Source organism: Arthrobacter sp. PAMC 25486, assembly GCF_000785535.1.
Lineage (GTDB): Bacteria > Actinomycetota > Actinomycetes > Actinomycetales > Micrococcaceae > Specibacter.
This window is the reverse complement of the sequence record NZ_CP007595.1, coordinates 2,357,364-2,415,034: the sequence shown is the minus strand read 5'-3', so window position 1 is coordinate 2,415,034 and position 57,671 is coordinate 2,357,364. Positions and strand designations below refer to the sequence as shown.

53 protein-coding genes (1 of these 53 only partly in view) are annotated in these 57,671 nt (G+C 65.3%); 33 read left to right on the top strand and 20 right to left on the bottom strand.

Annotated elements, in window-relative coordinates; genetic code table 11:
* Positions 1–380 carry the 3' portion of a GNAT family N-acetyltransferase gene (locus tag art_RS11065; RefSeq protein ID WP_038464977.1) on the top strand. 193 nt of this gene lie to the left of the window's left edge, so only the last 380 of its 573 coding nucleotides appear in the window; its start codon lies beyond the left edge, outside the window; it ends in the stop codon at positions 378–380.
* Between the two features lie 80 nt (positions 381–460).
* On the opposite strand, the gene art_RS11060 is transcribed toward art_RS11065, so the two are convergent.
* Positions 461–2,662 (bottom strand): S9 family peptidase, encoded by a 2,202-nt coding sequence (locus art_RS11060; protein WP_038464975.1) that lies wholly within the window; start codon positions 2,660–2,662, stop codon positions 461–463.
* A gap of 466 nt (positions 2,663–3,128) precedes the next feature.
* Between art_RS11060 and art_RS11055 the strand changes: the two genes are divergently transcribed.
* From art_RS11055 to paaZ, 4 genes are all read left to right on the top strand, one after another.
* Positions 3,129–4,355, top strand: coding sequence for an acetyl-CoA C-acyltransferase (locus art_RS11055; RefSeq protein ID WP_038464973.1), 1,227 nt, complete (start codon positions 3,129–3,131; stop codon positions 4,353–4,355).
* Positions 4,352–5,149, top strand: coding sequence for an enoyl-CoA hydratase/isomerase family protein (locus art_RS11050; RefSeq protein WP_038464971.1), 798 nt, complete (start codon positions 4,352–4,354; stop codon positions 5,147–5,149). Before art_RS11055 ends, art_RS11050 begins: the two co-directional genes overlap by 4 nt.
* A complete protein-coding gene (locus art_RS11045; protein ID WP_082000245.1) occupies positions 5,146–6,081 on the top strand; it encodes a 3-hydroxyacyl-CoA dehydrogenase family protein in 936 nt (311 codons plus the stop codon). The genes art_RS11050 and art_RS11045 overlap by 4 nt, the downstream gene beginning before the upstream one ends.
* Positions 6,082–6,157: 76 nt before the next feature.
* Positions 6,158–8,287 carry a phenylacetic acid degradation bifunctional protein PaaZ gene (gene paaZ, locus art_RS11040; protein ID WP_038464969.1) on the top strand — a complete coding sequence of 710 codons (2,130 nt, stop codon included), beginning with the start codon at positions 6,158–6,160 and terminating at the stop codon, positions 8,285–8,287.
* Between the two features lie 18 nt (positions 8,288–8,305).
* Here paaZ and art_RS11035 read toward each other — a convergent pair whose 3' ends face one another.
* From art_RS11035 to art_RS11015, 5 genes are all read right to left on the bottom strand, one after another.
* Complete coding sequence (locus tag art_RS11035) at positions 8,306–9,070, bottom strand: DUF427 domain-containing protein (RefSeq protein WP_052136288.1); 765 nt, start codon at positions 9,068–9,070, stop codon at positions 8,306–8,308.
* Between the two features lie 75 nt (positions 9,071–9,145).
* Positions 9,146–11,341 carry an HNH endonuclease signature motif containing protein gene (locus art_RS21030; RefSeq protein ID WP_052136286.1) on the bottom strand — a complete coding sequence of 732 codons (2,196 nt, stop codon included), beginning with the start codon at positions 11,339–11,341 and terminating at the stop codon, positions 9,146–9,148.
* Positions 11,342–11,522: 181 nt separating this feature from the next.
* Positions 11,523–12,188, bottom strand: a complete 666-nt coding sequence (locus tag art_RS11025; protein WP_038464967.1) for a TetR/AcrR family transcriptional regulator — start codon at positions 12,186–12,188, stop codon at positions 11,523–11,525.
* A gap of 5 nt (positions 12,189–12,193) precedes the next feature.
* On the bottom strand, positions 12,194–13,540 hold the full coding sequence (paaK, locus tag art_RS11020) for a phenylacetate--CoA ligase PaaK (RefSeq protein WP_038469739.1): 1,347 nt from the start codon (positions 13,538–13,540) through the stop codon (positions 12,194–12,196).
* A gap of 13 nt (positions 13,541–13,553) precedes the next feature.
* Positions 13,554–14,066, bottom strand: coding sequence for a hotdog fold thioesterase (locus art_RS11015; protein WP_082000551.1), 513 nt, complete (start codon positions 14,064–14,066; stop codon positions 13,554–13,556).
* Positions 14,067–14,264: 198 nt separating this feature from the next.
* Between art_RS11015 and paaA the strand changes: the two genes are divergently transcribed.
* From paaA to art_RS10985, 6 genes are read left to right on the top strand one after another with little or no spacing between them, the layout of a single operon-like run.
* The gene (gene paaA / locus art_RS11010) at positions 14,265–15,224 is read left to right on the top strand and encodes a 1,2-phenylacetyl-CoA epoxidase subunit PaaA (RefSeq protein WP_038464965.1); all 960 of its coding nucleotides are present in this window, start codon (positions 14,265–14,267) and stop codon (positions 15,222–15,224) included.
* A 2-nt stretch (positions 15,225–15,226) separates the two neighbouring features.
* Positions 15,227–15,610, top strand: a complete 384-nt coding sequence (gene paaB, locus art_RS11005) for a 1,2-phenylacetyl-CoA epoxidase subunit PaaB (protein ID WP_038464963.1) — start codon at positions 15,227–15,229, stop codon at positions 15,608–15,610.
* Positions 15,607–16,533, top strand: coding sequence for a 1,2-phenylacetyl-CoA epoxidase subunit PaaC (paaC, locus tag art_RS11000; protein WP_082000244.1), 927 nt, complete (start codon positions 15,607–15,609; stop codon positions 16,531–16,533). The genes paaB and paaC overlap by 4 nt, the downstream gene beginning before the upstream one ends.
* 5 nt (positions 16,534–16,538) lie before the next feature.
* The gene (gene paaD, locus art_RS10995; RefSeq protein WP_253901327.1) at positions 16,539–17,075 is read left to right on the top strand and encodes a 1,2-phenylacetyl-CoA epoxidase subunit PaaD; all 537 of its coding nucleotides are present in this window, start codon (positions 16,539–16,541) and stop codon (positions 17,073–17,075) included.
* Entirely contained in the window at positions 17,075–18,283 is a 1,209-nt protein-coding gene (gene paaE, locus art_RS10990; protein WP_038464961.1) for a 1,2-phenylacetyl-CoA epoxidase subunit PaaE, read from the top strand. The genes paaD and paaE overlap by 1 nt, the downstream gene beginning before the upstream one ends.
* A 9-nt stretch (positions 18,284–18,292) precedes the next feature.
* Complete coding sequence (locus art_RS10985) at positions 18,293–19,075, top strand: enoyl-CoA hydratase/isomerase family protein (RefSeq protein WP_038464959.1); 783 nt, start codon at positions 18,293–18,295, stop codon at positions 19,073–19,075.
* Positions 19,076–19,078: 3 nt separating this feature from the next.
* Here art_RS10985 and art_RS10980 read toward each other — a convergent pair whose 3' ends face one another.
* Together art_RS10980 and art_RS10975 are read right to left on the bottom strand one after the other, a co-directional pair.
* Positions 19,079–19,906, bottom strand: coding sequence for an SDR family NAD(P)-dependent oxidoreductase (locus art_RS10980; protein WP_038464957.1), 828 nt, complete (start codon positions 19,904–19,906; stop codon positions 19,079–19,081).
* Between the two features lie 78 nt (positions 19,907–19,984).
* The gene (locus tag art_RS10975) at positions 19,985–21,700 is read right to left on the bottom strand and encodes an FAD-binding oxidoreductase (RefSeq protein ID WP_052136285.1); all 1,716 of its coding nucleotides are present in this window, start codon (positions 21,698–21,700) and stop codon (positions 19,985–19,987) included.
* 17 nt (positions 21,701–21,717) lie between these two features.
* Here art_RS10975 and art_RS10970 point away from each other — a divergent pair, with 17 nt between their 5' ends.
* The 3 genes from art_RS10970 to art_RS10960 are packed head-to-tail and all read left to right on the top strand — an operon-like array spanning position 21,718 to position 24,817.
* Complete coding sequence (locus tag art_RS10970; protein WP_052136283.1) at positions 21,718–22,326, top strand: TetR/AcrR family transcriptional regulator; 609 nt, start codon at positions 21,718–21,720, stop codon at positions 22,324–22,326.
* Positions 22,323–23,915, top strand: a complete 1,593-nt coding sequence (locus art_RS10965) for a glycerol-3-phosphate dehydrogenase/oxidase (protein WP_052136282.1) — start codon at positions 22,323–22,325, stop codon at positions 23,913–23,915. Before art_RS10970 ends, art_RS10965 begins: the two co-directional genes overlap by 4 nt.
* The gene (locus art_RS10960; RefSeq protein ID WP_038464955.1) at positions 23,912–24,817 is read left to right on the top strand and encodes a diacylglycerol kinase family protein; all 906 of its coding nucleotides are present in this window, start codon (positions 23,912–23,914) and stop codon (positions 24,815–24,817) included. The genes art_RS10965 and art_RS10960 overlap by 4 nt, the downstream gene beginning before the upstream one ends.
* 81 nt (positions 24,818–24,898) lie before the next feature.
* Here the strand turns inward: art_RS10960 and art_RS10955 are convergent, their stop codons facing one another.
* A complete protein-coding gene (locus art_RS10955; RefSeq protein ID WP_038464953.1) occupies positions 24,899–25,456 on the bottom strand; it encodes a hypothetical protein in 558 nt (185 codons plus the stop codon).
* Between the two features lie 66 nt (positions 25,457–25,522).
* Entirely contained in the window at positions 25,523–26,311 is a 789-nt protein-coding gene (locus art_RS10950) for an isocitrate lyase/phosphoenolpyruvate mutase family protein (protein ID WP_038464951.1), read from the bottom strand.
* Positions 26,312–26,401: 90 nt separating this feature from the next.
* Here art_RS10950 and art_RS10945 point away from each other — a divergent pair, with 90 nt between their 5' ends.
* The 3 genes from art_RS10945 (at position 26,402) to art_RS10935 (ending at position 29,590) form a co-directional block, all read left to right on the top strand.
* Positions 26,402–27,181, top strand: coding sequence for an MBL fold metallo-hydrolase (locus art_RS10945; RefSeq protein ID WP_157875239.1), 780 nt, complete (start codon positions 26,402–26,404; stop codon positions 27,179–27,181).
* The gene (locus art_RS10940; protein WP_082000243.1) at positions 27,169–28,374 is read left to right on the top strand and encodes an MFS transporter; all 1,206 of its coding nucleotides are present in this window, start codon (positions 27,169–27,171) and stop codon (positions 28,372–28,374) included. Before art_RS10945 ends, art_RS10940 begins: the two co-directional genes overlap by 13 nt.
* Positions 28,375–28,456: 82 nt before the next feature.
* Positions 28,457–29,590 (top strand): serine hydrolase, encoded by a 1,134-nt coding sequence (locus tag art_RS10935; protein ID WP_052136276.1) that lies wholly within the window; start codon positions 28,457–28,459, stop codon positions 29,588–29,590.
* Here the strand turns inward: art_RS10935 and art_RS10930 are convergent.
* Positions 29,587–30,489: a phosphatase PAP2 family protein gene (locus tag art_RS10930; protein WP_052136274.1), complete on the bottom strand. Its 903-nt coding sequence runs from the start codon at positions 30,487–30,489 to the stop codon at positions 29,587–29,589. The two genes, art_RS10935 and art_RS10930, sit on opposite strands and share 4 nt — an antisense overlap.
* Before the next feature lie 59 nt (positions 30,490–30,548).
* Between art_RS10930 and art_RS10925 the strand changes: the two genes are divergently transcribed.
* Positions 30,549–31,523 (top strand): o-succinylbenzoate synthase, encoded by a 975-nt coding sequence (locus art_RS10925; RefSeq protein ID WP_038464948.1) that lies wholly within the window; start codon positions 30,549–30,551, stop codon positions 31,521–31,523.
* An 86-nt stretch (positions 31,524–31,609) separates the two neighbouring features.
* The gene (gene menD / locus art_RS10920) at positions 31,610–33,424 is read left to right on the top strand and encodes a 2-succinyl-5-enolpyruvyl-6-hydroxy-3-cyclohexene-1-carboxylic-acid synthase (protein WP_038464946.1); all 1,815 of its coding nucleotides are present in this window, start codon (positions 31,610–31,612) and stop codon (positions 33,422–33,424) included.
* A 72-nt stretch (positions 33,425–33,496) separates the two neighbouring features.
* Here the strand turns inward: menD and art_RS10915 are convergent, their stop codons facing one another.
* From art_RS10915 to art_RS10900, 4 genes are all read right to left on the bottom strand, one after another.
* Positions 33,497–34,300, bottom strand: a complete 804-nt coding sequence (locus art_RS10915; protein WP_301537935.1) for an amino acid ABC transporter ATP-binding protein — start codon at positions 34,298–34,300, stop codon at positions 33,497–33,499.
* On the bottom strand, positions 34,300–35,271 hold the full coding sequence (locus art_RS10910; RefSeq protein ID WP_082000242.1) for an amino acid ABC transporter permease: 972 nt from the start codon (positions 35,269–35,271) through the stop codon (positions 34,300–34,302). The genes art_RS10915 and art_RS10910 overlap by 1 nt, the downstream gene beginning before the upstream one ends.
* A gap of 3 nt (positions 35,272–35,274) precedes the next feature.
* Positions 35,275–36,195 (bottom strand): ABC transporter substrate-binding protein, encoded by a 921-nt coding sequence (locus art_RS10905; RefSeq protein WP_038464942.1) that lies wholly within the window; start codon positions 36,193–36,195, stop codon positions 35,275–35,277.
* A gap of 167 nt (positions 36,196–36,362) precedes the next feature.
* A complete protein-coding gene (locus tag art_RS10900) occupies positions 36,363–37,721 on the bottom strand; it encodes an isochorismate synthase MenF (protein ID WP_038464940.1) in 1,359 nt (452 codons plus the stop codon).
* Positions 37,722–37,844: 123 nt separating this feature from the next.
* Between art_RS10900 and art_RS10895 the strand changes: the two genes are divergently transcribed.
* From art_RS10895 to art_RS10885, 3 genes are read left to right on the top strand one after another with little or no spacing between them, the layout of a single operon-like run.
* Entirely contained in the window at positions 37,845–38,606 is a 762-nt protein-coding gene (locus art_RS10895) for a demethylmenaquinone methyltransferase (RefSeq protein ID WP_052136271.1), read from the top strand.
* 20 nt (positions 38,607–38,626) lie between these two features.
* Positions 38,627–39,949, top strand: coding sequence for a geranylgeranyl reductase family protein (locus art_RS10890; protein WP_038464938.1), 1,323 nt, complete (start codon positions 38,627–38,629; stop codon positions 39,947–39,949).
* Positions 39,946–41,049: a polyprenyl synthetase family protein gene (locus art_RS10885; protein WP_038464937.1), complete on the top strand. Its 1,104-nt coding sequence runs from the start codon at positions 39,946–39,948 to the stop codon at positions 41,047–41,049. Before art_RS10890 ends, art_RS10885 begins: the two co-directional genes overlap by 4 nt.
* Before the next feature lie 34 nt (positions 41,050–41,083).
* Here art_RS10885 and art_RS10880 read toward each other — a convergent pair whose 3' ends face one another.
* From art_RS10880 to art_RS10865, 4 genes are all read right to left on the bottom strand, one after another.
* Positions 41,084–41,656: a hypothetical protein gene (locus art_RS10880; protein WP_038464935.1), complete on the bottom strand. Its 573-nt coding sequence runs from the start codon at positions 41,654–41,656 to the stop codon at positions 41,084–41,086.
* Positions 41,653–42,252: a hypothetical protein gene (locus art_RS10875; RefSeq protein WP_157875238.1), complete on the bottom strand. Its 600-nt coding sequence runs from the start codon at positions 42,250–42,252 to the stop codon at positions 41,653–41,655. Before art_RS10875 ends, art_RS10880 begins: the two co-directional genes overlap by 4 nt.
* 265 nt (positions 42,253–42,517) lie before the next feature.
* Positions 42,518–42,949: a hypothetical protein gene (locus art_RS10870; protein ID WP_038469710.1), complete on the bottom strand. Its 432-nt coding sequence runs from the start codon at positions 42,947–42,949 to the stop codon at positions 42,518–42,520.
* A 43-nt stretch (positions 42,950–42,992) separates the two neighbouring features.
* Entirely contained in the window at positions 42,993–43,637 is a 645-nt protein-coding gene (locus art_RS10865; protein WP_082000241.1) for a trimeric intracellular cation channel family protein, read from the bottom strand.
* A gap of 676 nt (positions 43,638–44,313) precedes the next feature.
* Between art_RS10865 and art_RS10860 the strand changes: the two genes are divergently transcribed.
* The 10 genes from art_RS10860 to art_RS10815 all read left to right on the top strand — a co-directional run bounded on the left by art_RS10860 (position 44,314) and on the right by art_RS10815 (position 55,853).
* Positions 44,314–45,273: an ABC transporter ATP-binding protein gene (locus art_RS10860; RefSeq protein ID WP_038469707.1), complete on the top strand. Its 960-nt coding sequence runs from the start codon at positions 44,314–44,316 to the stop codon at positions 45,271–45,273.
* Between the two features lies 1 nt (position 45,274).
* Positions 45,275–46,495, top strand: a complete 1,221-nt coding sequence (locus art_RS10855; protein WP_038464930.1) for an ABC transporter permease — start codon at positions 45,275–45,277, stop codon at positions 46,493–46,495.
* Positions 46,496–46,500: 5 nt separating this feature from the next.
* Positions 46,501–47,991 (top strand): MFS transporter, encoded by a 1,491-nt coding sequence (locus tag art_RS10850; protein ID WP_052136267.1) that lies wholly within the window; start codon positions 46,501–46,503, stop codon positions 47,989–47,991.
* Between the two features lie 74 nt (positions 47,992–48,065).
* The gene (locus art_RS10845) at positions 48,066–48,761 is read left to right on the top strand and encodes a sirohydrochlorin chelatase (protein ID WP_038464928.1); all 696 of its coding nucleotides are present in this window, start codon (positions 48,066–48,068) and stop codon (positions 48,759–48,761) included.
* Between the two features lie 38 nt (positions 48,762–48,799).
* Entirely contained in the window at positions 48,800–49,990 is a 1,191-nt protein-coding gene (locus tag art_RS21025; protein WP_052136265.1) for a DUF4190 domain-containing protein, read from the top strand.
* A gap of 333 nt (positions 49,991–50,323) precedes the next feature.
* Complete coding sequence (locus art_RS10835; protein ID WP_038464926.1) at positions 50,324–52,096, top strand: nitrite/sulfite reductase; 1,773 nt, start codon at positions 50,324–50,326, stop codon at positions 52,094–52,096.
* On the top strand, positions 52,093–52,851 hold the full coding sequence (locus art_RS10830; RefSeq protein ID WP_082000240.1) for a phosphoadenylyl-sulfate reductase: 759 nt from the start codon (positions 52,093–52,095) through the stop codon (positions 52,849–52,851). Before art_RS10835 ends, art_RS10830 begins: the two co-directional genes overlap by 4 nt.
* On the top strand, positions 52,848–53,798 hold the full coding sequence (gene cysD, locus art_RS10825) for a sulfate adenylyltransferase subunit CysD (protein WP_038464924.1): 951 nt from the start codon (positions 52,848–52,850) through the stop codon (positions 53,796–53,798). The genes art_RS10830 and cysD overlap by 4 nt, the downstream gene beginning before the upstream one ends.
* Entirely contained in the window at positions 53,798–55,189 is a 1,392-nt protein-coding gene (locus tag art_RS10820) for a sulfate adenylyltransferase subunit 1 (protein WP_038464922.1), read from the top strand. The genes cysD and art_RS10820 overlap by 1 nt, the downstream gene beginning before the upstream one ends.
* 202 nt (positions 55,190–55,391) lie before the next feature.
* Positions 55,392–55,853: a VOC family protein gene (locus art_RS10815; RefSeq protein ID WP_038464920.1), complete on the top strand. Its 462-nt coding sequence runs from the start codon at positions 55,392–55,394 to the stop codon at positions 55,851–55,853.
* A gap of 263 nt (positions 55,854–56,116) precedes the next feature.
* Here art_RS10815 and art_RS22525 read toward each other — a convergent pair whose 3' ends face one another.
* A complete protein-coding gene (locus art_RS22525) occupies positions 56,117–56,266 on the bottom strand; it encodes a hypothetical protein (RefSeq protein ID WP_162182054.1) in 150 nt (49 codons plus the stop codon).
* 378 nt (positions 56,267–56,644) lie between these two features.
* Between art_RS22525 and art_RS10805 the strand changes: the two genes are divergently transcribed.
* Positions 56,645–57,640: a GTP pyrophosphokinase family protein gene (locus tag art_RS10805; protein WP_038469695.1), complete on the top strand. Its 996-nt coding sequence runs from the start codon at positions 56,645–56,647 to the stop codon at positions 57,638–57,640.
* The last annotated feature ends 31 nt before the right edge of the window (positions 57,641–57,671 follow it).

Below are 57,671 nucleotides of genomic sequence, written 5' to 3'. Positions count from 1 at the left end.
GCCATTGGGCCACGTTCGCCGTTGAGCTCAAATCGGAACCCGGACTGATTGGCGAAATGGCACTGAAGTGGAACGACGGCGGGAAACCTGAAGGGCCCGCTCCGGAACGTTTTGGTGAGATTGGCTGGACGCTGGCACCTGCCGCCCAGGGAAAGGGCTACGCCACCGAGGCTGCCCGGGCAGTGCTGGACCTGGCCCTCTACGGGCTGGATTTTCATCGCATGGAGGCCAGGTTGGATGCCCGCAACAGTGCGTCCGCAGCCATCTGCGAACGCCTCGGCATGCAGCGTGAAGGCGTGCTGCAGGACAACATGTACCTTAAGGGCGAATGGACGTCGGAGGCCATCTACGCCACGGTCCGTGACCCCAGCCCCAACTAATCCACCGGCCCTCTGCCAACGCGGCAGCACTCAGTGCTGCCGCGTTGGGAAAAAGGCCCCGAACGGTGCTGCCGGGTTTGCTAACGGAGCGCGGTGGCGCCGATCGCGTCGGCCAGGAACGCGTAGTCCCAGGCACGGGTCTTCCAGCCCTCGTACCGGCCGGAGGCGCCGCCGTGGCCGCCATCCATCTCGATCTTCATGACAATCGGCTCCGCACCCGTTGAAACCGCACGCAGTTCCGCCACCCACTTGGCCGGTTCGACGTAGAGCACGCGGGTGTCGTTGAAGCTCGTGACGGCCGCAATCTTCGGGTAGGCCACAGTGCGCACGTTCTCATACGGGGTGTACTCCTTCATGTACTTGTACACCTCAGGGTCGGTGATCGGGTTGCCCCACTCCTCCCACTCCAGCGCCGACAGCGGCAGTTCGGGGTCCAGAATGGTGGTCAGGGCATCCACGAACGGCACCTGCGCCACCACGGCCGCATATTTTTCCGGGGCCAGGTTCGCCACGGCACCCATCAGCAGCCCGCCGGCCGAACCGCCCATGGCCGCAATGCGCGCGGGATCCACCCAGCCCGAGGTCGCCAGCCAGTCCGTGGCCGCCACAAAATCGGTGAACGTGTTCTTCTTGTGCAGCTTCTTGCCGTCCTCGTACCAGTGCCGGCCCATCTCGCCGCCGCCGCGCACGTGCGCAATGACAAACACCACGCCGCGGTCCAACAGCGACAGCCGTGGCACGCCAAAGCCCGGATCCATGCTGACCTCGTACGAACCGTAACCGTACACAACGCCCGCGTTGGCGCCGTCGCGCGGCAGGTCCGCCCGGCGCAGCACCGACAGCGGCACCCTCGTGCCGTCGGCGGCAATGGCCCACTCGCGCGTGGCAATGTAGTCCTGCGCGCGGTAGCCGCCCAGGACGGGGGTTTCCTTGCGCAGCAGCAGCTCGCCCTGCCCGCCCGCGGCCGGGAGCACGTAGTCGTAGACGCGCGGAGGCGTGAAATCGGAGGTGTAGACCAGCCGGATTACGGGGGATTCAAACTCGGTCCCGCCCATCCCCGCCGTGTACAGCTCCTCATCAAAGACGGGTTCGACGGCGGCCGCCTGCTCCGCGGTTCCCAAGCCTTCCAGCGCTGTCACCTGGATGCGCTCGATGGTGTCCTTGCGCAGGGAAACCACCATGTGGGTGGCCGTGACGGTGGCGCCGTTGATGCGCACGGATTCGTCGTGGGCGATCACCGTGGCCCACTGCTGTTCCTCCACGGCCTTGCTGAACTCGGCAGCGTCAACCAGGGAAATCATCGAGTTGACCGCGTCCCGGTCATGGGTCAGCAGGACCTTTTCGACACCGTTCACAAGGAACGGTTCGGCGTCGTACAAGATCTCGGCGCTGCGGGGGATCAGGACCTGGAGGCCCTTTTTGGGGGCGGCGAAGTCAAGGAGGCGGGTCTCACTGAACTCGGAGCAGCCGATGCTGACCATGAGATGGCGGCGGTCGGCGGACAGGTCGAAGCCGGTCCACATGGCGACGTCGTCCTCCTGGTACAGGACCTCATCGGTGGAAACGGGGGTGCCGAGGACGTGGGTTTTGACCTGGTGGGGGCGCCAGGAGTCGTCGGCCACCATGTAGAACAGTGTGCTGCCGTCGGGGGAGAAACCCAAGCCGTAGAACGCATTCTCAATGACATCTGGCAGGATTTCGCCGGTGCGAAGATCCTTAATGCGGATCGTGAACAGCTCGTCGCCGGCGTTGTCCACAGCGTAGGCGTACAAGTTTCCGTCGAGGGTCACGGCGGCGCCGCCGATCGAGAAGAAGGGCTGTCCCTCCGCCTCAATGTTGCCGTCGAGCAGGATCTGCTCGCCCGGCACATCCACGCCGGCCTCCACGAGCGGCGGGGTCCAATCCGCCAAGGTGCCGTTGCTTTCCGCGCGAACCCGGCACTGGATGCCGTAGGCCTGGCCTTCCACCATGCGGGCGTAGTACCACCAGCCGTCCTTGCGGCTGGGCACGGAAAGATCTGTTTCCTGCGTGCGGTTCTTGATCTCGTTGAAGATGTCGTTTCGCAGCTGTTCCTGCCCCGCCGTGACAGCATCCGTGTACGCCTGCTCGGCGTTCAGGTGCTCCACAACCTCAGGATTTTCCTTCTCCCGCAGCCACTCGTAGTTGTCCACGAAGGTGTCGCCGTGATGGGTCCGCTCCACGGGAACCTTCTTGGCAACCGGCGGTGCTAGAGGCGTGGCCGGTGACGGGGAAACGGTGGCTGGGGCGTCAGGAAGTGTCATAGCTCCACTGTATCGAGACGTCCCTGCGCCGGCATGCTCGCGGTGGTGGAGTATGCCCACAGCGGAGCGCATGTGGGCACTGGAGTGCATGTTGGGAGCGGGCGGGGAGGACGGCGGCAGGCATCGAAAATGCGGCTACCCCGCAGCGCGGATCTGACTCGCCGGTCAGGTGGCAGTTAATGCCCTCTTGGCGCCTTTTGAGAGCAACCATTGCGAGTTCGGGGAAGGCGTTTGCCGTGGGGACGCGAGTTTGTCCCATTCTCGCGGATGCGGGAACGGGCGAAAAGCGGGGACTTGGGCGAGGAAGGCAGCCCGGCTGTTGACCGCCCGGCGGACGCATGGAATATTTATAGAACGAATGGTCGGTAATGTTCGCGGTGGTGCCCCAGCAAGGGGCGCCCCGGCCGGTCCGCGGGCTGGTGCGATGCTTACGCAGGCTCAAAAGCTTGCACAAAGGAGTGTAGACATGTCCGCAGAGGCACCGCAGGCATTTCTGGTGGGCGGCATCCGTACACCGGTGGGACGCTACGGCGGCGCGCTTTCCAGCATCCGCCCCGACGACCTCGCCGCCCTGACCATCAAGGAACTCATCAACCGGTGCGGACTGGATCCGGCGGCCGTTGATGAGGTTATTTTCGGCAATGCGAACGGTGCCGGAGAGGAAAACCGTAACGTGGCGCGCATGGCCTGGCTGTTGGCCGGCTTCCCCGACACTGTTCCGGGCATTACCGTGAACCGGCTGTGCGCTTCCGGCATGAGTGCCATCACCTTGGCCGGGCACATGATCAAGGCCGGGGCGGCGGACCTGGTGGTGGCCGGCGGGGTGGAATCAATGTCCCGTGCACCGTGGGTCATGGCGAAGCCGGAGCAGGCATTCGCGAAGCCGGGCGCCAGCTTCGACACCTCGATCGGCTGGCGTTTCACCAACCCCAGCTTCCTCTCCGGCGAGCTGTCCCGAGACGGAAAAATGACGTTCTCCATGACGGAAACCGCGGAGGAGGTGGCCCGCCGCTTCAATATCTGCCGCGGGGACGCCGACGCCTTTGCCGTTCGCTCCCACACCCTGGCCCTTGCGGCGATTGCCGCCGGACGGCCCGCCCCGGAGATCATCCCGGTCACGGTCCGCGGAAGGAAGGCCAGCACGGTTGTGGACACCGACGAAGGCCCCCGCCCCGGCACCACCATGGACGTGCTGGCCGGGCTGCGGCCCGTGGTCAAGGGCGGAACCGTGGTCACGGCCGGCAATTCCTCCACCCTGAACGACGGTGCATCCGCCATCCTCGTCGCCTCCGAACACGCAGTCAAGACGTACGGCCTGACCCCGCGCGCCCGCATCGTGGATGGAGCCACCGCCGGGCTGGCCCCGGAAGTCATGGGCATGGGACCCGTCGCCGCCACCCGCAAGATCCTCGAGAGGCGCGGCATCGGCGTGAGCCGGCTGGCCGCCGTCGAACTTAACGAAGCATTCGCCTCGCAATCCCTGGCCTGCATCCGCGAACTCGGCCTGGACCCCGGCACCGTGAACCTCGACGGCGGCGCGATCGCCCTCGGCCACCCGCTCGGCTCGTCCGGGGCGCGCATCGTGATCACCCTGCTGGGCCGGCTGGAGCGCGAGGCGCCGGGCGGCCTGGGCCTGGCCACCATGTGCGTCGGCGTTGGCCAAGGGGCGGCGCTGCTGGTGGAGGGGTTGTGAAGGACGACGCCGGACACCTCCTTGATCCCGCGGCCTTCGCTACGCTTGTGGTCACCGAGGGTGCGGACCGGGTTGCGGTGCAGCTGAACCGGCCCGCCGTGCGGAATGCGATCGACGCGCAGATGGTGGCGGAGCTGCACGCGGTCTGCGCCCATCTGGAGGCGGAGCCCAAGGTGCTCATCCTGTCCGGCGCCGCCGGCGACGAGACCGCCGGCACGAAGGGCTTTTTCGCCTCCGGGGCGGACATTGCCGAGTTGCTGGGGCGACGCCGGGAGGATGCCTTGGCCGGCATCAATTCCGGCCTGTTTGAGCGGATTTCCGGGCTGCCCATGCCCGTCATTGCAGCCCTGGACGGTTATGCGCTGGGCGGCGGGGCGGAGCTGGCGTACGCCGCGGACTTCCGGATCGGCACGCGCGAACTGCGCCTCGGGCAGCCGGAAATATCCCTGGGCATCATGGCCGCAGCGGGGGCAACCTGGCGGTTGAAGGAATTGGTGGGGGAGCCCATCGCGCTGCAGATGCTGCTGGCCGGGCGCACGCTGACGGGCGAGGGAGCCCTGGCCGTCGGGCTCATCACCGAACTCGTGGAAGCCCCCGAGTTGCTGACCGCCGCGCACGCGCTCGCAGACCGGATCTGTGCCCAGGACCCGCTCGCAGTGCAGGCCACGAAGCGGGCATTTCGTGCGCCTCGGGACGCCCACCCGGAGATCGACAACCAGGAACAGGCGGCACTTTTTGAGTCGCCCGCCAAGTTCCAGCGCATGCAGGCGTTCTTGGACCGGAGGAAAAAATGACACCCAACCCAAGCACCCCCACCACTCCACCAACTGCAAACGCCCCCTCCCCTGCAAACCCTCCTGCAGATCCGGGGCGTTTTTCACCAACGCTCCCGCACCTTGTGGGGGTCCTGGGTGGCGGGCGCATGGGCGCCGGCATTGCGCACGCCTTTCTCATGGCCGGATGCACGGTGACAGTCGTGGAGCGCGACGGCGGTGCTGCCGCGGCTGCCCGCGCCCGTGTGGAAAGCGCCGTGGCCAAGTCCCTGGAGCGCGGGGTTGCCGGCAGTGCTGACGGATTGCTGTCCCGTCTTGCGGTTTCCACGAGCTACGCGGATTTTGGCCCGTGTGAGCTGGTGGTGGAGGCGGTGCCGGAGATTCAGCAACTTAAGGCGGCTGCGTTGAAAGCGGTGGAGGATCAACTGGCTCCCACCGCATTCCTGGCCACCAACACGTCGTCACTGTCCGTGTCGGGGCTGGCTGAAGGGCTAAAACGGCCCGAAAACTTCATCGGGCTGCACTTTTTCAACCCGGTTCCTGCATCAATGCTGATTGAAATTGTCATTGGCAGCCAGTCGCTGCCGTCGCTGCTGGATGCCGCCCGATTGTGGGTTGCGGCCCTGGGCAAGACCGCCGTCGTGGTCAAGGACTCGCCGGGCTTTGCCTCCTCAAGGCTCGGGGTGGCGCTGGCGCTGGAGGCCATGCGCATGCTGGAAGAGGGCGTGGCCAGCGCGGAAGACATCGACAATGCCATGGTGCTTGGCTACCGGCACCAAACCGGCCCACTGCGCACCACCGACCTGGTGGGCCTGGACGTGCGCTTGGAGATCGCCGAATATCTGGCAGAGACGCTGGGGGAGCGTTTCGCGCCGCCACAAATCCTGTACGACTTGGTGGCCCGAGGTGAGCTGGGGCGCAAGACCGGCAAGGGATTCTTCGACTGGGGATGAGCTGCCCAGCAACAACCCTGCCCGCCAACAACACCGCCAACAACTCCGCAAACATCAGTGAAAGGACTCGCCCGCCATGGAAACAGCTACGGCGATTGAAACGGTTCCCAGCTACATCAAGGACGCCTGGTGGACGCCCGACGACGGTGCTCCCGCCACCGACGCCCTCGACGCCAGCACGGGGGAGGTGCTCGCCCGGGTGTGCGCCGAGGGGCTCGACCTGGCGGGCGCCGTCGAGCATGCACGCACCGTGGGGCAGACGGAACTGGGCCGCCTGACCATGCATGAACGTGCACTGAAGCTGCGCGAACTGGCCACATTCCTCAACGGCCGCCGTGAGGAGCTGTACGCCGTGTCCGCCCAGACCGGTGCCACAAAAACCGATTCCATGGTGGATATCGACGGCGGCATTGGCGTGCTGTTTACGTTTTCCTCCAAGGGCCGGCGCGAACTGCCCAACTCCAACATCATCGTGGAGGGTCCTGTTGAGGTGCTGAGCAAGGACGGCTCCTTCATGGGCGAACACATTTACACGCGCATTCCGGGTGTGGATGTGCAAGTCAACGCCTTCAATTTCCCCGTCTGGGGGATGTTGGAAAAATTTGCTCCCGCTTTCATCGCCGGTGTGCCCACCATCGTCAAGCCCGCCACGCCCAGTGTTTATCTGGCCGCGGCGGCCGTGCGGGCCATGGTGGAATCGGGCATCCTGCCGCCCGGCTCATTGCAGCTGGTGGCCGGCTCCGCCCGCGACCTACTGGACCACCTGGACTACCGCGACATGCTCTCGTTCACCGGCTCCGCCAGCACCGCCAGGCTACTGCGAGACCACCCGAACGTGTCCGGCGGAGGCGTCCGCTTCACAGCCGAAACCGACTCCCTCAACGCCGCCATCCTCGGTCCCGACGCCATCCCCGGCACCCCCGAGTTTGACGCGTTCGTCCGCTCAGTTGTCACCGAGATGACCGTCAAGGCGGGGCAAAAGTGCACTGCCATCCGCCGGGCCATAGTTCCCGACGGGCTGCGCGGTGCCGTGATTGATGCCGTCGGCGCACGCATCAACGAGCGGATAGTGGTGGGCGACCCCCGCACCGAGGGCGTCACCATGGGCGCGCTCGCCTCGCTGGAACAGCTGGCCGACGTCCGCGCCGCCGTCGCAGCCATGTTGGTCGCGGGAGGCGAGCTCGCGTACGGAACCCTGGCGGCACCCATGGTTCAGGATGCGGACGAGGTGGGGGCCGGCGTCGGGCGTGGCGCCTTCATGTCACCCGTGCTGCTGGATTGGCCGGACGCCGAGGCCCCCGCCGTGCACACGCTCGAAGCTTTTGGCCCGGTGTGCGGCGTGCTCGGTTTTTCCACCCACGACGATGGAGCCTCCGAGGCGGTCCGGCTCGCCGCGTTGGGGGCCGGCTCGCTGGTGGCGACGGTGTGCAGCAACGATCCTGGCTTTGTCCGGGATGTCGTGGCGGGGATTGCCTCCCGCCACGGGCGCGTGCTGGTGCTGAACCGGGAGGATGCGCGGACGTCGACGGGCCACGGCTCACCAGTGCCACACCTCGTGCACGGCGGGCCGGGGCGGGCCGGCGGCGGCGAAGAGCTGGGCGGGATCCGTTCCGTCAAGCACCACATGCAGCGCACCGCCATCCAGGGTTCACCCAACATGCTCACAGCCGTGACAGGGGTGTGGCACGAGGGTGCGGATCGCCGGATTGCTGGGGACCCCGAGTTTGGCGGGAGGGCCGGGGAGGTGCATCCCTTCCGGAAGTCCCTGGCACAGCTGCGCATCGGCGACGCGTTCGCCTCAGGCCTGCGGCAGGTCACCCTGGCGGACATCACCGCCTTTGCCAAGACCACGGGCGACACCTTCTACGCCCATACCGATGCTGCAGCGGCTGCGAAGAACCCTTTCTTTCCGGGGATTGTGGCCCACGGATACCTGCTCGTTTCTTGGGCCGCGGGACTGTTTGTGGAGCCTGCGCCGGGGCCCGTGCTGGCGAACTACGGGCTGGAGAATTTGCGTTTCCTGACACCTGTGGCCGCAGAGGATGCCATCCGTGTCACACTGACCGCCAAGCAAATCACCCCGCGAGTGACGGACGACTACGGGGAGGTCCGCTGGGACGCTGTCCTGCACAACCAGAACGGCGATGTGGTTGCCAGTTACGACGTGCTGACCCTCGTGGAAAAGGTGGAGACGCTGTACGCGTAGGCGAGCATTTCCCGCCGGCTACAGCTCCTCGACATCCACCAGGTTGTCGTAGAAACACACCAGCCCGGCAATTTCCCCTGCCAGAGGCAGCGGCTCCTGATAGCTCCAAGCCACATCTCCCCCGCTTGCCCCGGCCAGCCGCCAATAGCTGGCGGCACCCTTGTAGGGGCACAGCGTCACAGTATCGGTGGCGATCAGCTGGCTCCAGTCCACATGGGCCGGCGGCAGGTAGCTCCGCTCCGCCATGCCGGTTTCAAATACCATGACCGGGGAGGTGGACTCGGCCAGGACGGTTCCGTTGCTGCTGACCCGGATGTGCCGGCAGCTGTGGCGGATGTCCACACGGTGGAAAGGGTCGCGCGGGTGCGACTGGACGGCGTCGTCCTCCTCCAGCCAACTGAAGGCTGCGGGATCGAACGCCAGGTAGCCCGCCAGGTCCGGGTCGTCGAAACGGAAAGCCGCAGCCTCCGCCGTCAGCCCGCCCACGGACACGTCAAGCGATTCCCCCGGAGTGCTGTGTCCGCTAAATGGGATGCCCGGGTGCAGCACGGGAGGTGCCAGCGGGGTGGGTTCTGGAGGTGCGGCCGGGCTCAGGACACCCACGACGCCGTCCGCCGGCACCGCGTAGCACGGCACCATCCGCCGTGGTTCCCAAACGATGACGGCCCGCCGGGAATCCAACACCACGTGTTCACCGAGGAGCGCCCGGATGCGTTTGGGGGTCGGTTCAAAGCGGAGTTCGAGGCTGAGTTGTTGCAGCTGATCAGATATCTTGGTGGCCATGCCACCAGCCTGCGCCCGAGACGGCTGCCCCGTCAATGCCTGCCGGGACGCCGGTCGCCGGTGTGGGGCGCCGCCTCAGACCCGGTCGTGGTGGTACGTGTTGCGGCGTTCCCTACGGGTGATGTCCTCGGAATAGGGCGGCGTGAACCAAGCGACGCCGCCATCGAGCCGGACGCTCCAGCCCCTGTCATGAAGGTAGTGGTGGTGCTGGCTGCAGCACAACACACCGTTGTTGACACTGGTGGCTCCGCCGTCCTGCCACGGGACTATGTGATGAGCCTCTGTCCACTGCGGTGGTGCCATGCAACCTGGGAAGGCGCAGCCCATGTCACGGGCCACAAGAATCTTGCGCTGGGCGAAGGTGAAAAGCCGTTGCGTACGGCCAACGTCCAAGATCGCCCCGTTGCTGTCGACCAGAAGTTGGGTGACGCCGGCATCGCACATCTCCTCGGCAAACAATGACAGTGGCACCTGGCCGCTGTACGGCGAATTCACGGTGCCGCCCTTGGCATGGCGGTCGAGGTCTTCGTGCGTAAGTGACAGGTATAGCTGCGTCTTCAGCCCGCCGTTAATGGGCAGCTTGTCCGTGCCGGCCGCCAACCTGAGGCAGTGGAGCATGCCGTCCAACAGCATTTGAGCCCGGGTGCGCCGGTCCCTTACGGCCGGATCGGTGCTGTCCGGATCCATGGGACTCAACCCCGGGAGGTCCTCATCCGATCCGGGCGCCGGAACCCAGACCCCGTTGACAAGGTGGGGCCACGGCTCCACGTTTCCTTCCGGCTGCGCCGTACCGTCGGGGTCATCTCCCTCAGGTGGCACCGGACCCGCCCACCAGGCGGCTTCGGGTTCCTCCTTCGGTGGGGGCCACGAGGTTTCGGGTGGACACGCGCCGCCGCACTGCTCCGGGGCGCCGAAGGGTTGATGGCCTCCCGACGGTTCTGTAGCGATAAATGGACCGGTATTTCCGTGGAGTCCGTCATCCGGCCCCGGCTCCCAGCCATTGTTCTCTCCCGAAAGGTCCGGAAACCAGAACCACGACTCTCCCGGGTAAACCGGAGGAATTGCATCAGGCGGAGCGTTGGGAGGCCGCAGCGGAATCTCATCCGCGGTAAGGGGGCGCCGCCAGCCTTGGCCGGTTTCAGGAGTGGCACGGGGTGTTGGTGCCGGTGCCGAAGCAGGCTTCGCGTGGCCGGTATTGGTTCCGTGGTGATCGGATGCCGGGTCTGCTTCCGGGGGCGGCGGCCCGGATCCTGCAGGCGGTGACGCCGTGCCAAGGCCGGATGCGGAATCGCGCAGCAAGCCCATCAGATCATCCGGTGAAAGGAATGCCTGGGAGCTCTCCTGCTGTGCGCTGCCGCCTGGCACGTCATCGCCCTGCACGAAATCGCTCCGCAAAAAATCGCCGTGTGCGTCGCCAGCGGAAGTTGTCTGGGCGGCGTCCTGCGCACTACTGTTCTGCCTCTTGGGGTTTGTGGCCCAGTCTATGCAGGCCATGGTTTGTTCGTACTGGCTGATGGTGAGGTAACCGTCGATCCTGACCCATCCGCGGTAGGGCCGCCGGAAGGAGATGCCTTGTTTGGCCAACCGTTGGGCCTCGGACGGTTTTTGCCCATCAGGATCAAGCAGGGCCAGGGCGCGAATGCCCAAATGCCGCAGGAAATACGGCGGCTCCACTTCGGCATGGCGGGCGAGGGTTGCTTCGAGCGACTCCACATCCCCGGCCTGCACCGTCCCTGACTTCTCCAGCCGGGAGGCCTGGTCGACGAATCCGGAAACCACCATTGCCTGCTCTGCAGAGATCAACCCCGCGAACAACGCAGATCCAAGCACCGGCTGGCTGGGCGGGGTCACCACGTACGTCAACGGGTCCGTGGCCGGCAGGAACCGGTCGGCAAGCCTGAGCCGGTTGTTGGCCTCGGCGCGGCTGAGGTGCAACGAGGAACTGAGGAAATCAACTGGTTTCCGATCCCCGGATTCTTGATACCGCCCGGCAGAAACACGTTCGGACAGGTCCCCGGCAGCGTGAACCATCAGCCCCTGAAGTAACCGATTCAAATGTTCCAATGTCTGCGCCCATGCCGCGGCATCGTCATCACTGAGAGAAGCAACGCCAAGTCCCAGGGCTGTGGAAAGCAAAGCGTCGTTTTCGCCCGCCCCGGCGGTCCGCACGAGCGACTCGGCAAGGACCAGCAACTGGTGGATGTGTTCACCAGCCGCCTTGCCGTCCTGAGTGGAACCGGGGTATCCCGGCTCCTTTGCCGTCGCGTCCATAGATCAAACACTACGCGGAGGGTCTGACATTCTACGTTGAAAAATCGAAAATGAGGATAACTCTAGTAACTGGTCGAACTGTGGAGGAATTGTTCGGGAGAAATGGCCAATTATCCATCAGTTACAGCAGCAAATCACAGGAAAGGCGTATTTGAACTGCTACTTCCGCATCCCCGCATGACTACCGGCGCAGCCCCTGAAATGACAATGCCAGCACATCATCCGCCAGTTTCTCCGCGGATAGGCTGCCGCCCGGTTTGTACCACTCAACAATGGAATTCACCGTTCCGAACAGCAGCCGTGTGATGGTCCCGGCGGCAATGTCGTCCCGCAGCGAGCCAGCCGCCTGCGCCTTGGCAACCAGGCCCGTGACCGTGCGGTCAAAGGCGCGGCGGCGGGACATGGCCTCCCTCTCCATCTCCGTGTTTCCCCGCAACCGCAACAGCAAGGTGACAAACGGCAGCCGCTCCACCAACACGGAAATCGTCCCCCTGAGCACAAACTCAAGGCGGGCATCAGGCGCTCCGGAAGTGGCGCCGTCGAACTTCAACAGACCCTCTAGGCCGCCCAGGGCCTCCTCCAAGGCCAGCCGCAGCAGCTCCTCCTTGGACGGGACATGGTGGTAGATGGCGGACTTGGTGATGCCCAGGTGCTCGGCCAAGATGCCCATGGAGGTGGCCTCGTAGCCGTGCTTGTTGAACACGTCCACGGCGATCCGCAGCACGGACTGCTGGTCATAGCCGGGCCGGCCCCGCTTGGCGGCGGCAGCGGCAGGGGGAGCGAGAGCGGCGGACGGCGCGGCAACAGGGGCTGCGGAAGCGGAAGCGGCAGAGGCGGTGTTGGGCATGGTCCCTAGTTTCTCACGGGGGGTTCGGCGGGACGGTTGTCGTAGACACGGCGCAGTTTTCCGTTGGAACGGGCCAGCGAGCCGGGTGCCGCGATGTCCACGGTGCAGGTGGAGCCGATGTAGCTTTTGACCTGCTGCTTCAAGGTGGATGCGGCGGCAACCCTGTCCTCCGGTGTGGTGTTTTCGCGCGGTTCGATGTGGATGGTCATCTCGTCCAGGTGCCCGGTGCGGGTCAGTTCCAGCTGGAAATGTGGGCTCAGGGCGGGGATGCGCAGCGCGATTTCCTCGATTTGGGACGGGAACAGGTTCACACCGCGCAGGATGATCATGTCGTCGCTGCGGCCCGAGATGCGCGTCATCCTGCGCATGGACGGGCGTGCCGTGCCTGGCAGCAGGCTGGAGAGGTCCCCTGTACGGTAGCGGATGATTGGCAGCGCCTCCTTGGTCAGTGAGGTGAACACCAGCTCGCCCTGCTGGCCGCCGGGCAGCACCGTGGCGTGGTCGAGGGGGTCGACGATCTCCGGGATGAAGTGGTCCTCCCAGATGTGGTTGCCGTCCTTGGTTTCCACGCATTCTCCGGCCACGCCAGGACCCATGACCTCGGAGAGGCCGTAAATGTCGCAGGCATCCAAATCCATGCCTGTTTCCAGTTCCCGGCGCATCTCCTCCGTCCAGGGTTCCGCGCCGCACACGGCAAATTTCAGTGAGGTGGTGCGCGGGTCGATGCCGCGGCGGGCCATGGCGTCCATGATGGTCAGCAGGTACGTGGGTGTGCACATGATGGCGTCGGGTTCGAAGTCCTGGATCAGCTGGACCTGTTTTTCGGTCTGCCCACCGGACATCGGGACGACGGTGGTGCCCAGTGCCTCGGCGCCGTAGTGGGCGCCCAGTCCGCCAGTGAACAGGCCGTAGCCGTACGCATTGTGGACGATCATTCCCGGGCGGACACCGGAGGCGCGCATGGACCTTGCCACCAGCGACGCCCACATGGCGATGTCATTGCCGGTGTAGCCCACCACCGTTGGCCGGCCGGTGGTGCCGGAGCTGGCGTGGATGCGCACCACCTCGCTCCGGGGCACGGCAAACATGCCAAACGGGTATTCCCGGCGGAGGTCTTCCTTGGTGGTGTACGGGAATTTCGCGAGGTCGGCGAGTTCCCGGAGGTCTGAGGGGTGGATGCCGGACTCGTCAAACTTGCGCCGGTACATGGGCACGCGCTCATAGGCCCAGGCCAAGGTGTGCCGGAGCCGCGTCAGCTGCAGCGCTTCCAGTTCATCGCGGCCCAGGAGCTCCGCTGCATCCAACTGGGACGGGTCTGCCGGTTCGGGCTTCGGGGAGGGCGTGCTGTTCATGGTCTTCGGCCTTTCAGCGTGCAAGTTTCTTCGGGATGCTCCGGCTGCGGCCGCGGAATTCGGCAACCACGGTGGGGCCGCCGTCGGCACCCCCGGAGTCCTGGGCACCCCCATCGTCCGCGGCGAAAACCTGCACGTCGTACAGGCCGCTGCGGCCCTGCTGCTGGCGCCGGTTGGCGATCGCCGTAAGACGCTGGCCTGTGTGCGTTGGGGCCAGAAAATTAATGTCGACGCCGGATGCCACAGTTACGCTGTCCCCGCCGCCGTCGGCGCAATTGCAGGCCAGGGCAAAGGCGGAGTCGGCGAATGCGAAGATCATCCCTCCATGGGTGGTGCCGAAACCGTTCATCATTTCCGCCCGCAGGGTCATGGCAATGGCGGCGTGGCCATCCGACACCTCCAGCACCTCGATGCCCAGCCACTCGGACGCGTAGTCATTGAGCAGGATCGCATGTCCGGGGCGCGGGCCGGAGCGCACGCGGGGCTGGGGGCCCACGCCTGGCGGCGTGCCAACATCACCAGCCATGCCTGACTCGCCCACCATGTCCACTCCCAAAAATTCCGACCGAATGTTCATTAGGTAATACCCATCTCGGCCCACTGTCAATGCGCAGCCGAGGGGTCGCCGGAGACATTGACTGGCCATGCCGTCCATTATATCCTGAACGAACGGTCGGTAATTAATGTAACGGCCATTTGCACAGCGGATGTCGAGGGAGACGCCATGTCAAGGCAACAAGGCGATGACGCCGGGCAGGCCAATTTTGAGAGAATCCTTGCCAAGGATTCCAGGGTTGAGCCGACGGACTGGATGCCGGCCGACTACCGCCACGCCCTCATCAGGCAGATGTCGCAGCACGCGCATTCGGAGATCATCGGCATGCAGCCCGAGGCCAACTGGATCACCCGCGCCCCGAGCCTGAAGCGCAAGGCCATACTTATGGCGAAGGTGCAGGACGAGGCCGGCCATGGGCTCTACCTCTATTCCGCCACGGAAACCCTGGGCGCCACAAGGGATGAAATGACCGGGCAGCTGCTGGCCGGCAAGGCCCGATATTCCTCGATTTTCAACTATCCGGCCGTCACCTGGGCGGACATGGGGGCCATCGGTTGGATGGTGGACGGCGCCGCGATCACCAACCAGGTCCCGCTGTGCCGGGCGTCGTACGGGCCGTATGCGCGGGCCATGGTGCGCATCTGCAAGGAGGAATCCTTCCACCAGCGGCAGGGTTTTGAGATCCTGTTGGAGCTCTCCCACGGCACACCCCGGCAGAAGGCCATGGCGCAGGATGCCGTGAACCGCTGGTACGGGCCATCGCTGATGATGTTCGGCCCCCCGGACGCGGATTCGCCCAATTCGCGCCAGTCCATGGCTTGGAACATCAAGCGCTTCAGCAATGACGAGCTCCGGTCCCGCTTCGTGGGCATGCTGGCCGAGCAGGCCAAGGTGCTTGAGCTCGAGCTGCCGGACCCGGACGTCCGCCTCAATGAGGACACCGGGAAATGGGAGCATGGCCCGCTCGACTGGGGCGAATTCAAGGAGGTTCTGGCCGGCCGCGGTCCCTGCAATGCCCAGCGGATGGAGCGCCGCCGTGCCGCGCACGACGGCGGAGCCTGGGTTCGCGAGGCGGCCGCCGCCTATGCCGCCAAGCAGGCCGCGCGCGCAGGGATGAAGGCGGCCTAGCCATGTGTCCCGCTGAAATTTCCGCTGCTGTTTCCGCCGGATCCGCCACAACCTCACGTGCCGTTTCCCCCGATGCAGGCACGACGCCGGCTCCCGCCCCGGGTGCCCCGGGTTGGCCCTTGTGGGAGGTCTTTGTGCGCTCAAACCGCGGGCTCAGTCATGTCCACGCCGGCTCGCTGCACGCCCCGGACGCCGCCATGGCGCTGCGCAACGCCCGCGACCTGTACACGCGCCGCAACGAGGGAGTGTCCATCTGGGTGGTCCCCTCCGATGCGATCGCCGCCTCCGACCCCGACGCCAAGGGCTCCTTTTTCGAGTCCCCGCAGGGCAAGGACTACCGCCACGCCACGTATTATACGAAGAGTGAAGGGGTGAAACATTTATGATCCCCACCGGCTCCCCCCACTCGCAGGCTCGCGGCGGGTCCCTCGCCGGCGAGGCCCCCAAGCGCCGCAACCCCACCCCCTGGGCTCAGGGGGACAGCGCCGCCTCCGCCACCAGGATCACTCCCGGCAATGCGCTGCGCCCCGAGGACATTGCGCTCGCAGCCGCCGACGGCACGGCCAGACCCAACGAGGACGTGGCCCAATACGCCCTCCATCTGGGAGACGACGCCCTGGTCCTAGCCCAGCGCCTGGGGCAGTGGATATCCCGCGGCCCCGAACTGGAGGAGGACGTGGCGCTGGGCAACATTGCGCTGGACCAGCTGGGCCACGCCCGGTCGTTCCTCAGCTATGCCGGAGCGGCGTGGGGAAAGAGTGAGGACGATCTCGCCTACTTCCGCCGCGAATCCGAGTTCCGCTCCGCCCACCTCTTCGAACAGCCCAACGGCGACTTTGCCGCCACCATCGCCCGGGCGTTCATCGCCGCCAACTACCAATACCCGCTCTACCGCGAACTCAGCGGCTCCTCCGATCCCATGCTCTCCGCCATCGCGGCCAAGGCCGTCAAGGAAGTGGACTACCACCTGGACCACAGCACACAATGGGTGCTGCGCCTGGCCGGCGGCACGGAGGAATCGCGCCGGCGCATGATCGCCGGACTGGACCTCATGTGGCCGTTTGTCGGCGAGCTCTTTGAAGACGATCCGCTGGCCGCAAAAGTGGGGGACGCCGGCGTCGTGCCTTCCAGCCTCAAAGCGGAATTTGACCGGACCACCGGTGCGGTCCTGGCCGAGGCGGAACTGGCGGTGCCCGCGCATCCCATGGCCACCGGCGGCGGGCGGCACGGCCGGCATTCGGAACATTTGGGCTACCTGCTGGCGGAAATGCAGGTTCTGGCGCGCGAATTTCCCGGGGCAAGCTGGTGAGCGCCGTGGCTGAACTGCGCAGTCAAGCGGCCGGCACCGAAACGGCGGCCACCAAGTCGCAACAGACCGCCTGGGACATCGCCGCGGCCGTGCCCGATCCCGAGCTGCCCGTGCTGACCATCGAGGACCTCGGTATCCTGCGGAAGGTGGAAGTGGCGGGACTAAACGTGAGGGTCACCATCACGCCTACCTACTCGGGCTGCCCCGCCATGGACACCATCCGGAACGATCTGCGGGCGGCGTTCGCCCAACAAGGCTGGCCGGATCCGGAGATCGTGACGGTGCTGTCCCCGGCCTGGACCACCGACTGGATGAGCGCCGCGGGACGCGCCAAGCTGGAGGCCTTCCGTATTGCCCCGCCCAGCGGGCAGTCTCAGGTGGGCGGCCACAGCGGCCCGGTCCGCCTCGCCCTGCAGGTGAAATGCCCGCACTGCCAGTCGCTGAACACGCGCGAACTGGCCCGTTTCGGCTCCACGTCCTGCAAGGCGCTGTACGTGTGCGGCGAATGCAGGGAACCGTTCGACTACTTCAAGGTGCTCTGATGAGTGTTCCTGTCAGTGTTCCCACGGACGCCACGGCCCGGCGAAGGGCGTCGTTCCATGAGTTGGAAGTCTCGGAGGTGCACCGGCTGACGGAGGACGCCATCGAGGTCACGTTCGCCGTCCCGGCTGGGCTGGCCGGCTGGTACGACTACCTGCCCGGCCAGTACGTCGCCCTGCGCGTGCACATGCCGGACGAGCACGGCGTGCTGCGCGAACTGCGCCGCAGCTACTCCCTCTGCGCCGTGCCCGTGCAATTTCCCGACAGCAGCTCGGAACTGAGAATCGCCATCAAGCGCGACATCGGCGGCGAATTCTCCACCTGGGCCAACGCGGAGTTGGTAGCCGGCGCCGTCATGGAGGTCATGAGCCCCCAGGGCGCGTTCATTTCCCGAAGCGGACTGCCCAATCCGCAAAATGTCCTGACCAGCATGAACCACCCCGAGAATCTGGGCCGGCGCACGGGAAAATACGTGGCCATTGCGGCCGGCTCGGGGATCACGCCCGTCATGGCGCTGGCGCGGTCGCTGCTGGGTGGTAGCGAGGACACCCGCCTGGACTTGGTCTACGCCAACAAGGCAGCCATGGACGTCATGTTCCTCGAGGAGCTGGCGGATTTGAAGGACAGGTATCCGGGCCGTTTCGCCCTGCACCATGTGCTCTCGCGCGAACAACGCATCGCCCCGCTGCTCAGCGGGCGGCTCGACGCCGAGAAGCTGGAGGCACTGCTGACGAAGGCCATCCACGCGGACGACGTCGACGAATGGTTCCTCTGCGGCCCCTTCGAACTCGTCCAGCTGTGCCGCGACGTCCTCGAAGCCCGCGGCGTTTCCCGCAGCGACGTCCGTTTTGAGCTGTTCACAACGGGCCGCCCGGACCGTCCCGCAGGCCAGCACGGCCGGCCCGTGCTGATCGACTCCTCCGAGGAAACGTGCAAGATCACGTTCACGCTCGACGGACTCACCGCGGAAATCCGCAGCCCTGTCCACGCCCGGGAATCCGTGCTCAACGCTGCCTTGCGTGTGCGCCCCGATGTGCCGTTCGCCTGCGCGGGAGGCGTGTGCGGCACCTGCCGCGCCAAGCTGGTGTCCGGGCAAGTGGCCATGGATGAAAACTACGCGCTTGAACCCGAGGAGCTTGCCGCCGGCTACGTCCTCACCTGCCAATCCCACCCCACCACGCCGGAGGTCACCGTTGACTACGACGGCTGAGGAGTTATCGTGATTGAACTGTTCATCGCTCATGGCGTTGCCGAAATTGTGCTGAACGCCCCTCACAAGCTGAACTCCCTCAACGAAGACGGGCTGAGGGAGCTCAGTGCCGTTTATGACGAAGCGGCGGCTGAAGTTGCGGCTGGCGCGGTGCGGGCCTTGGTGCTCCGCGGCGAGGGGCGGGCGTTTTGCGCGGGCCGCGACATTGCCGGGGTGGACGGCGCCAACGACGACGCCCGCGGCTACCTCGAAGGCCTGCTGACCCCGTTGCTGCAAAAGATGGCTGCCTTTCCCGCACCCACATTTGCGGCAGCACAGGGCGCCTGCCTTGGAGTGGGGCTGGGTCTGCTGATCGCCACGGACGTGGTGTACGTGGCGGAGAATGCCAAGTTTGGTTCGCCGTTTGGCAACCTCGGAGCCACACTGGATTCCGGCGGGCACTGGCTGTTCACCGAAACCCTGGGCGCACACCGCACCCTTGACCTTATATACACATCGGATTTGATCAGCGGCAGCGAGGCCGTGGCGGCAGGACTGTTCAGCCGGGCACTGCCGGCGGAGGAACTCGTGGAAGTCACCCGGGCCGCGGCAGCCAAAACCGCCACCGGCCCAACCAAGGCCTTCAATGCCAGCAAAACCCTTGTGGCAGCGCTACGGGAGAGGCGGCTGGGACTGTGGGACGCCGTCGTGCTTGAAAATGAGGCGCAGGTGGGCCTATCCACAACGGCCGATTATGCGGAGGGCTTCGCAGCCTTTACGGCCAAGCGGAAGCCGGGATTCACCGGGCGGTAGACCTCACTTCCGGCCCGTGAAATGCTCCATCGACTTGTAGACGCCAAACACGCGCCCGGCCACCACGTCCCAGGCGGCGATCGGCAGCACGCCGCGCAGTGCCGTGCTCAGTTTCACGGTCCACGGCATCATGAGCATCGGGGTGCCTTCCTTCATGGCCCGCCACACTCGCTCGGTCACGGCCTCGGGCTCCATGAGCGGAGTCAGCAGCGGGCCGCGGGCGCCCTCAAACATTCCGGTCTTGATGTAGGACGGGCAGAAGGTGGTGACGAGGATGTGGTTGTGGCCGGCCTGCTTGAGCTCGAGACGCAGCGAATCGCTCCAGCCGATCACTGCCCACTTGGATGATGAATAGACACTCATGCGCGGGTTCGCCAGCAGCCCGGCGGCCGAGGCCACGTTCACAATGCGCGACGTCCTCCCGCCGCTGATCATGGCCGGCAGAAACTCCCGGGTGATATGCATCAGGGCCAGCGTATTAATCGCCATGGTGGCGGCGATGTCGGCCCGCTGGTCGTGCTCCCAGAAGTATTTGCCACGCACAATGCCGGCGTTGTTGATCAGGATGTCCGGGGTGCCCACCTCGGTGCGCACCTGTTGCGCCACCGCCTCGATGTCCTCAAGCCTGCTGACATCAACCACATAGGGGTGGATGTTGGAGCCGCGGCCCCTCAGTTCGGCGGCGGCCTCCTCCAGCGCCCCGGCGTTCACGTCCCACAAGACAACATGCGCGGCGTGGTCTTGCACGGCCAGGTGGGCGTACATTTTGCCCATTCCCATGGCGGCGCCGGTGATCAGGACGGTGGATCCGGCGAGGGATTCGATGGTCATGGTTGTTCCTTCGGGTGGATGGGGCGGGGGAGCACCGGGCGTTATCTCACACCTCGGCGAAGTGCACAGGGCGTGATCTCACATCTCGGCGGATTTGGCGGAGTCGGTGGAGTCGGCGGCTGGCGCCGTGGAAGAAGCGGCAGGGATGAGCTTTCCCGGATTCATGATGCCCTCCGGATCCAGCGTGTCCTTGATCCCGGCCAGCACCTTGATGCCAAGCTCGCCGATTTCCGCACCCATGTAGGGAGCGTGGTCAATGCCCACTGCGTGGTGGTGGGTGATGGTGGCGCCCGCGGCCACAATGGCCTTTGACGCAGCCGCCTTCACACGGGCATTCTGCGCCAGCCCGTCCTCCTCCAGCCCAGCCAAAAACGTGAAGTACAGGGATGCGCCGTCGGAATACACGTGGGAAATGTGCGTTTGGACGTAGGCGCCGCCTCCGTTCGCCTCCAACGCGCCGAGGATGGCGGCACGCACGCCGGTATACGTTTCCGCCACCTTTCCCCACGACGCCGCAGTCTCCAGCGTCTCCACGTACACGCCGCGCGTAAGCAGCTCATCGCGCAGGTATGGACCGCTGAACCGCCCGTGTTCCCACGACTTTCCGGGCAGCGGACCCATCGAAATGCCGCCGGCCGCCCGCATGATCCGCGCGCTGCGCCGCTTGCCGGCCTTGGCCTGACGCCCGTCGCCTTCCCAGACGAACAGCGCCATCGCCGGTGTTTTTTGCCCGCGGACGCGCAGGTAGCGGCCCAGTGTGCCGGTCTTCCAGCCACCCAACTTAAAGGTCGACGCCGTTTCGTCCGTATCGCTCAAGCGGCACACCTGCGGCATGTCGCCTCGTGCGCCGTCGTGCTTGAGCCTGCGCATGGCCTCGGCGCCCGCTTCAAAGGACGGAAACGACCAGGAACCGTACACCTTCTCCGCCGGAACGGGGACCACCTTCACGCTTGCGCTCGTGATGACGCCCAGTGTTCCCTCGCTGCCAACCACCACGTCCAGGAGCTTGGGGCCGGCGGCCGAACCGGGAGCCGGGGACCCGACGTCGAACGGCCCCACCGGGGTCTCAAGGTGTGCCGACTTGACCAGCTCATCGGAGCGTCCGTAGCCGGTGGAGGCCTGGCCGGCTGATCGGGTGGCAACATATCCGCCCAGCGTCGCCTCCTGGTGGCTCTGCGGAAAATGCCCCAGCGTGAAGCCGTGCGGGACCAGTGCCGCCTCGATGGCAGGGCCGCGAATTCCGGCCTCGAAGGTTGCCGTCCGGGCCAGGGGATCAACGTGGAGGAGCTGGTCCATGCGGCGCATGTCAAGGGTGATGACTCCGGCAAGCCGCCCCCGCAGCGGCTCCACCCCGCCCACCACCGAGGTGCCGCCGCCAAAGGCGACCACTGCAAGTTTGCGCTGCACGCACAGCGCCAGGATTGCGCGGACATCTTCGGCGCTGCCGGGAAAAACGACGGCGTCGGGGGCTCCGAGTGCGTCCCCGCCGCGGCGCCGCATCAGGTCCGGCGTGCTCTTTCCTCCAGCGTGCAGGATGCGGGAGGTTGCGTCCGTTGCGACATGGTCTTCGCCGGTGATGGCCCGTAGTTCTGCCAGGACGGCGTCGTCCAGGGAGACGGATCCCACCCTGACCTCGGACAAATCAACGGGAGGGTGCACCGCAGCCACGCTGCCCAGCTTGAGTGTGCGGCGCATAAATTCCAGGGCGCCGGGGCTCAAAGGCCTGGCACGAGTCGGGTCTCCCCAGCCGTACCAAACAGAGCGGGGAATTTCTTCTGTAACGTGGGTCACCATGAGATACAGTGTGACACATGAAGTCACAACGTACCATCCCTGCGGCGGACGAAAAGCTGCTCGCCGCCATCCGTGACTCCGTGGTCCTGCACGGGGTGCGGCGCACCACGGCGAACGACATCGCCGAGCGGGCGGGCATCTCCCGCATGACTTTCTACCGCCGGATGGGCTCCGTGGAAAACGCCGTCCTGGCCGCACTGACGCAGGAGTTCCGTGCCTACACCGGCGCAGTGCAGTCGGAAACCCCCACCGGTCTCGGCCGCGAGCAGTTGGTGCATTTCGCCGTGGAAAGCGTGCGTGTCTTCGCCACCTCGGAACTGCTGGCCTCCATTGCCGAGCGCGACCCAGAGTTCCTGATCCCCTATGTCACGGACCGGTTGGGTACCAGCCAGCAGCTCATCCTGGACCAGTTGAACGCGCTGCTGGACAAGGGGCTGCAGGACGGCAGCATCGAGGCCGCCGCCGGAACACCCACCACGCTGCTGCTCTCCGTGCAGGGCGTGGCACTTTCCTCACGGGTCCTGTTCCGGATGGGCGTCTTCGAGGAGGCACTCACCGAGCTGGCGAAAATGCTGGAACGCTACCTCACGCCGTCGAACGTTATCAGCGGAAAAGAGCAGCCATGACCGGCGCACCCAACTCCACCTGGATTAACGATGCAACGCGCAGGCGCTCGCTGGAGCACCTGGCCGCGAACACCGTGGATGTGGTGGTCGTGGGCGGCGGCATCACCGGGGCGGGCGTGGCGCTGGATGCCGTGAGCCGCGGGCTGAGCGTGGCGCTGATTGAGAGCGGCGATCTCGCCTCGGGGACCAGTGGTTACAGCTCCAAACTGGTGCACGGCGGGCTGCGCTACCTGGCGAAAATGGATTTTCCGGTGGCGTGGGAGTCGGCCAGGGAACGGCGCTGGCTGATGGGCAGCATCGCCCCGCATCTGATCCATCCCCTGGGATTCGTCATCCCCGACGTCCGCAGTGCGCCTGTCTGGGAGGGGCTCGTGGCCGGCTTTGGCACCGTGGTTTATGACGTCCTGCGTAGGCTTTCCGGGCTGGAGAGCACTATCTTGCCGCGTCCGCAGCTGCTCTCCAGCCAGGCCGTGGCTGCCCTGGCTCCGGCGCTGGACGTGGCGGGGCTGCGGCGCGGCTACCTGTACTGGGACGGGCAAGTGGTTGACGATGCCCGCCTGGTGCTGGGCGTGGCCCGGACAGCGGCGGGGCTTGGCGCGCACATTGTGCGCGACGTGCAGGCCACGGCTCTGACCGCGCAAACGGTCGATGCCGTCGACGTCCGCACGGGTGCGCCGCTGCAGATCAGGGCCCGCGCGGTGGTGAATGCCACGGGTGTTTGGGCCGCCGACTTTGACCCCGCCCTGACCGTGACCCCCAGCCGCGGCACCCACCTGGTGGTGCGGGCGGAGCTGCTGGGCCTGCCCCACGCCGCGCACACCGTGGCGGTTCCGGGGCACTTTGGCCGCTACGTTTTTGTGCTGCCGCAGCCGGACGGGCTGGTGTACATCGGACTCACCGACGAGGAGGACCACAGCGCTGACGGGCACCATCCCGAGGTTCCCGAGCACGACGTCGACTTCCTCCTTGGCGTTGTCAACGCCACCTTGGCGGTGCCCCTGGCGCGTGACGACGTTGTGGGCACCTTTGCCGGGCTGCGGCCCCTGGCGGAGGCTGCGCATGGGGACGGCTTCGACGGCACCTCCGACATCTCCCGGCGCCACCTCGTGGTCGATGTTTCTGGGACGCCGATCACCGTGGTGGGCGGGAAGCTCACCACCTACCGGCGCATGGCCCAGGATGCGGTGGATGCCGTGGTTGGGCGTCTCGGTGTGGACGTTCCTTGCGGCACCAAGACCCTGCCGCTGGTGGGCGCCGCATCTGCTGCGGTGCTCCGCACCATTGATGCCCCTGCCCGGCTTGTGGCAAAGTATGGCACCGAGGCTGCTCAGATACAGGAGCTGGGCCGGATGGATCCCACACTGGCGGAGCCCTTGTTTGATGGAACGGAAATTACCGGTGCCGAACTTTTATTTGCCGTGCGCGCCGAGGGCGCCTCCACCGTTGCAGACCTGTTGGAGCGGCGCACCCGGCTGGCTTTTGTGCCCGCCGACGCGGACAAGGCCCGCGGGCGGGCGGAAGAGATCTTGGCCGTTGCGGCGGCACCGGACTTTGATGCGCCCGGCCTTGGCGAAGGAGCCGGCGCATGAGCGGTGCGGAATTCGGCGGCACGGTCCTGCTGCTCGTCAACCCCACCTCGGGGCGAGGGCGCAGCATGAAGCTGCTGCCGCGGACGGTTGCGGCCCTTGAAGCGGCCGGGTTCACACCCGCCGTAGTCATCACCGACAACCTCGCTGACGCCACAGAGCACGCACGCGCTGCCGAGGCAGGCAGTCTCATAGCGGTGCTGGGCGGCGATGGTTTTCTGGGGGCCACGGCAGCCGGCGCCCGCGATTCCGGGGCAGTCCTGCTGCCCCTGGCAGGCGGGCGCGGCAATGACACCGTGCGCCGGCTGGGTTTGGAGCTGGACCCGGTCAAGGCCATTGAAAACCTTGCCCTGCTGAAATCCCGGGAGCTGGATCTTGGCTTGGTCAACGGACGGCCCTATCTTGGCGTCGCAAATGTGGGCTTTGACGGGCTGGCGAACGAATACGGCAACAGTGCACGCCTGAACTTGGGCCCGTTTGTGTACCTTTACGGCGGGTTGCGCGCGTTCCTCGAGTGGAAGAACGTCACGTTCACGGTGTCGGTGGACGGGAAGGCGACGATCTTTCCCGGCTGGCTGGTCGCCGTCGGAAATGTTGGCCAATACGGCGGCGGGCTGCGGATCTGCCCGCTGGCGTTGGTCGACGACGGCCTGCTGGACGTGGTCTCGCTGGGCCGCGCCTCGATCCTGGGCGTGGCGGCCATGTTCCTGCGCTCCTACCGGGGTTCGCACCTGGGCCAACGCAATATCAGCTTCAGCCGCGGGAACACCGTGACGATCAGCGCCAGCAAGCCGCTGAACATTTACGCCGACGGGGAGATGGCAGGCCCGCTCCCGGCCGTGCTGGAGGTGGCGCCGGCGGCCGTGAAGGTCCTCGTCCCTGAGAGCTCGCCGGTCCTACGCTGACCTCCGCCCTCACGAGATTCCAGACGCGGCAGCACCTTCCGGGCCTTTTCCCCCGACGCTCGATCACATACGGGGATTTTTTCAGGAACGCTTGCGCGCCAAAATCGGCCAAACAATCGTCAGTGCGCCGAGAATGAGAAGGATGAATGCTTCGCCCGGGAATTCGAGGACGCGCAGGAGGATGGCGGCGGCAAGGTAGGGCAGGGCAGCCCACTTTAGCGAAGCAAATTTTAGCCTGCTGCCCCACGCAAACAGCATGAGCGCAAAGTAGAGGCTCAATTCAAAGCGGGCAGACCATTCGACGAAGAAGAATACGGCGCCCAGTACGACCAGCACCCCGGCGGCCGAGACGGTTTGGCGGCGTGCCTCGGTTTTTTCGGTGAAAGACAGTGGCAGCCAGAGAAGTAAAGCACAGAGGGCCGGGATCAGCGGTGCCAGAACAAACACGGGCATACTGACGGTTGCGGGGTCGTTAGAGCCAAGAAGCATCAAAATCCCGGAGAGAACCGCCCCCAGGCCCGCTGCCATGAAGACCCTCCCGCTGACGACAGGCGCCTCCTGGGCCGCGATGGCAGATTGGTCGACAACAGGGGCAACAACAGGGGCAACAACAGGGACAGGGGAGGGAGAAGACGTCATGGTTCAATCGTCGCAGGTTAATGGCGGGCCCGGATCCCGTTCAGGCGGCACCAGTTCCGTGCCTGATCAGTTCAGGATGCGGGTGCCTGCCGGCAGTGCGCCGTTGTTCATCACCTCGGTCGCGGCGTCGGCCAAAGCCGTCAATGCCACCCGCTGCATCCACGGGCCGTAGGAAATCCGCGCCACCCCGAGTGCTTGGAGCGTGGCCGGCGGCAGCGACCCCGGCACGTTGATGACGGAAACCAGCCCGCGCCCAATCCCGGCCACGAGCGCCGTGACCGTGTATTCGTCCAGTTTGCCCGGCACAAAGATGCAGGCCGCGCCCACCTCCAAATAGGCGCGCCCCCGTTCAATGGCGGCTTCGAGCACCTCGCGGGGGTCGCGGCCGCCGCCGTGCAGGAACGCATCCGTGCGGGCATTGAGGACAAAGTCGATCCCCTCCGCAGCGCCGGCGTCTGCCGCCTGCTTCATGCGTGCCACGGCTTGGGGGAGTGGGAGCATCTGGTCCTCGATATTGGCGCCCACAATGCCCACACCCGCGGCCCGCCGGATGGTTTCGCCCGGGTTGCCGTAGCCGCGTTCCAGATCTGCCGTGACGGGCAGCTCCGTGGCGGCGGCGATGCGTCCTACTGCTTCGATCATGAGGGCGACGGGGATGTGCTCACCGTCCTCATAGCCGAACGATGCTGCAATGGAGTGGCTTGCCGTTGCCAGGGCCTTGGTTCCGGGGAGATCCGCGATGACCTTGGCGCTGACGGCGTCCCAGACGTTGGCCAGCTGCAGAATCTCCGGCGCGTGGTGCAGGCGGAGGAGTTCGGCGCCCTTTCTTGCTGTGCTGCTGGTGGCTGTGTTCATAATGTGAGCGTAGCCCCGCGCCCCGCCCGCCGGTAGTGCTTTCCGGCCTGCAATCCGGACACCTGGCTGCCAGGAAGGATGGGAGGCCCCGTGGACGACCCGCACCACCGGACGTTTCCGCGCACCGGCAGGGCAGGATGGCTCGTACTTGGCGGTGGCGCCTACATGTTGCCCAGCAGTGCCGACCGTGCACTGGTGAACATCGGCCTGATACTTGGCAGCGAACGGGCGCTGCTCATCGACACCGGCGCCGGCCCCCGCCACGGCACCGAAATCCTCGCCGCAGTGCGCGCACTCACGCCCCTGCCACTCGTCATCGCCAACACCCACGCCCACTGGGATCACTTTTTTGGCAACGCCGTCTTTCTCGACGAAGGCACCAAGTACGACGGCGGCACCCAGTTTTGGGCGCACGTCGCCGCCGCTCGGGCCATGGCTGAGACGGGGGAGTCCCAGCGGGCAGAGGTTGCGGGCCCGGAACCCGAGATGTCGGCCGGGACGGGGCCGGGCACCAGGATTGTGCTGCCAACCGACGTCGTCCGGGAAACCCCGGTGCAGCTGGACCTTGGCGGCGTCAGCGTGGAGCTGTTCAGTCTGGGCCGCGGGCACACCGACGGTGATCTCATGGTGGGAGCCCCCGGCGTGCTCTTCGCGGGCGAGGTCCTGGAAGAAGGAGCCGATCCGCAGTTTGCGGACTCGTACCCCGGTGAGTGGGCGGCCGTGCTTCGGAAACTGGCCGCCATGGGAACGAAGTATCCGATCATGGTGCCTGGACACGGCCGCCCGGTCGACGCAGCGTTTGCCGCGGCCCTCGCAGAGGTTGTCAGTAGCCGAGGTGGCGGCGCGGCGGGGCTACAGTGGATCGAGTGAGCAAATCAGGGAAATCCGGAGACTTCAGCCTGTGGTCCATCGCCGTGCCGGCGTTTGGGCCATCCTTGTTGTTCGGCATTGGCGAAGGCGCCATTTTGCCCGTCATCCCGCTCAGCGCACGGGACATGGGATCATCCCTGGCCGGGGCTGCGCTCGTGGTGGCACTGATTGGCGTCGGCTCACTTGTCAGCAACATCCCGGCGTCGCTCATCACCGCCAAGTATGGCGAACGCCGCGGCATGGTGGGTGCCGCCGTCCTGAGCCTGGTGGCCATGCTCAGTTGCGTCTTTGCCGGCAACCTCTGGATGTTTGCGGCAGGGGTGTTCCTGATTGGAGCTGCCTCTGCCGTGTTTAACCTGGCCCGCCAAAGCTATCTGACCGAGGCCGTGCCGCCACTGATGCGGGCCCGGGCCATGTCCACGCTGGGCGGTGTGGGGAGGATCGGCTTGTTTGCCGGGCCCTTCATCGGGGCCCTCGTGATCCACCTGGTCGGATTGAGCGGCGCCTATTGGGTTGCCGCCATAGCCGTCACGGCCGCAGGGGTGCTGGCCTGGTGGCTGCCGGACCTGGTCAGCGCCGACGGCGCTGCACCGGTCGGACCCCGGCCCACCATCGCAGCACTGCTTGCCACGCACCGGAAGCTGTTCCTGACGGTGGGCATCGGCGTGCTGCTTGTCAGTGCCGTGAGGTCCTCACGGCAGGTGGTGGTGCCCCTGTGGGCGGACAACCTGGGGCTGAGCCCGGCGGCTACCTCCATCATCTACGGCTTGTCGGGCGCCATCGACATGCTGGTGTTTTACCCTGCCGGGAAGGTCATGGACAGGAAGGGGCGCACCTGGGTGGCTGTGCCGTCCATGGCACTCATGGGGGTGGCCCTGCTGCTCATGCCGCTGACCACGGGCGCCGTCACGCTGCTGCTGGCGGCCCTGCTCGTCGGCTTTGGCAACGGCATCGGCTCGGGGTTGGTCATGACCCTGGGTGCCGACTACTCCCCACGCAACGGCCGGGCCGAATTCTTGGGGATCTGGCGGTTCCTTGCCGACACGGGAGGCTCAAGCGGCCCGGCCATCCTTGCCGGCCTGACCGCAGCGGTGACGTTGTCGTTCGGCATTGCCGCAACGGGCGCACTTGGCCTGGCGGCGGCCGCCACACTTGGCTACTGGATTCCGCGCACCAAGCCTGTTCAGCGCTGACCCGTAACGCACCAGAGCCGAAGGCCAAGGCAGCCGGCCAGAAAATCTTTGACGCCCGGGACGGGGCGGGAATCATGGGATCATGAGCGCGGACTTCGATGGTGTTTGGCGGGCCCTGGAAGAAAAAGTGGCGTCCGGTTGGGCGCCCGGCATGGTGGCGGGCATCAGGCACCGCGGAGCCACAGAATATTTTGCCACCGGCGTCCGAACGCTGGGCCAAAAGGCCCTCATGCGCACCGACACCCCGTTCCGGGTCTCCTCATTGGGAAAGCCGCTGGCCGGCGCGTTGGCGGTCTCCATGATTGCCGACGGATCCCTGGCCCTTGATGACCCGGTCGATATTTGGCTCCCCGAACTTGCCTACCCCCGCGTGCTCACCAGCCCCGATGCGCCCCTGGAGAGCACCGTCTCGGCAGATCACGACATCACCGTGCGGCAGTTGCTGACACTCACCCACGGCATGGGCATCACCTTCGAGGACACGCCGCTGGCCCGGGCCATGGACGCGGCGGGGCTGCTCCCCGGACCCCGCCCGCTGCCCATGACCGCCGATGAATACATGTCCCGCATCGGCGCCCTGCCGCTCGCACACCAGCCCGGCACCCGCTGGAGCTACCATGTGGGCAGCGAGATCCTGTCCGCCCTGCTGGCCCGGGCCGGCCAGGCACCACTGGGCGAGCTGCTGCGCGAACGCATCACCGGCCCCCTCGGCCTGGCCTCCACGGGATTCTCCGGGGACCCCGGCGAGCTTCCCACCGCCTATGAACCTACGACGGCGGGACTTGCCGTTTTCGACGAACCCGGCGGCTTGTTCTCGGCGCCACCGCCCTTCGAGACGCTCGGCGGGGGACTGGTTTCCACCGTCCCCGACTATTTGGCCTTCCTTGCGGCACTCGCCGACGACACCCTGCTGCCCTCCGACTTGCGGGCCGAAATGACCAAGGACCAGTTGAGCGATGAACAGAAGGAGGGCCTGACGGGAATGGTGGGGCCGGGCGTTTCGTGGGGCTGGCAGGTCTCGGTAGACAGCCATGGCCGCTACGGCTGGACGGGCGGTGCCGGCACCACCGCCTATGTGGATCCGGAAAAGGATCTCATTGGTGTGTTGTTCACCCAGCGCCTCATGGCCGGCCCCGACGAAGATTTTTCCTACTTTTGGGAACCCGTCGCGGAAGCGCTCGAACCAGCCACGAACACAGGCGGGCAACGGGATTAACGTCGGTGACGCCGTCGTACGGCCAGCGTCAACAGCAGCGTGCCGGCACATGTCAGGCCATAGCCAACCACCATTATCTGGCCCACGCCCATCAGGAAATAGCTGATGGTGCTGTCGAGGTTGGGCATCGGGACCGACGTCATCATGTACGCCAACAGCAGGGCAGGCAGCACCGCCAGCAACAGGGTCAGCGCCGTCCACCAACGCCGGGACGCCCAGTGCATGGAGGAACCCAGCCACACATTCCAGCTGGACCCGGTGCGCATGACAACCAGGGCGGCGAGGGCCGTCCAAAATGCCACGATGAAGAACGCCGCCAGGACATCCGAGGGGCGGTGCCACTGGTTGATGAGCGTGGAAACCCCCGCAGCAACCGCGTAACCACCGCCCACAAACGCCGCAGCCGGACGCCACCGGGGCGAGACCACCAGGAAAACAGCCGCCGCGGCACTGGCAGCAAGAGTGCTGTGGCCTGAGGGCAGGGAATTCAGGGCCAGGGTGTTCACGCCAAGGTTGGGGCGGTCGGGCAATCCGGCCTTGATCAGCTGCGTCGACAGGTTCGCGGCAGCCATGGCCAGCAGCGCAAAACCGGCCTCCTTCCACCGCCGCCGCGCCAGGGTCACAAACAAAACCACCACCGCGGCAATCACCACTGACGTCAGCGGCAGTACGTCCAGGGCCTGCGCCGTCTGCACCCCGATCCGCTGCCTGGCCACGGCAGCCTCGACGAGCGCTGACTCGTCCATGAACTGTCCGGTGGTGGTTTTTACGAAGAATCTGTAGCTCAGCAGCAATCCGGCCAAACTTATGATGGCTGCAAACAGGAAGGGCCAAGCGGCAACGCGCGCCGCAATATGGCCGGGACGGCCTGAGCGGTGGGGTGCGGCATGCGTATTCATCGCCTCTAGGTTCCCACAGTTTCATGGGAGTGCGCTCAGGCACGGACTACAGTGAAGACATGTTTTCACCACCGCCGATCGAGGACCTCCTTGCCGCCGCCCACGTCGTCTCACTGCCCATGCTGGTGAAATTCCGGGGGGTGATGGCCCGCGAAGTCATGCTGTTTGACGGGCCCGCCGGCTGGTCCGAGTTTGGCCCCTTCCTGGAGTACGACGACGAGGAATCCTCCCGCTGGCTGGCCTCGGCTGTGGAGGCTGGCTGGCTTGGGTATCCCGAAGCGGCCCGCCACTGGGTGCCCGTCAACGCCACTGTTCCGGCAGTTTCGGCGGACCTGGTGCCCGCCGTGCTGGGTGCCTTTGACGGTGTGCACACCGTGAAGATCAAGGTTGCCGAGGCCGGGCAGTCCCTGCGGGACGATGCTGCCCGGGTGGGGGCCGTGCGGCACCTGCTGCCCGATGCCAAGATCCGTGTCGACGCCAACGGCGGCTGGGACGTGGGGCAGGCCGTCTCGGCGCTGCGCATGCTGTCCGTTTTTGGGTTGGAGTACGCCGAGCAGCCAGTCGCCACGATCGAGGACATGGCTGCCGTGCGCAGCGCCCTGCGTGGCTCCGTCCTCATAGCCGCCGACGAAAGCGTGCGCAAGGCCACCGACCCGCTGGCCGTTGCCCGTGCCGGGGCGGCCGACCTGCTCGTGGTCAAGGCTGCTCCGCTGGGTGGGGTGCGCCGGGCGCTGGAGATCGTCGCCGAGGCCGGGCTGCCCGCAGTGGTCAGTTCGGCCCTGGATTCCTCCGTGGGGATCCGTACCGGGCTGGCGCTCGCGGCCGCGCTTCCCCAATTGCGGTACGCGTGTGGGCTGGGCACCGTCGCCTTGATGGGCGGGGACGTTGCCAGTCCCAGCCTCGTGGCGTCGGCGGGCGGCATGGCGGTGCGCGACATTGTGGCGGACCCCGACCTGCTGGCCCATTTCGCCGTCCCGGCGCAACGGAGTGACTGGTGGCTCGACCGCCTGCGCCGCTGCCACGCCCTGCTGTAGCCACGCCTTTCCGTCGGCAACTTCGCCAGGCAGCCGGGCCGCGCCCGGGGGTGGCTAGAGTGGATGGCGTGACTTTACTTAGCTCGATGGATGCCGCCCGCTATGTTGTTGATGCGCTGGAACGCGCCGGAGTGCGCCACGTTGTGGTGGCGCCCGGGTCCCGCAGCGCCCCGCTCGTGTACGCCCTGGCCGAGGCGGAAGCCGACGGCCGCCTCACCACACACGTGCGCATCGACGAGCGCGTGGCCGGATTTACTGCGCTGGGGCTCGCTCTCGGTGCCAACGGGCCCGTGGCCGTGGTGACCACGTCCGGCACAGCCGTGGGCAACCTGCTCCCCGCTGTCATGGAGGCCAACCATGCGGCCGTGCCGCTCGTGGTCCTCTCCGCCGACCGCCCCGAGGAGCTCCGCGGCACGGGGGCGAACCAGACCACCATCCAGCTGGACCTCTTTGGCGAGCACGTGCGCTTTGCCACCGACGTTGCGGCCGGCAGCGACCCCACCAGTGCCGTCAATACCGCCCTGACGGCAGCCCAGGGCCGGCTCGAAGGCATCCCGGCGGGCCCTGTCCAGGTCAACCTGGCCTTCCGCGACCCCCTGACCCCCGCACTGGACGGCTCCGAATGGGAGCGGCTGCTGCCCGTCGTTGACGCCCCTGATGCGGCGTTGGCTGATGCCCTGTTGATGGACGACGGCGGCACCTCCACCGCGGGCAGCGCCACCGGTGCGAGTCCCGAGGAAGGGGACGGGGCTGTGCTGGCCGGGCCGGTTGAGCCTGCCGCGGCCACGAACGGTGCCACCCGGCCGGCGGGGGACTTCCCGACGGACTCACATCCCACCACCAGCCACAGGACCGTGGTGGTCGCCGGGCACGGGGCTGGTCCGGAGGCTGAATACTTTGCCCGGATGCTGGACCTGCCACTGTTGGCCGAGCCGTCCTCCAACGCTCGTTTTGGACCCAACGCGATTGGCCCCTATCGGCTGCTGTTGGAGCAGTTCGGGCCGGACAGTGCCGCCCCCATCCAGCGTGTGGTCCTCTTCGGACGCCCCACCTTGTCCCGCCAGATCAGCCAACTGCTGGGCCGGAACGATCTTGAGCGGGCGCTGTTCCTGCCCCAGCCCGTGCCGTGGTTTGAGGCGGGGCGCCGCACCGAACTGGTCCTGACGCAGTGGGACCAGCTCGTCGGCTTTGCCGGCCGCGGCCCCGACGGCTGGCTCCAGGCCTGGCAACAGGCCGCGAACCAGGCCGAAACCGCGCTGGATGACGTCCTCGACGGGCAATTGAACGGCCCGAGCACGGCCCGTGCGGTGTGGGCGACGGCCCAGCAGGATCCCGGCAGCATCCTCATGCTGGGCTCCTCCAACCCCGTCCGCGACGCAGACCTGGCCGGGCGCCCCACGCCGGGGATCCGCACCGTTGGGAACCACCTCACGGTGCACGCAAACCGCGGCCTGGCCGGGATCGACGGCACGATCGCCACGGCAACCGGCCTGGCACTGGCCACCGGCCGCACCACCCGGGTGCTACTGGGCGATGTGACGTTCCTGCACGATTCCGGCGCCCTCAACATCGGACCCACCGAGCAGCAGCCCAGGCTGCAGGCCATTGTCCTGAACGACGGCGGCGGCGGCATTTTCTCAGTCTTGGAGCACGGCAGGCTGGCCGAGGCACCCAACTATGGTGCCGCCGTCGAACGCTTCTTTGGCACGCCGCACACCGCCAATATCGGGGCGCTGGCCGTGGCCTTTGGGTGGAGCCACACCCTGGCAACCACGACGGCGGAGCTCGCCGCCGCGCTTGCCGCGCCCGTGCAGGGGCCCGGCATTGTGGAGGTTGCCGCTGCGGGCCGCGGGGGCCTGCGTGAGCTGCACGCCCGCATCGCCGCCGCCTTAACCAACTAACCCGCAGAAAACAGCGACAATACGCGTTTTCACGCGGATTGTCGCCGTTTTCTGCGGGTTACTTGTGAGGAGTTAGAGGACGCGGCTGAGGAACTCCTTGGTGCGTTCGTGTTGCGGGTTGGCGATGATGTCACGCGGGTTCCCGCTCTCCACGACCATGCCGGCGTCCATGAACGTCAGGGTGTCCCCAACCTCGCGGGCAAACCCGATCTCGTGGGTTACCACGATCATGGTCATGCCCGACTTGGCGAGGTTCTTCATGACTTCCAGGACGTCGCCGACGAGTTCGGGGTCGAGGGCTGAGGTGGGCTCGTCAAAGAGCATCAACTCCGGTTCCATGGCCAGGGCCCGGGCGATGGCAACACGCTGCTGCTGGCCGCCGGAAAGTTGGGCCGGGTAGAAGTTGGCGCGGTCCGACAGCCCCACCATCTCCAACAGCTCCAGTGCCTTCAGCCGGGCGGCCGTCTTGGATTGGCGTTTGACCTGGGTGGGTGCCTCGATCACGTTTTGCAGCGCGGTCTTGTGCGGGAACAAGTTGAAGCGCTGAAAGACCATGCCGATTTCCCGGCGCTGGGCGGCGATGGCCTTGGTGCTCAGATCATGGAGCTTCCCGTTGACCTCCCGGAATCCGATCAGGTCGTTGTGGACGGAGATCCGTCCGGCGCTGATGGATTCCAGGAGGTTGATGCAGCGCAGCAGGGTGGATTTCCCGGAACCTGACGGGCCGATGATCACGGAGACCTCGCCCGGGTTGACGGTCATGTCGATGCCGCGGAGCACGTGGTGGTCGCCGAAGAACTTGTGCACGCCCTGGATGTCCACGAGTGGTTTCATACCGGCCTGCAGGGGCATGGCTGTTGCCGCGGTGTCAGTCATCAGTGGCCGCCTTCGGTGGTGCCGTCGTTCTGGGTGGGTGGCAGGGCGTGTGCTGCGGCTACGGCGGCTGTTGCCTTGACCGGTGCCTTCATGACGTTGTCCACGCCCTTGCCGAAGTGCTTCTCAATGTAGTGCTGTCCCACCATCAGCACCGAGGTGATGACCAGGTACCAGATGGCGGCCACAATGAGCAGCGGGATGGGCAGGTAGGTGCGGTTGGCGATCGTGTTCGTGACGAATGTCAGGTCCAGGGTGAACGGGATGGCCAAAACCAGTGAGGTGGTCTTGAGCATGCCGATGGTTTCATTGCCTGTGGGTGGGACGATGACGCGCATGGCCTGGGGCAGGATGATGCGCCACATGATCTTTGACCGGCGCATGCCAAGGGCCTCGGCGGCTTCCATCTGCCCGTTGTCAACAGACTTCAAGCCGGCCCTGAAGATCTCAGCCAGATAGGCGGACTCGTTCAGGCCCAAACCAACAATGGCGCCAACCAGTGCGGTGATGACGGTTTCGGTGTTGAGGGAAAACCATTCGGGGCCAAAAGGCACGCCAATGATGATCTTGGGGAACAGCACGGCCACGAGGCCCCAAAAAACCAGCTGGGTGTAGACAGGGGTGCCGCGGAAGAACCAAACCCAGAACCAGGAAACCCACCGGAACAAGGGGTTCTCGGATTGGCGCATGAAGGCCAGAATAATGGCCAGCACAATGGCAATGACCATCGAGCTGACTGTCAACAGCAACGTCCAGCCAATGCTTTGCAACACCAGAACATCAAAGAGATACTTGCCAACCGTTTCCCAGCGGAAATTCTTGTTGGTGATCAGGCTTTGAACGGCCAATGCCACAAAGAGCAAAATGAATGCGGCACCGACCCACCGGCCGGGATGACGGACTGGAACTGCCTTGATCAGTTCCACCCCGTCATGCCGGTCCGGTGCGGCCCTGCGCAGGGATGGGCGGCTCAAGGCTTAGCCCGCCGTCGGGTTCAGTACAGCCTTGGTGATGGCGCCTTCATCGTTGTTCCAGTCCTTCAAGATCTGGGTGTAAACGCCATCTGCCATGAGCTTGTTCATGACCTTTTCAATAACTTCTGCAAACGCGGTGTCATCCTTGGCGATGGCGATGCCCTGCTCCGCGGAGTCGTACACGTCGCCCAACGTTTCAAGGGAATCGCCGGTCTTCTGCAGGGCATTCTTGATGATGGGGGAGTCGGCACTCATGGCATCGATGCTGCCGCTGACCAGACGTGTGGTGACATCCGTCTGGTTCTTCAAGGAGATCACGTCAATGGCCGGCTTGCCGTCCGCCACACACTTCGCGGAACGGTCCTTCACATCGGGATCTTCCTCTACGGTGCCTGTCTGGACACCGATCTTCTTGCCGCAGATGTCATCCAGGCTGATGTTCTTGGGGTTGCCCTTCTGCACGGCCCACAGCACGCCAGCGTTGAAGTAGCTGACAAAGTTCACAGCCTTGGAACGCTCGGGGTTGATGGTGAAGGAGGAGATGCCCAGATCGTACTTGGAGCCAAGGCTCGGCAGAATCGTGGAGAACTCTGAGGTGTGGACCTTGACATCCTTGCCCAACACGGCGCCGATGGCGTGGGCAAGGTCAACGTCGTAGCCGATGGGGGTCTGCCCGTCGGTGGCCAGGAATTCAGCGGGTTCATAGGAGGTGTCGGCGCCAACGTTGAGGGTTGCCTTGTCTTTCAACGCAGCAGGCAGGAGTGCGATCAAGGCATCGTCCTTGGCCACCGTGGAGGGATCGAAGGTGGATGAGCCGCTACCGGTGGTGGGGCCCTCGTCAGCGTTGTTGCAGCCCGTCAGTGCCAAGGCTGCAACTGCAAGGACGGCTGCGAATCGCAGGCCCAGCTTGGATGAGATGTGCATTGTTTACCCTTTGTGTAGTCCCTAAGGAGCCAGCATTTGAAATCAAGTGTAACCCTCGGTGATTTGCATCACGGTGAACAAGGTTTCACTATTGAACAACTTGAGACGCTGCTCCGCAAGGGCCCACGGATGCTCGGTGTCTGAAACTCCGGACAGGGCAGGGGGTGCTAGGGGTGGTTGGGCAGGTGCAATGCCTGCAGCATGGGCCGGAACTTGGCCCACGTCTCAGCAAGTTCAGCCTCCGGATCGGAAGCCTCCACAATGCCCGCGCCGGCGTAGAGGCGAACGTGGTGCGCATCCTCCAGGACGGCTCCGCGCAGGGCAATGCCCCATTCCCCGTTGCCCGCTCCGTCAAGCCACCCCACGGGCCCGGCGTAGGGGCCACGGTCCATTTGCTCGAGCTCCAGGATGAGCTTTCCGGCTTCTTCCCGGGGTGTTCCGCACACTGCAGCAGTGGGGTGCAGGGCCTCAACCAGCGCCAAAGACGTGGGCAGGTGGCCGTTTGAGCTGGCCAGCTGGGCCGTAACGTCGGAGGCCAGGTGCCACACGTTCGGCAGCTCCAAAATGAACGGTTCCGCAGGAAATGACAGGTCAGTAGCGAACGGGGCCAGCTGCCGGGTCAGGGAACGGACGGCGAAGTCGTGCTCGTGGCGCTGCTTGAGGGAACCGCCCAAAACAGCATCGGCAAAGCCCGTTGAACCGGCTGGTTCGTCCTCACGGTCAAGGGTGCCGGCGAGTACCCGGGCCTGTGCCGTGGAGCCGTCGACCTTGATCAGGATTTCAGGGGTGGCGCCCACCAGGCCGCGGACGCCGTAGGTCCAGCAATCGTCGTAGAGGCGCACCAATCGTTGCAGAATTGAAACTCTCTGCACCGGTTCAGGGAAGGTTGCAACAACATCGCGTGCCAAAACAACCTTTTCCAGTCCGCCGTGGGCGATGGCCTGCACGCCGGCCCGGACGGACGCCATCCATTCCTCCTCGGTGAGCGCCCCGGAACGCACCGTGCCCGCGGAGGTGGTGTCCGGCGTCGAACTTTCCGGCGAAGGGGATGTGGGAGATGAGGGTGAGGCGGAGGCAACGACGCCACGCAGCAGTGCCAGGGCGGATTCGGTGGTGGGGACCGTGCCGTCCAGGGACAGCTGGGTCAACCAGGCGGTGCCGTCGGAGAAGCCCACCACGAGGGCCGGGACGATGAGTTTGGAGGCGAAGGCGCTGGTTTTGGAGAAGGCGAAGGAGCCAAAGGCCATGGCGCCGGTGCCGGGCATGCGCACGGAATCATCAACGGATGCGTCGGCCAGCAGGGACTTCCACCACTGCTCGGCGTCGGCAAAGCGGGAGGGTCCGGACCCCGTGAAGGAGACGATTTCGCCGAAGCCCAAGAGGCCTTCGCCGCGGCGCAACCAGCTCAGCGGGCCGTCCGGGGAGCCGGAACCCAGCAAGGCCGCCGGGCCGGTGATGCCAAGCTCCGCCAGCGTGGCCGGATCCAGGGCCAGGGTGAGGGCGCGCAGCGAAAGGGAAGCAGTCATGATGAGTCCAGATTACTCGCTGGGGGAGCAAAAACAGCTCCGGCGGCGGTGTGATGGCCCACAAGCGGCCCCGGCGCAACCTCACATTGCGCGAAGCTGCACAAAGTTTGAGAGACTAAGAGGGTGAACCGTGCATCTTTGGAGAAGCGTCCGGAAGAAATGGCCGCCATGTTTGACGACGTGGCCGCCAAATACGACATCGTCAACGACATTTTGTCCATGGGACAGACGCGCCGTTGGCGACGGGTCGTGGTGGACGCGGTGGGTGCAGTGCCCGGACAGCGGGTCCTTGACCTTGCCGCCGGCACCGGCACCTCGAGCGAACCCTTTGCCGACGCCGGCGTGGACGTGGTCGCCTGCGACTTCTCCGTAGGCATGCTCAAGGTGGGCAAGCGCCGCCGCCCGGACATTGACTTCATCGCCGGGGATGCCACCAACCTGCCGTTCGCGGACAACTCCTTTGACGCCTCCACCATCTCCTTTGGGCTGCGCAACGTCATGGACCCGAAGAAGGCGCTGCGTGAAATGCTGCGTGTCACCAAGCCCGGCGGCACGCTGGTGGTGGCCGAATTCTCCCACCCCACGTTCTCCCCGTTCCGCACCGTCTACACCGAATACCTGATGCGCGCCCTGCCACCCATCGCCAAGAAGGTGGCTTCCAACCCGGCCGCCTACGTGTACCTGGCCGAATCCATCCGCGCCTGGCCCAACCAGGACAACCTCGCCGCCTGGCTCACCGAATCCGGTTGGGATTCCGTCGCCTACAGGAATTTGTCCGGAGGGATCGTGGCCGTCCACCGCGCCACCAAACCCTTGGCGTCCGCCGGGGAGGCCGTGCCCGCACCTGTGCCGGCGCCTGTTCCGGCCACCGGCAAACACCGCTAAGCAAAGGAACTCCACCCACCGTGAAGGTACTTGTTGTAGGGGCCGGCCCCGCCGGATCCACCGCTGCATACCACCTGGCGTCCGCCGGCATCGAGGTCACCGTCCTGGAAAAGACCCGATTCCCGCGTGAAAAGGTCTGCGGCGACGGACTGACCCCGCGCGCCGTCCGGGAAATGCAGCTCATGGGCCTGCCGCACTCCGCCGACGACGGGTGGCGCCGCAACCGGGGCCTGCGCCTGATCGCCGGCGGCCGCCGCATCGAGGTCCCGTGGCCCGAGCTCAGCAGCTTCCCCAACTATGGCCTGATCCGCACCCGCCTGGGCTTCGATGACGCCCTTGCCGCCCACGCCCGCGCCGCCGGTGCCACCATCCTTGAGGGCCACTCGGTCACCACTGCTTTAACGGACGACGCCGGAACTGTCGTGGGTGCCAGGGCGTCACTTTTGGATGCCTCAGGCCGGAAGACGGGCGAAACCGCCGACTTCCACGCCGACATTGTGCTTGCCGCTGACGGCAACTCCACCCGCACCGCCGTCTCGTTGGGTCATGCCAAGCGCGACGACAGGCCCATGGGTGTTGCCTACCGCACCTACTTCACCTCCCCTCGCCACGACGACGACTGGATGGAGGGCTGGCTGGAGCTTTCCTCGCCCGAAGGAAAGGCGCTGCCTGGCTACGGCTGGGTGTTTGGCGTGGGCGACGGCACCTCCAACGTGGGCCTTGGCATCCTGAACTCCTCCAAGGAATTCGGCAAGCTGGACTACCGTGCCGTGCTGCGGGACTGGACGGCGGCGATGCCGGCCGAATGGGGGTTCATCCCGGAAAACCAGGTGGGCCCCATCCGGGGTGCCGCACTGCCCATGGGCTTCAACCGCACCCCGCACTACTCCGACGGCTTGATGCTGTTGGGTGACTCCGGCGGCATGGTCAGCCCGTTCAACGGCGAAGGCATCTCCTACGCCATGGAGTCGGCCCGTTTCGCCGCTGAATTCATTGTCCGGGCAGCCGGCACCAACTCCCGGCTGGCCGCCAACCATGCACTGACCGGTTACAGCGGATTTGTTCGTGAACAATGGGGCAGCCACTTCACCCTGGGCCGCGCCTTTGCCTCCCTGATCGGCAACCCGCACATCATGAAACTGGCACTGCGCACGGGTATGCCGGTGCCGGTCCTGATGCGATTCGTGGTCCGGCTCATGGCAAACCTCACCGACTCCGGAGAGCGTGGTTTTGAGGATAGAGTGATTCATCTACTGGAGAAGCTCGTCCCCGCCACCAGCAATCAGGACAGTACCCGCCCAGCCAAGCAACAATCCCTACCAATAGTTAGTGTTAAGCAGTGACTACTTCCGCGAACCACAGCTGGACCCCCGCCGGGCAAGGACGCCCCGACGGCCACGATCCCGAGCCCAGCACCATGGCCATTGCCACCGGACTGCAACTGCCGTCCGGTTTCGGAGCCGTTGCCGAGGACCCCGATCTGGGTCCCTCCATCTCCATGAGCATGGCTAAGGTGGAAAAGGTGCTGCGTGAAGCCATCTCCCACTCTGATCCATTGGCCGACGCCACCAGCCGCCACCTCGTTGAGGCCGGAGGCAAGCGCATCCGCCCCCTGCTTGTTCTCTTGGCCGCCCACCTCGGGGACCCGGACCGGAAGGAAGTGGTGCAGGCCGCCGTCGTGGTTGAACTGACGCACCTGGCCACGCTCTACCACGACGACGTCATGGACTCCGCGCCGTTCCGCCGCGGTGCGCCAACGGCCCATGAGGTGTGGGGCAACACGGTTGCCATCCTCACCGGCGACCTGATCTTTGCACGCGCCTCCATCCTCGTGTCCGAGCTGGGATCCAAGGCGCTGGGCATCCAGGCCCGCACCTTTGAGCGCCTGTGCCTGGGGCAGTTGCATGAGACGGTTGGGCCGCGCCCCGATGAGGATCCCATTGAGCACTACCTCTCCGTCATCGCCGACAAGACTGGCTCCCTAGTTGCCGCATCCGGCCAGCTGGGCGCCATCTTTGCCGGCGTTGACGAGGATGTGCAGGCCGTCATGGTCGATTATGGGGAAAAGGTCGGCATGGCGTTCCAGCTGGCCGACGACGTCATTGACGTCACCGGCTTGAAGCAGGTTTCCGGCAAGTCACCCGGCACGGACCTGCGCGAAGGCGTGCCCACGCTGCCTGTCCTGTTGCTGCGCAACGCTGCTGGCGCTGGCGACGCCGAGGCGGCCGCTGTGCTGGAACTTGTTGACGGCGACCTGACCAGCGACGAATCCCTGTCCGCTGCTGTGACGGCGCTGCGCGAACACCCAGTCACACTGGATTCCTGGGCCGTGGCCCGCGAATGGTCGGACGCCGCGATTGCGGCCCTGGCCCCGCTGCCGGACGGCATCGTGAAGATCGCCTTGGCCAACTTCGCCGAAGCCGTGGTCTCAAGGGACGTCTAACCCGTTTCTCAAGATCTGTGTGGCAGGAGAGCTTTTAAGTGGGCGTTTCCTCTTGTGCGGTCAGGGCTGCCAGCACACCGTCGGAGACGCTGACCATCAGGGAACTGCGGGCATCGTTGCCGTAGTGGACGTCCAGTTCCAGGCCGTTGGCATCCCACATGCGGCGCAGGCCCCGTTGCCCATGCCAGGGAATTTCCGGCTCTCCGTAGAGTTCCGTGAATTGGCGCCGGATCTCGTCAAAGCAGGCGGTCGTTTCGGGGCTTGGCGGGGCTGCATCGAAGCGGAGCTGGAGATAGATCTGCACGAAGGCGCTATCATCCAAGACCCATGTGCAGAGCACCGGGCCGGCAATTGGCGGATCGGTCAGGAAGTGCTGTTCGGTGCCGACGATGTGCGGGTTCTGTGCCTCCCGCCAAGCTGCCACTGTCAGGTTCAGCCGGTCAAACAGGTACTCCCGCTCGGCCTCCGAGGTGGGCCATGGATCACGGACAATTTCCTGCACGAGCGCCACGACGGCGGAGGGATCAATGGGAGCCTCCGGATCCAGGCCGGGCGGGGCAGGCTCCGAACGGTTCACATCTGGCGGGGCAGGCTCCGAATCCGTCACGCCTGGCGGCCCATCTTCGGGATGGCGAACGGGCTTGCCCCCTCCTCACTGTCATTCCAGTGCGTGGGTGCGTTCCGGCGTCGTGCTTCGGCTTCGGAGGCTGAGGCCAAGCCGGCGTCGTCAACGCTGACCATGACACCGCTGTGCTGGAGGTTGAAGAAGCGGATCACGATGCGGCGGCCGTTGACATTCCAGACGCACGCCTGGACAACGGGGTCGTGCCAAGGGTTGCTGCCTTCTCCGTAGAGTGCGGCGAGCCGGGTGTGGATGCCGTCATAGCCCTCGCGGGTGGAAGGGTTGTCCGTCTGCATGGAGGAGTACAGCTGCATGCTGATGCCCAGGAACCTGGCACCGTAGGACGTCCAGGACGAGGAGATCTCTCCGCCTGCCAGGGGTGTGCGCAGCGAATAATGTGCCACCGTGGGAGCCGTCCCGGCATCGTCCCAGGCTGCGCCGGAGACCAAACCCAGGCGTTCAAACCACGCCTTGCGGTCGAAATCGGAGCGGGGCCACATCCCCTGCACCAATTTCTCGACCAGCTCCACAACCGCAGCCGGTGACGGATTCAATGCGTTCGAAGGCTCCTGAGTGTCCATAACGCCACGCTACCGCTCCCGGAGGAATATTCCCATAGCTTCCGGCGGATTCACATGACCTTCACATGGCCCGGATTAAGCGCAAAGTTCTCAACCCGCAATGCGCATGTTCGACGTGAGTTTGGCTATGCGTCTTGGCCTGGGCTGGAGTGGCGCAGCTCCCGAAGTGGCGCCACTCCAGCCGGTGGCGGGGCGCATATGCGAGGGCGCCGTGGGTTATGCGCCGAGCCCGGGAAGGTGGCTGCGCATGTCCCCATCGGGTGGTTCAGTCCTCGTCGCCGAGCTCTTCGTTGAAGACCCAGTCGAGCATGTCGAACACAAACTCGCTGAACGTGCCTTCCTCGTTGATCCATTCGCCCGTGGCGTTGTTGCGGCGCCACACAATGGGGTCCGGAACGTCGCTCTGGTCGGCAAGCATGCCCCAGGTGTACGCCTCGTCCTCGTCCTCAAGGAACAGCAGGTAGCCGTCCTGGATTTCCAGCTCCTCAGGGTCCCAGAAGTAGTAGTACGCCTCCATGAGGTCTTCGCAATTGCCGAGGGCGTGCAAGAATTCACGCAGCGCCAACGGCACAGTGACTTTCAGTTCCGTAAAGACCGAATCGAGGTCGGCCCACGTGATGCCGTCGGCTTCCTGCCACGGCTCCTCCAGGTACAGGGGCACCAGGCCGCGGAACTTCTCTACGAACATGTCAGACATACAAATCCTTCGAAAATTGGCGGGCATTGCTCTGCCTACAATTCTAGCCGCGCCGGGACCTGCGCGGTGTCCAGCTGTGTGCTGCCAGTGGGGCGTGCCAGCCGTAGCGCAGGCTCAGCAGGCGCAGGGTGAAAACGACGGCGGCGGCCACGGTTCCGGTGGCGAGGTTGAGACACTCCAGGTGCCACATGGCCGTGGTCAGGGCCGCGCCAACGAACGCCGGGATCGCGTACAGGTCCTTGGGGTCAAACACCTTGGGCACGTCGTTGGCGGTGATGTCACGCAAAATGCCGCCACCCACGGCAGTTGTTACACCCATCAGGGTGGCGGCCACCGGATTCATCCCCGCTTCCAGGGCCTTCAGCGAACCGGTGACGCAAAACAGGGCCAACCCTCCGGCGTCGAACATGAACAGCAACCGCCCGCTGCGTTTCACATTCTTCACCGTGAAATACACCAGCGCGGCAGCGGCCACGGGAGGGACAAGATAGATCTGGTTGGAAAAGGCCGCAGGAGGCCCCTGGTTCAGGATGATGTCACGGATGACGCCGCCGCCCAGGCCCACCATGGAACCCAGCAGCACGGAGCCGACGATGTCGAACCCCTTCCTGGCCGCGAGCAGGCAGCCTGAGACGGCGAAGAAAAAGACGCCGAGCAGGTCAAGAATGAGGGGCAGATCAAGGTTCATGAGCGCATTCATAGGTCGGCGGCGGGTGTGAGCGACAACACAGAGGCAGCGCCAAGCGTACGGGCGGCGGCAACAAATGGCGAATTTTAGGCCTCTTGTGGCTCTTCCGTGGGTGGGTTCACCGTTGCACCGTCACGTCTTCATACCCTTTGGCTCAGCTGGCGGGCTGTTGTGGTGATCCATCGCTCAGGTACCGGACACGGGCCCTGTTTCCTTGTGCGGGGTGCGGGGAATTTGTATGGGAGGGTGTGTGCTTCGTCGAGAATGACCCTGGGCCGTAGGGTGTGGCTTCTTGTTTCGCCGAGAATGGCCCGGAGCCGCGATATGCCACCAAGGTTGCGCCCTTCTCGCGAGCCTGAACCATTTTCGGAGAAACACGGTCGGAATGCTGCGAGTTTGGCCCCTTCTCGGCGCGTAGTCTCCAGCCAAGCCCCGTCGGAGCTGCTGGGATCGAATGATATGGCCTGTCAAGCACTGTCGGCAAGAGCAGGACGGGGTGCTCTGCGCCCCTGCCGAAAACGGCCAAGGCGAAAACAGCCAAGGCAAAAACATCCACGGCGACAACGGCTTGAATGCTGACAGCCGGGATGGTGGGTCCCAGGCTGAAGCACCCACGAAAGAGTCGCAACAGCGAATCTTAGACCGCAAAATCCCTGTTTGTGACTACGCTGGAACAATGAACGCCGCGCAGCCGTTGATCCATATTCAGGACTTTCATATGAGCTTTGGCACGAAAAAGGTCATTGAGGGGCTCTCCTTCGACGTTCACCGCGGGGAGACGTTTGGTTTCCTGGGCAGCAACGGCAGCGGAAAGACGACGACGATCCGGGCGCTGCTGGGCATCTACCGTCCCACGTCGGGAACCTTGGAGATCAACGGGAAGGTGTTCAGCGGCGACTTTGGCGCCCGGCTCGGCTACCTGCCTGAGGAGCGCGGGCTGTACAAGAAGGAATCGGTGCGGGACGTCATGAGCTATTTCGGCCGGCTCAAGGGCATGTCGAGGCAGGCAGCGCAGGATTTTTGCCGCCAATACCTGGACCGGGTGGGCCTGGCTGACAAGGCTGAACTGCACGTGGACAAGCTCTCCGGCGGTGAGCAGCAAAAGATCCAGCTGGGCGTGACCATCATGAATGAGCCGGAGCTGCTGATCCTGGACGAACCGACCAAGGGCTTTGACCCGGTCAACCGCCGGCTGCTCATGGACATCATTGAGGACCGCAAGCAGGCCGGCGCCACGGTCATGATGGTCACCCACCAGATGGAGGAGGTGGAGCGGCTGTGCGATTCGATCATCCTGCTCAAGGACGGCCAGGCTGCCGCCTACGGAACCATCGACGACGTCCAAAACCAGTTTGGCGGGCGCACCATCAGGCTTAAATACGCAGGCACCATCCCGGCCTCACCGAACTACCAAGTCACCTTGGCGGAAACGAACTACGCCGAGCTGTCCCTGCCTGATGGGGTGGACGAGGCCCAGGTACTGAAGGAGCTGGTGCTGGCCGGCGTTGTGGTGCGGGGCTTCGTCGCGGCCAAGCGGAGCCTCGAGGACATCTTCATCCAGGTCTACGGCGAGGCGCCCGGCACCGCAGCCCGCACCGAGGAAGTACCGGCACATACCCGCGGCAGGAGAAACTGACATGGCCCGGCACAACCTGCGCACCGTGGTGGAATTTGAGTTCACCAGGACCATCAAGAAGCGGCGCTTTTGGATCGCCACCCTGGCCATCCCCGTCCTGCTGGGCATTGTTTTTGCTTTGGTGTTTGCCAGCAGTTCCGCCACCCAGTCGCGGGCGGATGCCCAAAAGAACCAGACCTTGTCCTTCAGCTACACGGATGCCTCCGGGCTCATTGATCCCAAGCTGGCCACAGCGATGGGCGGCGCGCTCGAGACCGACCCGGGCTCCGCCGTCGAACGCGTCAAGGAGGGGAAACTGGACGCCTTCTTTAGCATCCCGGCCAACCCCACGAAGGAGCCGGTGCAGGTTTATGGGGCGGACCAGGGCATTTTCAAGAACGGCACGTACGACGCCGTGGCCACGCAGCTGGTGGTGCTCTCGGCCCAGGAAAAGGTGGGATCGGCCGAATTGACGGCGCTGGTGCAGGGGAAATTCAGTACCGAAACGCAGACTTTCAAGGATGGGCAACCGTCGGGCGGGCTGGAAACGGTGGTGCCGCCACTGCTGTTTCTGGTGCTGTTTTATGTGGTGATCATCCTGCTGGCCAACCAAATGCTCGCCTCCACGCTGGAGGAGAAGGAAAACCGGGTCACGGAGATGATCCTGACCACGCTGAACCCGACAACGCTGGTGGTGGGCAAGGTCATCTCACTGTTCCTCGTGGGTGCACTGCAGGCCGTGGTGTTTGCCGCCCCCATGGTGCTTGGCTACCTGTTCTTCCGCGAGCAACTGGCCCTGCCCGACTTTGACCTGTCCCACCTGCAACTCCAGCCGCTGCCCATGCTCGTTGGGGCGCTGCTGTTCATTGGCGGATTCATCCTGTTCACCGGCGTGCTGGTCGGCATTGGCGCCGTCATGCCCACCGCCAAGGACGCCAGCATGGTGTTTGGCCCGGTCATGATCATGATGTTCATCCCGTTCTACATTGTGTCGATGATTGTCAGCGACCCCGGCTCGGTGATCGTGAAAATCTTCACCTACTTCCCGTTCACGGCGCCCATCACGGCCATGCTGCGCAACGCATTCGGCTCACTCAGCGGGTTCTCCGCGGCCGTGGTGATCGTGGAACTGTTCGTGTTCGGATTCCTGGCCCTGCGCGTGGCCGTACACCTGTTCCGCTACGGCTCCATTGAGTACAACCGCAAGCTTTCCCTGCGCACGGCGTTCTCCCGGAAGGGCTGAGACCCATGCAGGGTGTGCAGCGGCGCGTACTGTGGGTGGCCATCCTCGCCTCGTTCGTGGCATTCCTGGATGGCGCCATTGTCAACGTTGCACTGCCCGCCATGACCCGCGAGCTCGGCGGCGGCATCACCACGCAACAGTGGGTGGTCGACGCCTACCTCCTCGCACTCGGTTCCCTGATTCTGATCGCCGGCTCACTGTCCGACACCTTCGGCCGCGTGCGCATCCTCCGCGCCGGCCTGCTCATCTTCGGCCTCGCCTCGCTCGCCTGCGCCCTCGCACCGAGCGCACTTTTCCTCATCGCGGCCCGCGGTATACAGGGTGCCGGCGCCGCACTGTTGGTGCCGAGTTCACTGGCCCTGATCACGTCCACCTTCAGCGGGCCCGCACAGGGCAAGGCGATCGGCTCCTGGACGGCCTGGACCGGGACGGCGTTTCTTGCCGGCCCGCTGCTGGGCGGCCTGCTCGTCGACTACGCCAGCTGGCGGATCATCTTCGCCATCAACGTCCTCCCCATTGCCGCCACCATGGTGCTGCTGAGGGGGCTTTCCCTGAAGCACGACGCCGGAACCCCCTTCGCGGGCACCCCACCTGCCGCTTCTCCCGTCCCTGGGGCTGTGCCCGTTCCCGTGGCTGTGCCCGTCACTGTCCCTGCGCACGTCACCTTGCCGGGGACGGCGCAACGGGTCGATGTGCCCGGGGCGGTGATGGCCGCCGTCGGACTTTTTGGCACCGTTTTTGCCTTGATCGAGCAGGACAGGCTGGGGTGGGGGAGCCCGCTGGTGTCGGTGCCATTTGCGGTGGGGGTGGTGATGCTGGGGGTGTTCCTGTGGTGGGAGAACCGCGTTCGGGCGCCGATGATGCCGTTGGGCTTGTTCCGGATCCGCAATTTTGGCATGGGCAATGCGGCCACGGCGTTCATCTATGCCGGGGCGTCGCTGGGCGGGCTCATGATGGTGCTGTTCCTGCAGGAAGTGGCCGGGTTTACCGCGGCGCTCGCCGGCCTGGCCTCGATGCCCACCGCCGTGGTCCTGCTGCTGCTGTCTGGACCGTTCGGCACCTTGGCCGGCAAATACGGGCCGCGGCTGTTCATGGCTGTGGGGCCCATCGTTGCCGGTGTGGGCTACCTGCTGATGGCCACGGCGGCGCCACCGTTCAACTTCTGGCTGCAGATCCTGCCCGGCATCCTGGTGTTTTCCGTCGGCATGTCCATCACAGTGGCGCCGCTGACGGCAGCCATCCTGGGGGCGGTTCCAACATCGCAGAGCGGGATTGGTTCGGCCATCAACAATGCAGTGTCCAGGGTGGCCGGGCTGATTGCCGTGGCACTCGCCGGCGTCATGCTGGGCGGGGTGCTGGACTTTGGCTCGTTCCGGCGCATCATGGTAATTACGGCCGCACTATTCATTGTTGGCGGGATCGTGTCCGCCGCGGGGATCAGCAATGCGCCGGCGCAGCGGAGGGAGGCTGGTTCCGGGGCTGGTCCCGACACTTGAGGCAACATTCATGCGGGATCCGTCGTAAGGCTGTCGTACATTGACGGGAAAGCATCACGAAAGGACATCCGAGCATGACGCAACAGGCCATCATGATTGCCTGCGCCCACGGCACCAACGACGCCCAGGGGCAGACCCGCATCAACCAGCTCCGGGCCGACATCGCGCAGCTGCGCCCCGGCCTCACCGTGTTGGAGGCCTATGTTGACGTGCAACAGCCCGCACTGCCGGACGTGGTTGCGGGTCTGGCACCGGACTCCCGGGTCGTTGTGGTGCCGCTGCTGCTGACCGTGGGGTACCACGTGCAGGTGGATATCGCCGAGGCCGTTGCCTCCCGGCCCAACACATTCGCCGCGGCACCGCTGGGTCCGGACCCACGCCTGGCGAAGTTGCTGGATGAGCGGCTGGGGGAGCTCCCCGCCGGGTGGGGGGTTGTGCTGGCTGCGGCCGGATCGTCCAGGCCCGAGGCGGCCGAGCAAATTGAGGTGCTCGCGGCCGACCTGGCCGTCCGTCGTCCGGAGCGGGTCATGGCCGCCTACGGTGCCAGTGCGAAGCCGTCGGTTCCGGAAGCTGTGGCCGCACTGCGGGACGGGGGCGCCGTTGGTGTGGCCGTCGCGTCCTACCTGCTGGCCCCGGGCTATTTCCATGACCAGCTTTCGATGGCCGGTGCCGACCTCGTGGCCGAGCCGCTGCTGCCCGCCACATTGTTGGCCGAACTGGCACTGGAACACTTCGATGCGGCGGTTTCTTCACGTGGCACGGCCGCCTGACATGATGGACGGTCAGCAACCCCGATGAAAGGCTTCCCGTGGGGGAACACCCAATACAAAGTTCTGACAATTCAGCCGCTCCGGAAGGGGGCCAGCAGCCTGGCAACCAGCCGCAGCCGGAAAACCAGCAGCCCGAGCAGTTCGCAGCGCAGCCCGGAGGCCTCCCGCCGCCGTTTGCGCAGCCGCCCTTCTACCCGCCACCGTTTGCGCAGCCCGGTGACCAGCAGGGGCCCTACCCGCAGTCCCCGCACAGCCAGCCGTACCCTCCGTACGGTGCGCCCGCACTAAAGCAGGACACCACCAACACCATGGCCATCGTGGCCTTTGTGCTGTCCTTCGTAGTCAACCTGGCCGGTGTCATCACCGGGCACATTGCGCTGGGCCAGATCAAGCGCACAGGGGAGAAGGGCCGCGGCTTCGCGCTGGCTGGTGTCATCATCGGCTATGTCTCGCTCGCGGCCTCTGTGGCGGCCGCCATCATACTGGTGGTCGTGCTCGCCGCCGGCGGGCTTGCGGCGTCCGGCGTCACCTCATACGACCCGGATGCGGAAAGTGCCCGGCCGAACGGCACTGTGGAACAAGTCAACACCAATGCCTACGGCGGCATCACCTTTGGCCGGGACGGGGTGCTGATCCCGCCAACCGTCCTGACCGCGGACGTGGACATTTGGGACCTGCCGAAGGAACCCGCCAGCCTGGCAGACATCGGCATCAAGGCCTCCGCCAGTGGTGAACCGGTCCAGGTGGTGGTGTACCTGGACTTCATGTGCCCGGACTGTGCCGACTTTGAAGAAGAGTACGGCCCCTCGCTGAGGGCCTTGGGGGACCAGGGCGGCGTCACCCTTGAGTACCGCCCGGGGGGCTTCCTGGACGAATATTCTGACGGTGCCGACTACTCGTCCCGGGCAGCCGAGGCGGCGGCCTGCGTGGCCAACACCGCGCCGGAAGATTACAAGCGATTCATTGACACCCTGTTGGCCAACCAGCCGGCCATCGACTCGATGATGCCGGACACCAACTACCTGGTCGAGCTTGCCAATGCTGTCGGGGCCGGAGACATCGACGATTGCCTGGCCGGAATGGACATGTTCGATCTGGTCTCCGGAGCCACGCTCCTGGCTGTCGGCCACGGGCTCACCGGAATACCCGGCGTCTTCATGGATGGCAAGCAGTGGATGGACGGACCCTTCCCGGATTTCGCCCAGGGAGTCCTGGACGCGAAGCAGTAGCCGCGACGACGTAGGCGTGGAGAAATAAGCGCCGCGACTTTTCGTCTGCACGCCGTAGCGTTCGTACGTGGCGCCACTTTGAAAGTGGCGCCACGTACCCCGTTAACCCTGCGCGGGCCCAAAGTGCACGGCCGTTCCGCACCGCAGGGGGTGCTTCCTGCGCGGGCCCTGTCCCTCAAGGGGAATCATTGTGCCGTGCAGCCACAGACGCCCGCCAAGGCTCCGCCCAGCACACCCCGCCCATAAATGGTGGGTGTGACGAAATGTTGCCCAAGGTGAACCAGCGTTGCAAAGCTGATTGGCTCGGGGGATGCGGCAACCTACGCTCGTTTCATGACACAGACAGCTCTAGCCGGAGCGAACGCCCAGAGCGCCGCCACCGCACCCACCGACGCCCCCGCCGAAAAGCCGGTCCGCACGGCACGCCCCCGTCCCGCAGCCAAGCCGCACGGGCAGTGGAAGGTTGACGGCAAGGCCCCGCTGAACCCGGTCGAGGTGTGGAAGCAGGACGACGACGGCCTCTCCGTGCGCCACCGCATCGAGACCATTTACGCGCATGAGGGCTTCGACGCCATCACCGATGACGACCTGCACGGCCGCTTCCGCTGGTGGGGGCTGTACACGCAGCGCAAGCAGGGGATCGACGGCGGCAAGACGGCCTCGCTGGAACCGCACGAGCTCGAGGACAAGTTCCTCATGCTGCGGGTGAGGATCGACGGCGGCAGTCTCACCACCGAGCAACTGCGCGTCATCGGCCAGATCTCGCGCGACTTTGCCCGCGGCACCGCTGATTTGACCAACCGGCAGAACATCCAACTGCACTGGGTGGAGGTGGAAAGCGTGCCGGAGATCTGGCGCCGCCTGGAAGCCGTTGGCCTCTCAACCACCGAGGCCTGCGGCGATGTTCCCCGCGTCATTCTTGGCTCCCCGGTGGCCGGGATTGCCAAGGAGGAAATCCTTGACCCCACCGAATTCATCCTGGAATTGAACCGTCGCTTCATTGGCAACCCGGAGTTCTCCAACCTGCCGCGTAAGTACAAGACCTCCATCACCGGCCACCCGAACCAGGACACGGTGCACGAGATCAACGATGTCTCCTTCGTGGGCGTGCGCCACCCCGAACTCGGCCCCGGCTACGACCTGTGGGTTGGCGGCGGGCTGTCCACGGCGCCGCGACTGGCCCAGCGCGTCGGCGTTTTTGTGCCGCCGGAGGACGGGCCCGCCGTGTGGGAGGCCGTCACGAGCATCTTCCGTGACTACGGCTACCGGCGCATGCGCAACAAGGCCCGCCTGAAGTTCCTGATCGCCGACTGGGGTGTGGAGAAGTTCCGCCAAATCCTTGAAGACGAATACCTGGGCCGCAAGCTTCCCGAGGGCATTGTGCCGCCGCAGGCCAAAGACCTCGGCGACCACGTTGGCGTCCACGAGCAGAAGGACGGCAAGTTCTTCATCGGCTCGGCCCCCTTCGTTGGTCGGCTCTCCGGCGACAAGCTCGTGGCGCTCGCCGACCTCCTCGAGACCCACGGCTCGCACCGCCTGCGCACCACACCGCACCAGAAGATCCTGGCCCTGGACATCGCCGGCGCAGACGTCGAAACCGTCATCGCGGGGCTCGACACCATTGGCCTGTCCGCCCGGCCGTCCGTGTTCCGCCGCAACACCATGGCCTGCACGGGCATCGAATTCTGCAAGCTCGCCATCGTCAACACCAAGGACACGGCCGAGCACGTCATCGGAGAACTCGAACAACGCATGACCGACCTGATCGACGCTGGCCTGCTGGGCGACCCGATCACCCTGAACATCAACGGCTGCCCCAACTCCTGCGCCCGCATCCAGACGGCGGACATCGGCCTGAAGGGGATCGTCGTTCCCACGGACGACGGCGGCACAACAGGCGGTTTCCAGGTTCACCTGGGTGGCGGGCTGGCTTCGCAGAACCGCGAGGAGGCAGGCCTGGGCCGCACCGTTCGCGGGCTCAAGGTGGCGGTGGACGACCTCTCCGACTACGTGGAGCGCGTCATCCGCAGCTACGCGGCCAACCGCATCTCCGAGGAGACTTTCGCAGAATTTGCGCACCGGGTGGATGAGGAGCTGCTGACATGACCGTTGCAAGCACGCCCCTGCCATCGGTCGAACCGGTGGGGGGCGAGACCCGTACGCTGCGTTCGCACGAGGAGCTGAAGGCCCGTGCCGCCGCCGGTGCCGCGGAACTGGACTGGAACGCGTCCGCCCAGGAGGTCATCGCCTGGGTGGCGCGGAACTTCGCAAGCAGTACGGCCGCCGTCGCCTGTTCCATGGCCGATGCAGTGTTGCCGGCACTTGTGGCGGACCAGTTGCCCGGCGTCGACGTGCTGTTTCTGGACACCGGCTATCACTTCCCGGAAACGTACGCCACGCGTGATGCAGTGGCCGAGAACCTGCGCGTGAACATTGTCGCTGTAGAGCCGGCGAACACCGTGGCGGAGCAGGATTCGCTGCTGGGCAAGGACCTCTTTGCCCGCGACCCGGCCCAGTGCTGTGCGCTGCGGAAGGTCGAACCGCTCTCCCGTTCCCTGTCAGGATACGAGCTGTGGTTCACCGGTGTGCGTCGCGACGAGGCACCCACCCGCACCAACACCCCGCTGGTGGTGTGGGACGAAAAGAACGGCCTCGTCAAGGTCAACCCCGTCGCCGACTGGACGTACGACGAGCTGATCAGCTACTCCGACGACAACCTCCTGCCCGTGAACCCACTCCTCAGCCAGGGCTACCCGTCCATCGGATGTGCCCCCTGCACCAACAAAGTGGCCCCCGGCGCCGACCCCAGGTCCGGACGCTGGGCCGGAACCTCCAAGACAGAATGCGGACTACACGTATGAGCACCCAAACGATCGACAACGACCTGAGCCCCGGGATTGCACCGGCGGCCGGGGAGACCTTGAACTCCCTGGACCTGCTCGAATCCGAGGCCATCCACATCATCCGCGAGGTGGTCGCCGAGTTTGAGCGCCCCGCGCTGCTCTTTTCCGGCGGCAAGGACTCGGTGGTGATGCTGCACCTGGCCACCAAGGCGTTCTGGCCCGGCAAGGTGCCGTTCCCCGTGCTGCACGTGGACACCGGTCACAACTTCCCGGAGGTCATCGAGTTCCGCGACCGCACGGTTGAGCGGTTGGGCCTGCGCATTGAGGTTGGTTCGGTTCAGGCGTTCATCGATTCCGGTGAGCTGGCCGAGCGCGCCGACGGCACCCGCAACCCGTTGCAAACGGCGCCGCTGCTGGATGCCATCGCCAAGAACACGTTCGACGCCGTTTTCGGCGGCGGCCGCCGCGACGAGGACAAGGCCCGCGCCAAGGAACGCATCCTGAGCCTCCGTGACGAGTTTGGCCAGTGGGATCCGCGCAACCAGCGCCCCGAGCTGTGGAACCTGTACAACGGCCGCCACACGGTGGGTCAGCACGTGCGTGCGTTCCCCATCAGCAACTGGACCGAGCTGGACATCTGGCGCTACATTGCCCGCGAGAACATCGAGCTGCCGGGCCTGTACTACGCCCATGACCGCGAAGTGTATGAGCGCGATGGCATGTGGCGTGCGGTGGGTCCGGTCTCGGAGCCCCGTCCCGATGAGCACGTCGTCATCAAGCAGGTCCGCTACCGCACCGTGGGGGACATGTCCTGCACCGGCGCCGTAGCCTCCGACGCCACCACCGTCCACGACGTAGTGCGTGAAGTTGCCGCCTCCACCCTGACCGAACGTGGCGCCACCCGGGCCGATGACCGCATCTCCGAGGCCGCCATGGAAGACCGCAAGAAAGACGGCTACTTCTAATGAGCACCGACACGCAGACACTGCTGCAAGAAGCCCCCCTGGCCCACGCCACCCTGTTCCGCTTCGCCACGGCCGGCTCCGTCGACGACGGCAAGTCAACCCTCGTGGGCCGCCTGCTCCACGACTCCAAGGCCATTCTGGCCGACACGCTCGACGCCGTCACCCGCACCTCGGCGGACCGCGGCTTCGGCACCGGGTTCGGCAGCACCCAGAAGATCGACCTGGCGCTGCTGACCGACGGCCTGCGTGCCGAGCGCGAGCAGGGCATCACGATCGACGTCGCCTACCGCTACTTCGCCACCGACCGCCGCAGCTTCATCCTCGCCGACTGCCCCGGGCACATCCAGTACACCAAGAACACGGTGACGGGCGCGTCCACTGCGGATGCCGTCGTCGTGCTTATTGACGCACGCAAGGGGGTCCTGGAGCAGACCCGCCGGCACCTGTCGGTGCTGCGCCTCCTGCGTGTGCCTAATGTGATTGTGGCCGTGAACAAGATCGACCTCGTGGACTTCAGCGAGGACATCTTCCGCGCCATCGAGGACGACGTCCAAGCGGTCGCCGAGGACATTGGCCTCGGCGATGTCGTGGTCATTCCGGTCTCCGCGCTGGAGGGCGACAACGTCGTGGAGCGCTCCGCCCACACCCCCTGGTACACCGGGCCCAGCCTGCTGGAGCTGCTCGAAACGCTGCCCACCACCGACGAGCTGGAGCGCGGCCTCGAGCCGTTCCGCTTCCCGGTCCAGCTGGTGGTGCGGCCGCAGGGTGCGCTGGCTCCCGCGCTTGCCGCCGCGGACGACGCCGGAGCCTCCTTCCGCGATTACCGAGCCTATGCCGGCCAGGTCGCCTCGGGCGCCGTCGCGGTGGGAGAGTCGATTACGGTATTGCCCTCGAGCCGGACCGCCACCGTGGTGGGCATCGACTTTGCCGGCCGTTCACTCGATCGCGCGGTGGCCCCTCAGTCGGTGTCGCTGCGGCTGAGCGAGGAGATCGACATTGCCCGCGGCGACGTCATCGCGGCCACCGGCACCTTTGGCGAGGTCAGCCAGGATTTGTACGCGGAGCTGTGCTGGCTGTCCACGAAGCCGCTGCGCGAAGGTTCCAAGGTGTTGATCAAGCACGGCAGCAAGACCGTGCAGGGCCTGATCCGCGCCGTGACGGGCAAGCTGGAGTTGGAGTCGTTCACGTATCAGGGTGCCTCAGGGCTGGAGCTCAATGACATTGGCACGGCCCAGATCCGCCTGGCCTCGGCGTTGCCGATTGAGTCGTATGCCCGGCACCGCCGCACCGGCGCGTTCCTGGTGATCGACCCGCAGGACGGCAACACCCTGGCAGCCGGCCTGGTCAAGGACCACCCGGGCGACCACGAGGACGAGCGCTACAGCATCTGACGTTTGTCGAGTTTGTCGAGACCCGGACCCCACGCCGAGAAATGATCCCGATCCCGCTTTCTGACACCGACATCCCGGTGTCGAATGGTGGATCGGGATCATTTTTTACGGGCCCAGCCATTGACGCGCCTCCCGCGCTCCGAAACGATGAAGTGGTGCCGAAAAATCTCGGCCCATCGTTGCTGGAACTAGGGAGAACGCCATGGCCACGCAAGTATTCGTCAACCTTCCCACCGCAGATTTGGACCGCTCCAAGGCCTTCTTTGAGGGGATTGGCTGGGCGATCCAACCGAATTTCACCGATGAGAACGCCGCCTGCATCCTTGTCGACGAGAACATCTACCTGATGGTGCTCACCCCCACGTTTTATGCCACGTTCACCGACAAGACGATTATTGATCCCAGCACGCACTTGCAGGTGCAGACCGCATTCAGCCGGGACAGCCGCGAGGATGTGGACGCCATGCTGGAGAAGGTGCTGGCTGCGGGAGGGGCCGAGCCCCGCCCCGCCCAGGACATGGGATTCATGTACGCCCGCGACTTCGAGGACCCCGACGGCAACTGGTTCAGCGCAATGTGGATGGACCCCAAAGCGGCGGAGCAGGGCCCCGAGGCGTTCATGGCAGAGCAGGAGCAACAAGCATCGGGCCTGGGCCACGCTTGAGGGTTCTTCACCACAGGCTGAACGTCAGCTGATGACAGTTGTGTATGGCTGTTTATTGTATTTATGAGCACTCTTCACACCGATGTACATCCTTCGTTGCATGCAGGTATGGCTGCCTGCCTTGTCGAGTCGTTCAATCATGCGCACATTGCGGGGGTCAACTAGCGCTTCGACGCGGGCCCAGCCTGCCAATGGCTCCGCGGCCCAGCCATCCTGATTCTGGCGGGTGTGGATCTCGTGGCCGATGGACCAGTACAAGCTGATCAGTTGGGTATCGACGCTCCGGCGGGCCTGCACCTGCGCTGCCCGCCCTGGGCCTTGAGCGAGTCGAGAAAGCGATAGTGGTCATGGGGAATGACGGTGTTGTCGGAATCGGAATCGGAATCGGGCGTGGGATTCAATTTGTCGACCACTCGGGTTCTCCTTCCTGAATGACCGCCTGCTGGCGGAGCAATTTCAGTTTCCCAGCAGGGCCTGACATTTGGGCTCGGCCAGATTTTGTAGGAGGTCGTGGAGAACACGCATCCTCAAGGACAGTGCCAAGTGGTGCCAGGAGGTCAGCAGGGCCCGCACCATCGCGCTGATCGGCTAGTCACCGCCAGTTCCACAGGTCAGTGCAGGCTGGATCCCCAGGGGCCGGCCCGCACTGCCTGGAACCGAACCAACCGCCCGCCCGTTGTGCTGGACAAGCCCTGCAAAGCTGGGAGAATTTGAAGTAGGGCCGGGATTTCCGGGTCGGAGGGCAGGGGGACACCATCGGAAGTCAGACCGTGGAAGATGCAGAGTTTGCAATGGATGAGTCGCGGTTCCGGAAGCAGGCACTCAATGACGCAGCGCAGGCCATTCGCGACACCATTGTGGGACGGCTTCACGACGACGGCCTGAACCACCATGACGTGAAATTCCGGGTTAAAAGCGCTGCATCCGCCGCCGAGAAAATGTCCCGCCGCTGCGACAATGGCGAGCTGAAGTACCCCGGCGGCCTGGAACGCCTCGACGACCTGATCGGCGTGCGCGTCATTTTGTACGTGGAGTCCGATATTGATGCGGTCGCAATCGCGCTGACGAGCCAGTTCACCTGTCACGACGATGAAGACAAGACGGCCATCATGCGCAAGAACGGTGGCATTGGCTACGCCGGGCGGCACCTGACCCTTGAAGTGCCCGCGGACAACCCGCCCACCAATTGCCGGGACTATGCCGGTTACCGTTTCGAAGTCCAGATCCGAACGGTCCTCCAGCACGCCTGGGCCGAGTTTGAGCACGACATCCGTTTCAAGGGCTCCAGCGGCGACAACGCCGAAATTAGCCGCGCATTCACCATGGCCTCCACACTGATTGAACTCGCTGACCAGCAGTTCGTGAACATTGCCGACACCCTGAAGCGGCTTCAGTCCGAAGGCGCCATCGACCCGGTTCCCGAGACCCAAACGCTCGACGCCGGGTCCCTTCAGGGCGTGCTGAATCGTGCCTTCCCGCAGTACCGCAGCAGCAAGGAAAATCAATACGACTGGATGGTGCACGTCCTCGCCGCGAACGGCATCGACACCGTCAGTGCGGCAGAGGACTGGTTCAGGTCGATCGATGAGCGGAAGGTTGCCAAGCTCATGGCCTACCGCTTCAACCCCGGCCAGGTCCGCATTGCCGACGATCTCCTGCTGCAGTCCTTTGGGGAATCTTATGTGGATGCCACGAAGTCGGTGGGCAGTGACAGGAACCGCGAGTCAAAGCTGCTTTCACGCCTGCGCAGGCTCCGCGATGAGTGGGATGACCAGCAGGACGGCTGAGCCTGCGAAGCGAGGGAAGGAAACCACGCCA

Bases quoted from the DNA above. Each gene is read 5' to 3' on its own strand.
- art_RS11045 (WP_082000245.1), top strand. From the start codon at position 5,146: ATGACACCCAACCCAAGCACCCCCACCACTCCACCAACTGCAAACGCC.
- cysD (WP_038464924.1), top strand. From the start codon at position 52,848: ATGAGCACCCAAACGATCGACAACGACCTGAGCCCCGGGATTGCACCG.
- art_RS10805 (WP_038469695.1), top strand. From the start codon at position 56,645: ATGGATGAGTCGCGGTTCCGGAAGCAGGCACTCAATGACGCAGCGCAG.
- art_RS10845 (WP_038464928.1), top strand. From the start codon at position 48,066: ATGACGCAACAGGCCATCATGATTGCCTGCGCCCACGGCACCAACGAC.
- menD (WP_038464946.1), top strand. From the start codon at position 31,610: ATGGATGCCGCCCGCTATGTTGTTGATGCGCTGGAACGCGCCGGAGTG.
- art_RS11060 (WP_038464975.1), bottom strand. From the start codon at position 2,662: ATGACACTTCCTGACGCCCCAGCCACCGTTTCCCCGTCACCGGCCACG.
- art_RS10950 (WP_038464951.1), bottom strand. From the start codon at position 26,311: ATGAACACAGCCACCAGCAGCACAGCAAGAAAGGGCGCCGAACTCCTC.
- art_RS10820 (WP_038464922.1), top strand. From the start codon at position 53,798: ATGAGCACCGACACGCAGACACTGCTGCAAGAAGCCCCCCTGGCCCAC.
- art_RS10830 (WP_082000240.1), top strand. From the start codon at position 52,093: ATGACCGTTGCAAGCACGCCCCTGCCATCGGTCGAACCGGTGGGGGGC.
- art_RS21030 (WP_052136286.1), bottom strand. From the start codon at position 11,341: ATGGACGCGACGGCAAAGGAGCCGGGATACCCCGGTTCCACTCAGGAC.
- art_RS11055 (WP_038464973.1), top strand. From the start codon at position 3,129: ATGTCCGCAGAGGCACCGCAGGCATTTCTGGTGGGCGGCATCCGTACA.
- art_RS10935 (WP_052136276.1), top strand. From the start codon at position 28,457: ATGAGCGCGGACTTCGATGGTGTTTGGCGGGCCCTGGAAGAAAAAGTG.
- paaB (WP_038464963.1), top strand. From the start codon at position 15,227: ATGTGTCCCGCTGAAATTTCCGCTGCTGTTTCCGCCGGATCCGCCACA.
- art_RS10965 (WP_052136282.1), top strand. From the start codon at position 22,323: ATGACCGGCGCACCCAACTCCACCTGGATTAACGATGCAACGCGCAGG.
- paaK (WP_038469739.1), bottom strand. From the start codon at position 13,540: ATGAACAGCACGCCCTCCCCGAAGCCCGAACCGGCAGACCCGTCCCAG.
- art_RS10975 (WP_052136285.1), bottom strand. From the start codon at position 21,700: ATGGTGACCCACGTTACAGAAGAAATTCCCCGCTCTGTTTGGTACGGC.
- art_RS10835 (WP_038464926.1), top strand. From the start codon at position 50,324: ATGACACAGACAGCTCTAGCCGGAGCGAACGCCCAGAGCGCCGCCACC.
- art_RS10980 (WP_038464957.1), bottom strand. From the start codon at position 19,906: ATGACCATCGAATCCCTCGCCGGATCCACCGTCCTGATCACCGGCGCC.
- art_RS11015 (WP_082000551.1), bottom strand. From the start codon at position 14,066: ATGGCTGGTGATGTTGGCACGCCGCCAGGCGTGGGCCCCCAGCCCCGC.
- art_RS10915 (WP_301537935.1), bottom strand. From the start codon at position 34,300: ATGACTGACACCGCGGCAACAGCCATGCCCCTGCAGGCCGGTATGAAA.
- art_RS11035 (WP_052136288.1), bottom strand. From the start codon at position 9,070: ATGGCCACCAAGATATCTGATCAGCTGCAACAACTCAGCCTCGAACTC.
- paaC (WP_082000244.1), top strand. From the start codon at position 15,607: ATGATCCCCACCGGCTCCCCCCACTCGCAGGCTCGCGGCGGGTCCCTC.
- art_RS10955 (WP_038464953.1), bottom strand. From the start codon at position 25,456: ATGACGTCTTCTCCCTCCCCTGTCCCTGTTGTTGCCCCTGTTGTTGCC.
- art_RS11025 (WP_038464967.1), bottom strand. From the start codon at position 12,188: ATGCCCAACACCGCCTCTGCCGCTTCCGCTTCCGCAGCCCCTGTTGCC.
- art_RS10900 (WP_038464940.1), bottom strand. From the start codon at position 37,721: ATGACTGCTTCCCTTTCGCTGCGCGCCCTCACCCTGGCCCTGGATCCG.
- art_RS10960 (WP_038464955.1), top strand. From the start codon at position 23,912: ATGAGCGGTGCGGAATTCGGCGGCACGGTCCTGCTGCTCGTCAACCCC.
- paaE (WP_038464961.1), top strand. From the start codon at position 17,075: ATGAGTGTTCCTGTCAGTGTTCCCACGGACGCCACGGCCCGGCGAAGG.
- art_RS10815 (WP_038464920.1), top strand. From the start codon at position 55,392: ATGGCCACGCAAGTATTCGTCAACCTTCCCACCGCAGATTTGGACCGC.
- art_RS10860 (WP_038469707.1), top strand. From the start codon at position 44,314: ATGAACGCCGCGCAGCCGTTGATCCATATTCAGGACTTTCATATGAGC.
- paaZ (WP_038464969.1), top strand. From the start codon at position 6,158: ATGGAAACAGCTACGGCGATTGAAACGGTTCCCAGCTACATCAAGGAC.
- art_RS10865 (WP_082000241.1), bottom strand. From the start codon at position 43,637: ATGAACCTTGATCTGCCCCTCATTCTTGACCTGCTCGGCGTCTTTTTC.
- paaA (WP_038464965.1), top strand. From the start codon at position 14,265: ATGTCAAGGCAACAAGGCGATGACGCCGGGCAGGCCAATTTTGAGAGA.
- art_RS10850 (WP_052136267.1), top strand. From the start codon at position 46,501: ATGCAGGGTGTGCAGCGGCGCGTACTGTGGGTGGCCATCCTCGCCTCG.
- art_RS10855 (WP_038464930.1), top strand. From the start codon at position 45,275: ATGGCCCGGCACAACCTGCGCACCGTGGTGGAATTTGAGTTCACCAGG.
- art_RS10905 (WP_038464942.1), bottom strand. From the start codon at position 36,195: ATGCACATCTCATCCAAGCTGGGCCTGCGATTCGCAGCCGTCCTTGCA.
- art_RS10930 (WP_052136274.1), bottom strand. From the start codon at position 30,489: ATGAATACGCATGCCGCACCCCACCGCTCAGGCCGTCCCGGCCATATT.
- art_RS10870 (WP_038469710.1), bottom strand. From the start codon at position 42,949: ATGTCTGACATGTTCGTAGAGAAGTTCCGCGGCCTGGTGCCCCTGTAC.
- art_RS10970 (WP_052136283.1), top strand. From the start codon at position 21,718: ATGAAGTCACAACGTACCATCCCTGCGGCGGACGAAAAGCTGCTCGCC.
- art_RS10925 (WP_038464948.1), top strand. From the start codon at position 30,549: ATGTTTTCACCACCGCCGATCGAGGACCTCCTTGCCGCCGCCCACGTC.
- art_RS10875 (WP_157875238.1), bottom strand. From the start codon at position 42,252: ATGGACACTCAGGAGCCTTCGAACGCATTGAATCCGTCACCGGCTGCG.